Origin of the sequence: Streptomyces prunicolor NBRC 13075, from assembly GCF_000367365.1 — a bacterium.
In the GTDB taxonomy this organism is placed as follows: Bacteria; Actinomycetota; Actinomycetes; order Streptomycetales; family Streptomycetaceae; genus Streptomyces; species Streptomyces prunicolor.
Genome location: NZ_BARF01000142.1, coordinates 1 through 41,550 on the forward strand (window position 1 = coordinate 1; position 41,550 = coordinate 41,550).

Consider the following 41,550-nt stretch of genomic DNA (forward strand, 5'->3'; position numbering starts at 1 on the left):
GTCTGCTCCGCAGACACGACGCGCCGTCGCTACGCGACGGAAAAGCCTCGCTCCGCGTGGCTATCGCCACTCCGTGGCGAAGGTGATCCACTCCGTGGATCAGCAACCGGGTCGGAGGCATGGAGCGCTGATCGCTCCGCGATCCACTCTCCATGCCTCCTCAGCTCTGTTCGAAATCGACAACTCGCCTGTTGGCTAAGGTGGGTGACGGGTAGTAGTCCGCTCCGCGGACAACTACCGGCTGGCTAACAGCGGACCTGCCGTCTTACTGCACGGCTCCATGAAACAGGTCCGGGCGGGGGCTAAGCAGTGTGGCCACCCTCCACGGGCCGACCTGGTGGACGCTTCCCCATGAGTTTGATGGAAGCAAAAAACTATGGATTATCTGAGATGCTGGTCTCCCCTTCTTCAGGGGATGCGGTCCGGTGTCGAGCCAGTCCTCTGCAGCAACCGCGTCTGATAATCCGCGAGTTGGCCAGCCTCCCGCCCCCTACTTGTGGCTAAGCAGAGCCGCAGACCGACAAGTAGGGGGTCCTGAACGACGTAACAGCTACGAGTTCGGCGTACCTATGCGTCACTCACCTCATCCATGACTTGATCCCCAGGGCCCTTCACTGCGTCGATGCCGCAACCGAGCATGCTGCGTGCGGAGTCCAGCGAGATGAACGGGCTGGTGTGTGCGCCGAGTACCCGGAAGGTGTCGGCTTGTTCTACCTTGAGTTGGCGATAGCTCAGGTCAAGCGTCGCCCGTACGGCCAGATCTCCGGCCCGGAGCTCGTCCAGCCGGTTTCGTTCGTCGGTAAGTTTGGCGGCCAGGACCGCCACGGTCCAGGTGCGCCTGGCGGCAAGACGGGACGCCGCGATGCGGATCGCCAGGGGCAGGAAGCCGCAGGCATCGACCACGTAGAGGGCCATCGCCCGCTCCCTCTCCACCCGTTCCTCTCCCACAATGCGCGTGAAGAGCTGGATGGCTTCCTCTGGTGACATCACATCCAGGTCCACCATGTGCGCCCCTGCCAGGTCCACCAGTTGTACCCGGCTCGTCACCAGAGCCGCGCAGCCCTCCGTTCCGGGCAGCAGTGGACGAACCTGCGCCGCGTCCCTCGCGTTGTCCAGGAGCACCAACACGCGGCGGCCGTCGAGCATCGACCGGTACAGCGCCGCTCGCTCTTCCAGTGTGTCCGGGATCGCCGAGCCCGCTGTGCCCAAGGCACGCAGGAACGCGCCCAGTACTGTCTCCGGCTCCGCCGCCCGGTCCCTTGTTCCCTGGAGGTCGACGTACAGCTGGCCGTCGGGAAAGTGGGCGCGGGCCGCGTGCGCCACATGCACCGCGAGTGTCGTCTTGCCCACGCCGCCGATGCCGGCGAGCAGGGAGACCGCCATCATTCGGCCCTCGGCCGAGGCCAGGACGTCTTCGAGCCCCGCCACGAAGGACGCGCGCCCGGTGAAGTCGGGTACGGTTGCCGGGAGTTGGGCGGGGCGTATGACCGGCCTGTGGGGCTCAAGCCTTCTTGGAGGGGGCTCCGTCAGGCCCGGGTCCGCCTGCAGAATCTGCTGCTGTAGTTCCTGCATCCGCGGACGCGGGTCCACTCCCAGCTCGTCCGCCAGCAGGCGCCGCGTGTCCGCGTACACCGCCAGTGCCTCCGCCTGGCGCCCGCTGCGGTACAGCGCCAGCATCAACAGTTCGCGCAGGCGCTCGCGCAGGGGGTGCGCCGCTGTCAGGGCGGTGAGCTCGGAGACCACCTCCGCGTGGCAGCCCTGTTCCAGGTCTATGTCCATGCGGGACTCGAGGAGTTGCAACCGCCATTCCTCGAGTCGGACACGCTGCGCCTCCGCGTAGGGGCCCGGCAGTCCCGCCAGCACTTCGCCGTCCCACAACGCCAGCGCGCGGCCCAGCGTCTCCCGGGCGTGGCTCAGGTCTCCCGCCGCCCTCGCCTTGCCTGCCTCGGTCACCAGTTCCTGCGCCACCGCCAGGTCCAGCGCGTCCTCGCCCAGCGAGCGGATTGCGTACCCGCCCGACTCGCTGACCAGGACGCCTGGGTCCAGGGCCTTCCGCAGACGCGAGGCGTAGGTCCGTACCGCCGCGAGTGCCTGTGCTGGCGGCTCGTCGCCCCACAGTGCGTCGATCAGTTCGCCCGCAGTTGCCGTACGGCCCTCCCGCAGCAGTAGCGCGGCTAGCAGGGCCCGTTGCTGGGGGGAGCCCGTGGGCAGTGGCTCCTCCCCGCGCCAGGCGCGCACTGGTCCGAGCAGGCTGAAGCGCAATCTCGGTGCCCGAGCCCGGGCTGGAGGTGCAGCGGGTGCTGTCCGCTGCGCGGGTGGGATCGCCTTGCGGGGGGCGTGTCCTAGGGCGCGTCTCCATGCGTCGCCCCACAAGCGGTGCTCTGTTTCAGTGACCCCGCAAGCGACCAGGAACCCAATCAGTTGATGCTCGTCGCGCGGCACCGTCTGCCCCTGCACGATGCGATGAGCGGTGCTGTGTGGCAGCCTTCCCCACTCCCCCGCCCGTTGCTCCATGTCGCGCACCGTGGGCCGGCCGGCCCACGCGTAGAGCTCCTGTAGGCCGGCCTTGAACTTGCCGATGGTGTCGAGGTACATCGGACTCGGCGCCGGGCGAGCGTCGCCAGACCCGTAGTGGCCGCCTCTGCGGGCCTTCCTCCACAGTTCCATCGCCACATCGACCGGAGCGCAGCAGGCCTGCGCGTAGGCCTGGACGGCGCGCGCGCTGGGCACGCCGTGTCCTGACGCCGCACGCTGGAGCGTCGTGGCGTGGCATCCTGCCCGGTCCGCCAGCTGGGCGTAGGACCATCCTCCGGCCGCGCGCTGAGCGCGCAGCCAGCAGGCCAACTTCTCCAGCGCCCCGTTGGAGGTGGCTACCGGTTTCTCCCTGCGCCCCACGGCCGGTGCGCCTACGGTGTCGGGATCGCGTTCGCCATCCGCACGATCAGTGGCCACAGCCGTTGCCCTGTGCCCCGCAGTGCCAGCAGTGTGCCCGCTGCGGTCAGACTGGCGCCGCTCAGCACCGCCAAGGTCGTTGATGTGTCCAGGCCGCTGCCTGCCATCACGCAGGCCAGTACGACGATCACCACGGCATCGGGTGTCGAGAGCCTGTGGTGGGGTGCGCCGTTTACAACGCACCCCACCACGCGAGATGTGTGGGGCATGTCCTGCCTCCTGAGTTCAACGCCCGCGCTGAGGGCGCGTCGGCGTGTTGCGGGCTCCAGGTGTGTCGCTCAACTGGTGTTTGCCGACACCGAGATGAGCACCTGCATCGTGGCATTGCCCCCTCGCGCTAGGCGAGCCCTCCACGGTCGTTGATGCGCTGGTGTCCACCGTGCGGAGCGTCGGCATCAATCGCCGTTGAGGGAAGTCGTGGCTGTGAGCTGGGGTAGGCATCGTGGAGCGCCCATGGGGCCAGGCCCATCCGGGGGATAAATGCGGCGCTATCCCAAGTTGGACCGTGCCGGCGATCGTCGTCCTGGGCGTCGGCTCCGCGCCATTACTGAGATCATCGGAGCCCTGGCCTGGTGATACGTGCTTGGCGAAGGTGCCTGTCGGCAGAGAGGCAGCATGGGGCCCTCAGGTTCATCGAACATTTTGGGCTTCGCGAGAAGCTCTCTTCGTCGGAATCGTCCGGCTACTCCTGAGAGTTGCGGGCTCCACCCATGCGATCAGGAACCAGCGGGTAGACGTTGCCGCGTCAACCGCACAGGATCGGCGCTCTGACCTGGAGCGCCGATCCTGCATGTCGCCCGTGCCCGCCGCTGCGTTGTGAACACGGAGCCTTGTACGCCTGTCGGTGACGTGGGCCGGGGAAGATCCTCGCGTGGGGGTGTCTGGCTTGAGGCCGGATGCTCTTACTCGGATTCCCGGGTGGTCCAGTCCGCTTGGAGGATCTCTGCCATCAAGTGGTCTTGTTCTTCGGTGAGTTGACCGGCGTTCCGTTTGGAACGTGCCTTGCAGAGCCACGGTCCGATCATGATGCGTTCTCCGTCGGCCTCGATCCATTCCCGGGCATCGGGCGGGCGGTTCCAGTGTTCGACGAAGAGCCGCAGGATCTGCGCGGTCTGCTCGAAGGAACGGCGGGTCCGCTTCGCTGCGAGAGGGCTCATCTGCCTCGCAGGGGGCAGAGGGGTGGCGGTCGGGGTCAGCCGCAGGCGTCCGAGGAGGTCGCGTTGTCCGGGGGCGAGCCGGTCCCAGGTGGAGAACTGGCGCTGCAGCCAGCTTCCCACCTTCACCTCGTCGATCACCGTGTCGCGGCGCAGCGTGGCGGGGCTGTGGCCGGCTTCGATGTGGCGTCGCAGGAGGTGGTATTTGCGGTGCCAGTCGGGGCCGTGCGGGAGGGCCCAGTGCGGGTCGAGGGCGGTGAGCTGGGCGTGGCGGTCGGGGTGGAGGCGGTGGTTGCGGGCGAGGGCTCGCTGGCTGACGAGGAACTGTCCGCCGGGCTCGTGGAGGGGGATGGCGAGATGGCCGTGCTCGGTGTGGAAGGCGGTGACGGTGGTGAGGTGGCCCTGCCAGATGGCTTCGTGGTCGTCCCAGATCATGCCGAGCGCGTCGAGTTCGGCGATCCAGTCCTCGGTGAGGATGCCTTGTCTGCGGGCGGTGCGCTGGCCGGCGATGAAGCTGCCGAGCCGGTAGCCGTAGGCGTCCTCGTAGTCGGTGGGGACGCGCAGGTGGTGGTGTTCGGCGTGGAAGCGGGTCGCGGCCGCGAGGCCTGCCCGGCGCGGGGCGGAGAGGGCTGCGTGGTCGGCGGGCCAGGCGATCAGGTCCATGGCCCGGGCGATGCTGTCGGGGGCGAGGGTGAAGTCGAAGCGGAAGCGGCGGGCGAGGAGCGTGCGGGTGCCCTGTTCCAGGCGGTGTTCGGCGGTGGTGCGGGGCGCGCGGGCGGCGATGGTCTGGTCGTGGTGGCGCAGGGCTGCCGTGACGAGCCAGAGGGCTTCGTAGGGGGTGCCGAGGAGGTCGGTGGGATCGGCGCCGTGGGGGATGTAGGCGGGGATGACGAGGCTGGCGGTCTTCGTGGCCCGGGTGGGAGGTTTGCGCAGGGCACGGCCCAGGGCCTGGACGATGCGGCGGACGCTGGCGGTGCGGTCGGCGAAGACGACGGCGTCGACGGCCGGCAGGTCGATGCCCTCCCCCAACACTTGGGCGTTGGTCAGCACGGCGCGGTCGGCGGCGGCGAAGTCGGTCAGGATGTCGTGGCGCTGGCCGGGGCTGTGGGTGCCGTTGATCGACTGGACCACCAGGTCGCCCGCCCAGGCGGGGCGTTGGTCCTCGGCGAGGGTGCGCAGGGTGTGGGGGAACTGGCGGGCGAAGTCGGTGGCGTCGGCGACCTGCTGGAAGTACACGATCACGTGGTGGAGGTCGTGTTCGGCCATCGCCTTGAGGACCGCCAGGTGCAGTGCGGTGGTGCGGCGGGCGGCCGGGCCGAAGCCGGCATGCGTGTCGGGGGTGGTGAGCACGGTGCACAGGTGGGTGTCGGTGATCGTGGGGACGACCAGTTGGTAGTCGGCGAGCACTCCGTCCTCGATGGCGTCCGCGTGGCTGTAGGTGTGCAGGCGCGGGCCGAAGGTTTTGGGGTCTGCCATGGAGGCGACGAGGGCCGGGGCATCCCAGGCGGGTGCGGTCGCGGCGGTGCGCTTGGGCTGGGGACGGGTGGTGGGTGCTTCGGTCAGGCGGGGCGGGTCCCATTCGTAGGGGGTGGCGGTCAGGTAGAGGCGGCGGTCGGCTCGGATGCGGGTGGGGTCGTGCAGGACGGTCCAGTCCTTGTCCCAGCTTCCCGCGGTGCGGTGCGCCTCATCGACGATCAGGAGGTCGAAGGTGGGTGCGGGAGCGCGAGTGTGCTGGGTCTGTTCGATTCTCGGGAGGGAGTCGAGGGTGACGAAGACGGTGGCGTGCTCGTGCCGGGCCAGCCAAGTCGCCAGGAACTCCGGGTTGTTGGTGCTGTGGACAGCGGCCCCGGCCAGGACCGGATGCCTGGCCGCGGCCAGGGACGAGATGGCCATCATCGCTTCCCGGCGTCCGTCGTTGCGGGCCGTCTGGGCCCACTGGGAGATGAGGTCCAGGCTCGGCACGGCGATGAGCAGGTGCCGGGCGTCAAGAGCCTCGGCGGTCCGCAGCGCGGTGAGTGTTTTGCCGGTGCCGCAGGCCGAGACCACGTGTCCGCGGGTCCGCGCGCGTGCGAGGTGACGTGCCGCGCTGTCGACCGCCCGTTGTTGGTCCGGGCGCAGTGAGAGCCGGGCAGGGCGGGCCTGGGAGGCGGTGACAGCCGAGATTTCAGCGAAGGGCTCGTCGGGGGACGACATGGGGCAGGGTCCTCAGTGCGCGAGGGAACGGCGGTCGGCGAGATCCATCGTGCCGTGTGTCCTTCGCTGAATGGTGTTGCGGGAGGGCGGGGCGGTCGGCGTGGGTCGTGTCCGTGCAACGCTAGGCGAACAGAGCTTGTACCAGGACTGCTTGGAGCATTCCTTCTTCCAGGCCGGCCGTGATTTCGGCTGCGGAGGGGTCCCCGGTGAGGCCGGTGCACAGGACCGCGCAGGACTCCTTCTGAACCATCTTCCACATCGCGTCGGACAGGACAGTGGGTGGGACACGGATGGTCGGCGTCTCGTCAAGGGTGGGGCCCTCGTGGTAGAGGCCCCTGAAAGTACGGTCCTCAGGGGCGAAGACTGCCTTCCATTTCTGGTGGGCCTCGGGGATGACGTCTCCCTGCCAGGGCGGCCAGGTGAAGCGGCTTCGATCGACGTCGGTCTCGTCCGGGCGGGGGGAGGCCGGGTCGGTGACGGTGCTCAACACGATCACGATCACGTCGGTGCCCAGAGTGAATTCGTTGATGAGTTCGGTCAGGCGGTTGACCTGTACCTGTGAGGTGGGGAGCGTGACATGGGTGAGGCCGATGTTGAAGGCGGGCAGCCGGCCGGGTGAGCGGGGCGGTGTCGTCATGATGCCGGAGTACTCCTGGTTGAGGTCGTTCCGTTTTTTCGCGCTGGTTGACTGCGGTGCGTGTGGTGATGCTGGCTGGAGACTCGGTTTCCGGGTCTGTCGGACGGGTGCAGCAGGCGTTCCGGCGGGTCCTGTACAGCCGTGTGTGCAGGAGGGCGGAGCAGAGGGACGCCCGTACTCCTATGGTCTGCTGGTGTGCGGCGGTTCAGGTTGTGCTGTGCCGGTGGCGTGAGGTCCAGCGCATGTCGAGGGCTTCCAGGGCGTCCAGTTGTTCCCGGGAGAGGGTCTGCGGAGCTCGCCGTTTCTCTGCGAGCCACCTTCCCAGGCCGAATTCGGGGCCGTCTTCGCAGATGTAGTTGTAGGGAACGTCCAGGTGATGGTGGCGGCGACGGTAGGTGTAGGCGGCCTGCAGTCCTCGGGCGAAGGCCCGTTGGGAGGCGCCGCGGGGACGGCGCAGCAGGAGGGCCAGGGGGTGCTCGATGGGGAGGTCGCCCAGGAGGTATTGCTGGTAGGTCTCGAGTCTGCCGAGGTTGTCGATCTGCTCGGCCAGCCAGTGGGTGAGTGGCGGTGCAGTGCCGGTGAGTTGGTGCGGGTCGGGGAAGATCAAAGTGTTGTCGCGCGCGGCGGCGTGGGCGTGGGCGTAGGTGCGTTTCCATTCGGCTTTGCCTTTGGCGTTCCACCAGGGGTAGATCTCGTTCAGGGCCCGTTGGTAGCAGTAGGGCAGGCGGCGGGTGGTGGCTTCCGTTCGGCGGTCGGCGAGCCAGCGGCCCAGGTGCATGCCCTGGTGGTGTTCGGCCCACCGGGGTGCGAGGTGCCCGTGGCGGGTGACGTAGTCGCGGGCGATGAGGAGTTTGCGCTCGATGCTGTGCGGGGGGTGTTCCCAGATCATGTCGAGCGTGTCCAGGGCTGCGATGCGTTCGGGCAGGAGCAGGCCGTTCTTGCGCATGGAGCGCTGCACCCCGGTCCACCAGCCGAGGTGGAAACGGCCCTCGAGGTGGAGGCTGGGAACGTCAAGGTGGCCGCGCTGGGTGTGGAAGTCGGTGGCGACCTCAAAGGCGGCCTCCCATACGCGGTTGGGGGCCATGACGTCGTTCAGGTCGAGGACGGGGATGATCTCGTCGGCGCGCTCCGGGGGCGGGGCGAGCTGAGGTCCGGCAGGGTCGGCCGGGTACCGGAAGTGGTCGACGAGGTGGAAGGTGTGCTCGTCGTAGACGTCGAGGTCGATAAGGACGCGGTAGATCAGGTGGAAGGCGGTCTTCTTGACGGCCTCTGCGAGGGTTTCGCCGGGGGCCATGTAGATGGGGATGACGATGGTGGAGATCTTGCCGTCGCCGGGGGTCTGGCGCAGGGCGCGTCCGATGGACTGGATGATGTCGATGGTGCTGGTCTTGGGGTGGGCGAAGAGCAGGGAGTCGATGGCGGGGATGTCGACGCCTTCGGAGCAGCAGCGGCAGTTGGTGAGGACGGCCCGGCGGGGCGGCTGCTGTGAGGCGGGGGTGTTGAGGGGGGTGTCGGCGAAGGCGGTGTAGTTCTTGTGGCGTTCGAAGGGGTTCTGCCGGGAGCTGACGGTGCCGACCTGCAGGGGGGCGTGGTAGGCCGGGGGCATGAGGGCTGCGGTCTGATGGAGTGTGTCGGCGCAGACTTCCGCCGCGTCGATGCAGGGGTGGAAGGTCAGGGTGCGGCGCAGGTCGTAGCGGTGCTGGGCGACCAGCAGGGCGACCTGGGCGGCTGCGGCACGCAACGCTTCGCCGCTCCAGGTGTTTGCGGGGAGCCGGTTCAGGAGACCGCGCAGGTCTTCGTCTCTGATGACGACGCCGGCGATGCGGTAGTCGGCGAGGAGTCCCTCGTCGATCGCTTCTCTCAGGGAGATGCGGTAGACGACGGGCCCGTAGATGCTCACGTCGTCCATGGAGGCGATGACGGTGTCGGCGCCGATGCCCTGGGCGCGGGCTTTCTTCTCGTCGAGGACACGGGGCGTCGCGGTCATGTAGAGGCGGTGGCGGGCGGGCAGTTTGTCGTCGTGGTGGATCCGGGCCCACGGTTTGTCGTAGTCACCGGCGGTGCGGTGGGCTTCGTCGGCGACCACGACGTCCCAGCGGGGCAGGTGGAAGTCGCGGTGGGCTTCGACGACCTTGTCCAGGGAGTCGTAGGTGCAGAACACGTTGAGCGGTCCGTGAGTGCCGGCTGCCTGCCCGGCCAGTTCGTCGCCGGTGTGGACCATGGTGAGGATGCCGGCCAGGTAGGGGTCCGCCGGCTTGTCCGAGGAGCAGACGCCGAGGTAGCGGCCGGGGCGTCCTTCGCGGTGCCATACCGCGGCGGTCTGCTCAAGCAGCAGCAGGGAGGGCACGACGACCAGGCAGACGCCTTCGGGCACGGTTTCCTGGACGGTGTGCAGGGCCACCAGGGTCTTTCCGGTGCCGGTGGCCATGTAGACGCTGACACGGCGGTAGCCGTCGATGAAGCTGCTCACGCAGGCGTCCGCGGCGCTCTGCTGGCGTCCGCGCAGGCGGGTCTTCAGGCGAGGGGCAGAGGCGAAGGTGGTTGAGTCCGGGCGGATGCGCGTCGTCGTGGCTATGGCCCCTCCCCTGGTGACGGCGTGCGCGAGCACCTGGTTTCCAGGGTGGAAGGGGTGTGCGGTACCGCGGCAGGACGTTCGCCTGGGTTCACCCGAACGAGTGCCGGCGCTCTTGACCTCCCGCTGCCGGGCCGGTCACGGTGCCCGTGGCGGCAGCTTCGGCGGAAGGACGGCTGTGCTGGACGATCTTGGCCTGTACGGGCCTCGCAGGGCGCTGCCGCTGCGCGTGGGGCCGGTGGCGGGTGAGTCGACAGGGTCGTTCGTGAACCGGCTCGCGCACGCCAACGGTCTGAGCCTGGCTGATTTCCTCGACCGGGTCGGGCAGGGCGAGGCGTCCGCGGATCCCGAGCGGGTGGAGAGGTATCCGCAGTGCACCGAGATGTACGTGAACGAGGCGGGGCTGCGGTATCTGGCTGTCCTGGCTGACCGGTCGCCTGGTCTTCTGCGGCAGGATCTGCCCAGTCTGGGCGCAGATCGGCTGCTGGCGGGCGGACAGGAGGAAGCGGCGGAGTGGAGGTGGCCCTGGGAGCCGATGGCGGGGCATCTCGTGCGGCATTGCGCGCTGTGCGGTGATGAGCTGGGGGCCGGCGAGGCGGTGTGGCTGATGTCGCCGGACAGCTGGCAGGTGTGCCTGCGGCACGGTTGCTGGTCGGACGACTCCCGCGGCCGTGGTCCGGACTTCGTGGAACTGGCCGAACTGCCCGAGACGGTGACGGCGCACGGCGTGCGGCAGGAGCTGGCCGCACGGTGGGGGCCGGCCGGTGAGGAGTTGTTCGCCGATGCCTTCCAGGTCGCGGTGTACTGGTGGACGCGGATGCCGGACACCGTGTGCTGGGTGCAGCGGGCCTGGACGGCTGGGCTGGACGCGCGCGAGATGAGGGCGGCCCCGCTGGTGATCTACCCGGAGGCGGCACGGCTCGCGCGGGCCATGCTGGACTTCGAACGCGCGGGGCAGCGGGATACGGCGGGCCGGGCCCGGTGGCTCGCGGGTGTGGAACAGCTGATGGCCGGGTGGGGGGTGGACGTGACCGAAGGACGTCAGGCGTTGCTGGTGTGGCTGGGGCGCCACCGTATGGGAGTGCCCGCTGCGTCAAGTCCGGCGGACGGGTGTCGCCTGATGCTGGCGTCGGGGCACGAGCGGATCGCGTCCCGGACCGGTTCGGTGGGCCAACGCTCCTGCCTGACCTGGCAGTTGGGCATGACGGCCGCCGAAATGTAGGCCGTATACGGGTGGAGGGCCCGGAACCGTACGGTTCCGGGCCCTCCACCTGGCAGTAGCGGGGACAGGATTTGAACCTGCGACCTCTGGGTTATGAGCCCAGCGAGCTACCGAGCTGCTCCACCCCGCGTCGGTGAACCCCACCGTACGTCAGGGCGGCGGGCGCCGGAGACCATTTTCCTGCCGGCCGCCGGCTACGCGGCGAAACCGATGTTTTTGACGTACTCGTACTGGCCCCACTGGGAGCCCAGATCGGGCAGGACGTCGGCGGTCCATGCCTCGTCCAGGCCTTGGTGGTCGCCAGCCGCCCAGGATCCGACGATCTTGTCCCAGCGGCGGACATTCATCGTCCGGTGTGCCACCACCCGCTGGAGCTGGCGCGCCACGCCGGACTGGTCGAGGGGGTGGATCTCCACGCGGGTGCCGCGGCCTTCGCGGTTGAGGCGGGCGGTGAGGTGGCGGGCGACGTTGCGGCGCCGTACCGCCCTGTAGGCGGCGTCGATGCGTTCCAGGTTGGCCTTCGAGGGACGGCGTGTGCCCTGCATCCATGCCTTCAGCGTCCGGTCGCTCACTGCCAGTCCGGCGTCCTTGGCTGCCTGCCAGGCCCGGTCCGACGTCGTCAGGTAGTGCAGGCGTGCCATCAGGCCCCGTTTGACGGTCACCGGGGTGGCGATGTGGCCGGCGAGCCGGTCGAGCTGGCGGGCGACGGCGTCGCTGCCCTTGATCCCGCTCGCGCCGAACTTCCCGAAGTCGATGTTCTTCTCCGGCATCTACTGCTCCTCCCCCGTGCCGGCTTCGGCGTCGGTTCCGGCGCTGTACGCGTCCTTGACCTTGACCTCGGTAACCGAGCGGCCTTCGGGGAAGACACGGCGCCAGTCCCCGATGACGTGGAGTTCGTCGGTTCCCATCGCCCGGACGACCGTCAGTGACGCGTCGTGGGCCTTGAGCGCCTTCATCCAGAGGTTGGCGAAGGCCTGGGAGCGGATGATGTGCATCCAGTCCGGGCGGTAGAGCTCCCGGTTGTAGTTCGACTCCCCCATCGTGGAGACGAACTTGGAGTACATCGCCTTCACGTACTCCAGCGTCAGCTCGTCGCCGTCTGCGATCGCGGTGTCGCGGGCGTCCTTGAGGGCGATCCGGAACTTCTCCAGGAGGTTCTCGGTGGCGCCCGAGGTGTACGACTCGTGGATTTCGGGCGGCTTGCACAGGCGGTGTTTCGGGCCCGACAGGCGCAGCAGCAGGCGCAGGGTCGGTTCGGTGACCCACAGGGGGCCTGGTTCGTCGCGCTGGCCGATCGGGTTGGGCAGCACCGCGTCGTGGTCCCAGGCGGGCGGGGTGATCAGGTGGACTCCGGCGCGGCGCCGGTCGTGGGCGAAGCCCGTGGAGTGTTCCAGCTGGCCGAGCGGGAGGTGGGTCTTGAGTGCGCTCAAATAGGCGCCGTTGATGTCGAGCGCGGTGACCTCGTGCTTCCCGGGCGGCAGTTCGGTCCGCGTCCACTTCGGGCGGGCCTCCCAGATCTGGTCGGCACCCTTGGAGGTCTGCTTCCTGAGGATGTCGGGGATCTGGGGGTGGGCGATCACGTCGTAGCGGGCGCCCTTGCGGGTCTCGTCCAGCAGGCGCATCGCGTCCGGGATGGCCCGCTTCAGCAGTACGGCGCTTGCGGCTTCGACATCGCCCCGGTGCTCGGCGAGTGCGGCGTGCACCGCCTCGTGGATCAAGTCGGCCGGCCCGGACGATTCCTGGAACGCCCGCCCGCGCGGGACCGTGTCTTTCCGGCCGGCCGGCCGGGGCGAGTGTGCAGTGCGCGGCTCTTGGGCCTGGACGGATGGCGCGGTGGGCGGGGGCTTCGGGGTTTCGACGGGGGTTGTCTGGCAGTCGGAGGGGTCCAGGTGCTGGGCGAACCCCGCCACGCGTTGTTCGGCGGGACGGCCGCACAGCACACACGGCTCGGGCACGGCGAGCAGTTCTACGTCGTCCTCGTCCTGGCCGGGTACCGGCGAGGACGTAGAGGTGACAGCCGCCACGGGCTGCTCCTCAGCCGGCTCCGCCTCGATCTCGGTGGCGAGCTTGGCGTTCAGTCCGTCCAGCAGATATGCGTACTTGGTGCGGGCCTCGCCGGCCGGGTCCCGGCCGCCCTCCCATCCACTGAGAGTGGAGGGGCTCACGCCGAGCGCACGTGCCACCTGCGCCTTGGACAGTCGGGCCCGCTCCCGCAGCTCGCGGCGCACCTGGTGGGGCGGGAGTTCGGCCTCGTGGCCGACGGCGTCGAGCAGCGAGTCGATCGCGTCGAAGTCGCTCACCGGTCTCTCCCCTTCGTCTCGGTCCGGACGGAACGGCGCCGGTCGGCAAGCAGCACCTCGCACGCTCTGGTAGGACCCGCCAGCAGGTCCAGCGCACCGATGCCGTAGTGCTCGGCCAGGACATCGACGTCGCGCAGGCTCCACGAAACAGCACCCGACTGTCGGCGCGACACCTGCGTCTGCGTCAGTCCCAGCACCCCCGCAATCGACCGCTGCGAGTCACCCGTCACCTGCATCAACGCGGCCACCGTCAGCCGCAACGACTCCTCCAACGCCAATCCCATCCCCCTATCCTACCCGATTTCATGCAGCTTTCGCATTTAAATTAGCTTTTTACTATCAATGATGCGCAGAGGCTTCACCCGGCTCACGTGCGAGCTGAGAGCCCTCGCTACGCGGTCTCTCGCCCAGGCCGGCAGTTCAGTGATGGGGACCGCTTTACTCACGCGGAATCCGGCGGGCCGCGCGCCGGGCCTCCCGCCTCGCCCGGCGGGCCTCTTCAGCCGCCCGGTCGGACAGGCACCGCGGGCACACAAGGTCCAGGACGCGGCGGTGCAGGGCCCGGCGCAGCCGGGGCCCGGGAGGCAGCGGCCACCCACGGCAGTGACGGCGCACCGTAGGCGCGCGGGTGCCCAAGAGCGCAGCAACCACAGAGGCGTTGCCGGCGTAGGCGGCCAGGAGAAAGGTCATCTGTGCCTGGTGGCCGGCCGGGAACCGGTCGGCGGACTCGTCCTGCTCTTCCGGGCGGAGGAAGGAGTCGTGGCGCTCGCAGCGCGGCACCTTCCTGTTGTTCCGGGCGTTGCCCGGCGAGCTGGTGTTCATGGCTTCAGGAACCTGCCAGGGGCCGTCTGTGGACAGCGGGCGGCCTCGATGCCTGCGGCAGAACCGGAGAGCGGAGCGGCTGGCCGCAGAGCGTGCGCTTTCCTCCGCTGCAGCGCGCTTTGTGTATCCGGCCCGCCTTCTCCGTACGACTGATCGGCTCCCTGTCACCGGGCTACCGGGTCGGATCCATGCTGATCGGGGAGCTGCCGGTGGGTCACCGGCTCGCCGCCGGCCACTACCAGACGCCGGCGGGGCGCCGCCCGCACTGGTCGACTCTGACGCCCAGCAGCGCGGCACGTCCGGCTCGTCGGGGGCGAGAGAGCGGCGCTGGCATCCCTCGCCCGCTTACAAAAAGCTGTTACGGCCCTGCCGCCCACCCTCCGCGGGTTCCCGAGGACAATTCAGCGTGCCGACGGGTTTCCGTCGGGGTGTTCGTGGATCCAGGAGAGGCCGCCGAGGTCGAGTCGCTGGCGGGTGCGGGTGACGGCGACATAGGCGAGACGGGCTTCGCTGTCGCTGATCGGTCCGGGGACAGGGCGGCCGGTGTCGTCGTGCTTGTCGGTGTCCTTCGGAGGGGTGAAGTCGTCGGCGATCTTCACGCGGGGCCATTCACGGCCTTTGGCCTTGTGAGCCGTTGACACGGTCACCTCGGCCTGTTGCTCCGGCGTGAGGTGAGCGAGGGCGGCCAGGATGGCGTCGGCGCCGTGGGTGTCGACGAGGTCGACCAGCGGCTGCAGGTCCCGTCCGGCCGGGTCATGGGCGGCGTAGTCCTGCAGTTCTCCCCAGGAGGGGAACAGCACCAGTTCGGGGTGGGAGGTGCGGCGGCCCTCCTTGAGGTCGCGAGCGGCCAGGGCCAGAGCGCGCAGGCTGCCCCCTCCCCCGGCCAGCCCTACCCGGTGTCCGGCGGCCAGCAGGTCCATGACGTGGACCATGGCGCCGACGTTGGTGCGGCACAGCACAGCGTCCGGCTGGACGAGGTGCCCGAGTTCGGTGGGCACCGCGGGGGTACCGGTCAGGCGGATCGGCGCCTCGGCGATGGCCAGCCAGCGGTTGGCCTCCTGGGCCAGGTGGGGACCGAAGCGGAAGGACTGCGACAGGACGAGCTGAGTGCCCTCGAAGCCGGTCATGACGTCTTTGGCGCCACGCCACTGGTAGATGGCCTGGGCGGAGTCGCCGACCATCACCAGCTGGGCGTGGCCGCGCTGATCGAGAAAGACCTGCTCGACGACGGGGTTGGTGTCCTGAGCCTCGTCCAGCAGCAGGAAGTCCGCGTCGATCTTCGGCTGGCTGAGGGCCCAGATCTTCAGGTAGTGGTCGTGGTCGAAACGCGCGGCCCCGTCGTCGGGATGCTGCAGGTCGGCCCATGCCTTCTCGGCGAACGGCACGATGTGGGCGGCGAGTTGGGTGTGCAGGTCCTTGTCTTCCAGACCGCGCAGGCGGGGGACGTGATGGCGGGTGATCGTCTCGTCGGCGGTGTGGCAGAAGCCGGCCACGGTGCGCAGCATGGCGTTGGAGAGGGTCTTTTGTGAGAGGTCGCGTTCGCCGATGCGGATCGGCTTGGTGATGCCGAGGGCCTGCCCGGTCTGCCAGGCCGGGCGGCGGGGGGCGTTCAGGCGGCGGGCGTAGCGGTGGCCGACAGCCGCGTAGGCCAGCGCGTGGGCGGTCTTGCACTGCACGGTGTCGGGGAAGCGGGTGCGTGCGTCCTGGGCGATGGCCCGGTTGTAGGCGAGGTAGCGGCCGCGGCGTTTGGTGGTGCGGGCGAGCAGAGTCAGAGTGGTGGTCTTGCCGGTACCCGCGCCGGCCTGCAGGGCGAGGTGCTGGCCGGCGTGGAAGGCGTCGGCCGCGGCCGTCTGTTCGTCGGTCGGGTTCATGCGGGGGCTGCTCCGGGGGTTCGGGTCAGGGCGTGGCCGACGGCTGCCAGGAGGTGTGCGGCCGTGGTGCCCGCGAGCAGGTGCTGCACGGCCCGGTCGAGGCGGTCGGTCTCGTCGCTGGCGTGCTGGGCCAGTGCGCGGTGCAGGGCCAGCTTCACGAAGAGTTCCGGGCTCTGACCCGCTTGGTGGGCGGCGTGGCGGATCGTGGCGCGGGCCGCGGGCGGGAAGGCGAGGTTGAGCAGGACCTGCCCGCTGGTGTCCGGGTAATGGGTGGTGATCACGTCCACGGGGAGCCGCGTGGCGAGGCGCTGGCGCAGCCGGTGTGCGGCGTGGCCGGGGGTTTTGGCGCGTACGAGGGTCATGAGGCGGGTGGTGTCGTGGTTGGCCGCGAGCGGCAGTACGCGGGCGGCGTCACGTAGTTCGGCCGGGGCCAGGGGGCGGGTGAGGAGGATTTCCAGGGCGTGGTGCGGCATCGTCATCTCTCCCTGCTGCCGTGTGCCGGCGGATGGGGCGGACCGGTGCGGAGGTGCTGTGCGTGCAGGAGGGGGTCGAAGACCTGCCATCCGGCCAGCGCCAGGTCGGCGGCGCCGTGGGGGGCGGCGTGCGCGGGGCAGTGCTGGAGGCGCCAGCGCCGTTGTTCGGCGTGGGGCAGCCGGCTGAGGTCATAGACGGCCGTCGTCTGTTCGGCCAGAGGGAGCTGGCCGCGCCGGGGGCCGACGGGCAGTTGTCTCCAGGATCCGGCCGGGCCGTCGGGGGTCAGGAGGGGGCTGGGGCAACGGTGGCGGCGGTGTGTCTGGGCCACGCAGCGGATGCCCTCCAGGGGGCCGTCTGCGAGGTAGAGGACCAGCAGCATCCGCACGACCGGGCGCTCGCCGGTGACGGCAGTCGCTGCGCCGGTGGGGGACGTCGTGGGGGTGAAGGCGCCGGTGTCGATCAGGCGGCGGGTGCGTACGGCGAGTTGGCGGCGTGCCGACGCGAGAGGGCGGCTGATCCGGCAGACGGGCGTGCGCTGCGGGCAGAGCACGGCGTGCGGGATGCGGCACCAGGCGCTGCCGTCGTCGTGCGGGTGGGCGATGCCGGAACTCAGGTGCCAGCGGCAGGAGGCGGGGATGTGGGTGGTGGCCAGTTCGGCGGGGTGCAGGGCGATGGGTCGTCCGTCGGCGCGCTGGTAGAGGTCTGTGCGGTTGCCGCAGCGGTGGCAGCGGCCGCTCTGGCCGGCGCGCAGCAGGCGGCTGGGGCTGGTGGCCGCCACCCGCAGCGGACGGCGTACCGGCACGGTGGGGGTGCTGCCGTCCCAGTGGCAGCCGGTGGGGGCGGAGTTGGGGTGCATGGCGAGGACCGTGCCAGGCGGCACACCGTGAAGGCGGGGCTGGCGGGAGGGTAGTCCCCCGGGTGGCCCAGCAGTATCGAATACCAGCACGGTACGGCGTACGTGCGTTCTGTACGGGTTCGCCGGTCCGGGTGATTTACGGCGCGTGCCGGGCCGGGGAGGGGCGGGGTCAGGCGCCCTTGGGTCCGGGCGGGGTGTGGTCGTCGCAGAGCGGGCCGAGCAGCCGCTCGATGGGGACGTCGAAGGCGTGCGCGAGGGCGTGCCAGGTGGTGACGGTGCCGGCGGCTCGGCCGTGTTCGAGGTCGATCAGCGTGCGCCGGGCCAGGCCACTGCGCTCGGCGAGTTCGTCGAAGGTCCACCCGCGCGCGTTCCTCAGCCGCGCCAGCGTCACACGCAGGGCGTTGCGGTCCGGGTCGGGCGGCAAGATCGTCACCCCACCATCCGACGGTGCAGACACCTGCCCTGTCAGTGCGGATTTCTGCACTATCAGTGCAGGTGAGCGCGCTGGACACCCGCCCTGCGCAAGTGCAGGGATCTGCACTACGGTGCGGGCGGCCCGGCGTGCGTACCGGGAGACCACCGCACGCGGCCGGCGCGGGCCGGACCGGAAGGGGACAACGAGCCGATGCGGCTTGCCAGCACACACGCCACGGTGCAGCGCATCTGGACAGTGCACCTGCGCCCGCAGACGGGCGGACCGGCTCTGGCCTGTCCGCGCTGCACACCCGGTCCTGTCCTGCCGGCCGCCTCCGCCCGCTCGGCCGCTCTCACCCATCTGGCGCGCCACGCCCGCGCCGACGTGCTGCCCGGACATCTGCGCACCTGCCAGTGCCGGACGAGGGGCTGCCACTGGCACCCCCGCCACCGCGGCTGCGCGGGGCCCGTCCTGCTCGCCCTGACCTGCGACCGCAGCGGCCGCGTGTGGCGGCTGGCCGATGCCTGCGCCGCCTGCGCGGCGGCGATGAGCCACACCGCCGTCGTGCCCTCCACCCTGCTCGCCGCCGGCCGCGCCCAGCCGGTTGCCCGCACGCCGGACGCCGCACGCAACTCGCCGCCGTTCGGCCCGGCGGAACAGCGGCGTGTACGCGAAATGCTCACCTACCTCGCCGCGGCGCTGCCCCGCTTCTCCTCCCCCGCCGCCCGGCTGCTCGCCCTGCAGTGCGCGCTGCGCGCCGACCGCCACGGACAGATCCGCCTGCCTCACGGGTTTTTGCGCGGCATGCGGCTGCACGGCCGCGCGGAGCTGTGGCTCGAACTGGAGCACGCCGGCTGGCTGCACCCCTCCGGAGGCAGACGCTCCCCTCTCCAGGCGCAGTTGCTCGACGCCGCCGTCCTCCACCAGACCCCCGGGCGCACCGCGCGCATCCGCGCCGCCCAATGGGCCCTGCACCCCACCCCACTGGCCATCTCGCCCGCCCTGCCCTCCGCCCTGCGGCTGGCCTCACTCGCCCTGGCCGCCCACAGCACTGCCGGGGCGGGCGGAGGCGAGCCCGATGTCCTCACCCGCCAGTGCGGGCAACCGCTCCAGCAGCTGGAGGACCTCCTCGACCAGCTGGTCCGCGCCCGCCTCGTGAGCAGTTGGCACCATCATCACGACAGCGACGAGATCCGGTGGGAGCTGTCCGCGCACTCCCCGCACGGCGAAGACACCGCACGATCCGAAAGCCTCTCACGGCAGCCGGGAAGCAGTCCGTGATGGGCCGTCAGTGCTGCGGAAGCCCGTGCCGCTGCCGGGGCGGTGCGCCCCGGCAGCGGCACGGCCGGCGCCCTCCTCCCGCCCCGGGACGGGAGTGCTCAGCGGCGGGGAAGGGCCAGGAGGTTGTTGGTCAACCGGCCGTCGGCACGGGTCTGCAGGTACTTCTCGCCGCGCTGCGGGGTCACCACGACGACCTCCGCCCGGTGCCCGCCCGCATCGCTCGTGTAGGCCTGTCCCTTCTTGTCTTCGATCCAGGTGACGATCTGGGCCCGGGTGTTGTCGCCGGTCTTGCCGTCCGACTGGTCGGTCCACCACAGGTGGGTGATGTGCTCGTGCATGGTGCCGCCGGACAGGCGTACCGCGGTGATCTGGATGGCCATGGTTCTCTTCTGCCGGCCTTGCCCGACGGGGTTCCGGAGCCGGCGCCGGGACCCGTCACCCCGGGTGCGGGGTGCTTCGCCTGGGACGGACGACGTAACTCGCGGGTAGCGGAACGGGAGTGTCCTGGAGGGGCTGGCGGGGCGTCAGGAGCAGTCCAGGCAGCGGTCGCTGCCGTCGGCGAACATCGCGGGCGGATGCTGGATGAAGCATCCCGGGCACAGATGTCCGTTCGCACGCGGTGTGCATGAGCAGCGGCCGCACTCGGGGCAGTGGGGGACGCGGCAGGCGGAGCAGGCGGGTTCGAAGGAGCGGTACTCCTCGTCGCAGTGTGCGCAGAGGTAATCGCCTGCCTGGGGTCCGGTGTCCTTGGTGGGGGGCGTGAAGCGGCGCCAGGGGGCGGAGTCGATGACGAGGACGGCGACCAGGTAGCCGCCCATCGGCGCGGTCTGCGTGTGCAGTTCCCGTCCCAGGATGCCGTCGCGGTAACGGACTTGGGTGCGCCCCTGCGCGCGCCCCCGGCCGGAGGAGCGGGCCCGGTCGATGACCGGGATGTCGCCCTGGAAGCTTCCTCGGCGCAGCGGCCGCAGGCCGTGGGAGGCGGCGAAGGCGATCCGGCCGCCGTCATCGAGCAGGAGGATGTGTCCGGGGGCGGGCAGACGCTGGACGGCGCGCACGCATACGGCCATGCGGGAGGCGGCTCCCGCCCGCCACAGGCCGGCGACCGTGTCAGCGGTGGGGCCGGCGGCATCCAGGTGGTGGTCGACGAGCGGGGTGGGCAGCAGGATCTCGGCGGCGAAGGCGTCGCAGGCCGCGTCCTCCAGCTGCAGGCCGCCGTCGGACTGGCTCTCGAAGGCCTCCATCAGGTCGAAGCTGTTCTTCTGGAGGTGGTGGCCCAGTTCGTGCAGGGCGGTGAAGTCCCGGCGGGCGGGGCTGGCCGCGTCGGCGACGGAGATCAGCGCAGGCGGCCCGACGTCGTAGGCGCCTGCCACACTACAGCGGGAGCCGGTCTGGGTTTCGGGGACGAGGTCGACGGTCAGTTCCGGCCAGGTCCGCAGTTCGGTGAAGGCCGAGCGCGCCAGGCGCTGTGCTGCGCCCGGGGTGTGCGTCTCCAGTTCCGCCAGCATCGCGGTGGCCTGGTGACGTGCGGCAGCCGCGAGTACGTAGTTGACCACAGCTGACCTCGCTAGCGCAGATGGAGTTCGAAGTAGCGGTCCGCTCTCGCGCTCCAGTCGGTGGTGGTGCCTTCCTGGCGTGCCGCCAGGGCGTAGATGCCGAAGGCGGCACGGCGGCGGGCGGCGGGCTCGCTCGTCGCGGTGCGGGTGGCGAGGGCGCGTACCTGGGGGCGGCGCGCGGGGCGGCCGAGTTCGTGGATCACGGGGGCGGGCAGGGCCGGATTGGCCGCCAGGACCTCATCGGTGGCCAGGCCGAGCGTTGCGGCGAGGTTTTCTGCCTGTTCGGGTGCGAGCGGTGCCTGTCCTCGCCACACCGCCAGGGCGTGGGGGGGCTGCAGGTTCAGTTGTGAGGCCAGTTGTTTGATGGTGATGCCTCGGCGCTGCAGCAGTTCGGGCAGGGCCCCCGATCCCTGTGGCACCCACTGCGCACCGCTCAGTTCCGCGAGGCCGTCGGCAAGGACGCCCCGGTACTCCGCCGCCGCGGCCGTGGGGTGCGGCGCGGTGCTCCCCCAGGTCGCGCCCGGCGGCACCTCGCGGGGGCGGGTGGGGCCTGTGGAGGCGGGCAGCGGCGCGGTCAGCTGGCTGATCTGGCGGTCCAGCACGTACCAGGGCAGGGGCAGTTGCAGTCCCCACCACAGGGCCAGCGGCTGCTCCAGTGTGGAGGCGCCGGCGGGCAGCAGCAGGGTGTCCGTGTCGGCGTAGCGTTCGAAGGAGACCGGAACGGCCTGCACCGTGCCGTCCGTGACCGCGGTGAGCACCTGCAGTTGGACGGTGTCCTCCCAGACCGCTCTCCAGATCTGGCTGGGTTCAGGATCTCGAGGCGGCGCAGTGGCGACCTTCCGGACGGCGTCGGGCACTTTCAGTCCCGCCGCAGCAGCCACCAGCCGCTCGTAGGCACTGCTCTGGGCAGGGTTCATCGTGTCTCCCCCTCTCCTCGGCTGTGGTCCATCAGCGCATTCTCTTCTCACTGGATACGGACGACGTCACAGGGGCGGCTCAGGGGACGGATCCTCGCAGCGTCGTAGCAGTGCCCGCATGACCGCTTCCCGGTCGCTGTCCTGGGACAGCGCAAGCCGGAGTTTTGTCTTCAGTCCTGCCAGAACGGCCCGGGCCTGGGCCTGTCCGATCTCCAACAGCTGGGCTGCATGATGGGCGTCTTCGTCCAGGTAGGGCAGCAGCTGTCGCTCGTCGGCGGTCAGCCGCTGCCAGATGTCTTCGGCGTCGCCGCTCGCGCCCGTGGAGTCGGCAGGGACGGCCGCCGTGCCGGTTTCGGCCGGATCGGCGAGCGTCCCGTCGTCGGCGAAGAGCGTGGTGAAGCGGGCCGGGGCCAACAGCCCGAACCGTGACTCGAGCACCCTGGCGAGGTCTTCCTCCCGCACCGCCCCTTGGGCGTGCTCAAGGACCCGCGTGAGAACGGTCATGAGTGCGTGGACCGTTTTGCGGGGTGTGGGCCCGGAGTGATTCCAGCGGGTGATCCCGACACCGTCCACGCGCGAGGCCTCGGCGATGAGATCGTCGAGGTCGCCCTGCCACACCGCGTCCTCGGGCAGGCCGCTCAGTGCCCACCGCGGCGGGGAGCCCGGGCTGCGGCGGAAGGACGTGTCCTCGCTCATCAGCCGGGCGATGCGGCGCCGCAGTTTGCCTCGCGGGGTCTTCTTCGCCTCGTCGATGAGGAAGTTCTTGATCGACGCGAGGAACAGCCGCTCCAGCGTGACGTCGCTGATGGCCAGTGCGAAGCAGGCGGTCACGAACTTCTGGCCTGCGCCCTCTCGGGTCAGCATGGCCGTGATCACGTCGTAGGCCGCGTCGTCGCTCCACTGCGTGTATTCCTCGGGCGGGGGAAACCCCGACGCGCGGCGCACCTGGTGGACCATGCGCAGCAGCAGTTCCAGCGTCTTCGGCCCGGGCTCGCCCGTCTGTGACAGCTCTTCGTACGCTCCACCCGTCACCGGTTCACCCCCCGACCCGCCTGGACCGCGTGAACCAGGCTTCCTGTCTGCATACACCTGCCGTCTCAGTCACACCAGGCAACACGCCACGGGCCGGGAACCGCAGGCGTGTTCGCCCGTGGGGCTTCTTCGCTCCTCTCCCGGGACCGGTCGGTGCAGGAGACCTCGCGCGGAGCGAAGTCGGCTTCCCGGTGGGCGAGTTCGACAGCCGAGCCGCCACACACGACGCGGGCGGCCATTACCCGACGCCTTTCCTCAGCGCCAGCTTGTTCACCCCTTCAGGCGTATCCGGCGGGCGGCGCAGTTCTCGCGACGCGGCGCGGCGCAGCATGGGGATGCCGGGCTGGTGCGGCAGCGGTCATCGCCCGGAAGGGCAGAGGGTGGGGGAAGAGGTGGCGGGAGACTGGCGATCCGGCCCTCGTAGGCCGCTGCCGGTACGGGGGCAGACGGCGGAGGGCGGATTCGTGCGCCGGCTGGCGCACGGTCAGGGACCGGAACCGCAGGAACGGACGGCCGGGCAGATGTGCGGGGCCGTGCTGCGGCGCCACACGAGGTGGGCTGCGTGAGCACGGTGGAGGCCCACGGCGACCTGGCGGACGGCGAGGCGGTGCCGGGAGCGGGAGCGGGGCAGGGTGTCGTGGCTGTGTACCGCGAGCCGTACGGGCCGGTGCACGTGTGCGGCGCGTCCGGGCTTCGGGGCGTGGCGCTGGAGGAGTTCGGGCCGGTGAGCGAGCCGGTGCCCTATCGGGGCCGCAAAGGCATCATCACCTACTGGCCGGTGGCGACGCGGGAGCAGACCGTGGTGTGCGGCAGCCTGCGGCAGTGGCGGCTGGCGGTGGAGCTGGACTTCGAGCCGGCCTGGGCGGCGTTCAGTGCCGGGCCGGTGGAACTGCGGTGGCGGGCGGGAGGCCGTCTTCGCCGCTGGCGCCCGGATTTCGTGGCGCGCACGGCCGCGGGTGTGCGCGAGGTGCTGGTACTGAAGCCGCCCGGCCGGGAGAGCCTGCCCGCGTCGAGGCTTGAGGTGCTGGAGGAGGTGGCCCGGGCGGCCGGGTGGCGGGTGCGGCAGGTGCGTGAGCCGGCGGGAGTGCGCGGACGCAATCTGGGGTGGCTGGCCGGCTACCGGTTCCCCGAAGGCGACCAGGAAGGTCAAGGGCGGGCGCTGCTGGAGGCGTTCAGGGAGCCGGCGGGGCTGCGGGCGGGGGTGGCGGCGAGCGGGTTGGACGAGCTGATGGGTCTTGATCTTGCTTACCGGATGCTGTGGCAGCGGCGGCTGCTGTTCGATATCGCGCGGCCGCTGCTGCCCGACGCCGTGGCCTGGACGGCCTGAAGGACCGGAAGGGGGCACATGGCGGGATCGGGTGAGGGCCGGCTTGCGGGGTCGCTGTCCATCGGGGCGTGGGTGCGCTGGCAGGGGCGCGAGTGGGAGGTGGTGGCGTGGCAGGGGGTGCAGGTCACGCTGGTGCCGCAGGACGGTGGGGAGGCGCCGCGGGCGGTGTCGTACCGGTGGCTGGTGGGCGCGGAGGACTTCGCCGTCGTCAGCGGCGGTGGGGCACCGGTCGCGGACGGCGCGGCCCTGGGCGGGTGGGGACGGCAGGAGGGAGCGGAGGAGGAGGCCGCGCTGTGGCAGGCGCGCATGGTGGAGATCGACACCGGTCTGGCGCCGGGCAGGAGTGAGCATGCGCGGGGATTCGGACCGGGCACGACGCTGGCTGAGCGGTGCGCCGCGATGTCGTCGCGGCTGGCCGCCGACGGCATCCGCTGCTCCGCCCACACCCTCGCCGACAAGCGGCGCAAGTGGAAAGCGGCCGGGGAGAACCCGGTCGTCCTGCTGCCCACGGCGCGGGACAAACGGCCGGGGGGCTTCACCGACCCGCGGTGTCTGACCGCCATGCAGGAGGTGGTGGCCCGGCGCGCACGCGAGTCGGACGTGACCATCGAGCTGATCCGCGAGGAGGTCGAGGACCTGCTCCACTCGCGCTACGGCGAGGAGTTCGGCGATCCGGCTGCCGTGGCGGCTCTGCTGCCCTCCCGTTCCACCTTCTACCTTCGGATGAAGGAGTCCGGCCTGGCCGACGTCCTGGACCAGCCGACGCGGGCCCGGGCCGCCCTGGCCTCCACCCCGCCCCTGCCCCACGGCGGGCGTGAGATCGTGCTGCGGCCGGGACAGGTCACCCAGGTCGACACCACGCCGCTGCGGATCCTGGCCCGCGGCGACGAAGGCCGGCCCACCGCCACGGAGCTGACGTGGCTGATCGACGTGGCCAGTCACAGCATGTGCGCGCTGATGATCACGCCCAGCCGTCCCCGGGACGCCGAGAGCGGACAGGCGGGCCAGGCGACCCGGGCGATCGACCTGACCCTGATGCTGGCCCAGGTCTTCGCGCCCTGGCCGGTGATGCCCGGCTGGGACCCGCTGAGCGCTGCCGCCGCCTCTACCCTGCCCTTCGGGGCGCTGCGCGCGGCGGACGAGCGGTTCACCGAGGCCACCGCCGCCCGCCCGGTCATCCGCCCCGAGCTGATCATCTACGACCAGGGCAGCCCCTACGTCAGCGAGCACTTCACCGAGGTCTGCGACCGGCTGCGCATCGCCCGCCGCCCGGCGCGCAAGAGGACCGGGCCCGACAAGCCGCTCGTCGAGCACTCCTTCACCACCCTCGCGCACCGGTTCAGCCAGTACGTGCGGCACGGCTGGCAGGGCCGCAGCCACAAGAAACGCGGCCGCGGCATCGAACGGATGCCGCTGTACACGATCGCCGAGCTCCAGCAGATGGCCCAGGAATGGGTGGCCCTGGAGTACCAGCAGACCCCCAACGCGGGACTGCGCGATCCGTTCCGGCCAGGCGTCGTGCTGTCCCCCAACGACATGTACGCCGTCCAGGTGGCCCGCAGCGGCTACCGGCCCGTGCCGCTCTCCCCCGCCCAGAACCGCTTCTTCCTGCTGTCGCGCTGGGTCGTCCCCGGCAAGGGCGGCTTCATGATCAACTATCGGACCTATCAGCCCGTCGCGCAGGACGCCGCCCACTACCGGGAGATCCTCCTGCGCGGCGGCTCGAAGCTGCCCGGCGCAGAGAACAAGTGGGAGTGCCGCTTCAACCCCTACCGTCCCGAGCGGGTGTGGCTGTACGACCACACGGGCGGCACCTGGGTCACCTGCGACTTCCGGCTGCGGCACCTGCTGCATGATCCGTGGACCGCGGACATGTGGCAGGAGCACGCCGAACAGAACCGCGCGGCCGGCGGCAGCGAGAAGGACGAAGAGGCGATCGCCCTGTCCCTGGCACAGCGCGACCGGCGACGGCGCAGCCGCAGACCGCCACCCAAGCGCACCGGGGCCGAACCGCCCTTCCAGGGACTGGAGTTGGACACCGAACAACCGTCCCAGGACCCGTACGCGGATCTGGAGGAGTTCGACCTGTCGACCCTGCGGCCCTACCCGGCGCTGCCCATCTCCCCCATGGCGCCCCCGCCCGCATCCGCGCCGCCGGCGCTGCCCGCAGGCACCGGCGGCGCAGACCGGCCGTCGGACAGCGGGCAGACTCCGCATCCGCTGGCAGGGCTCTTCCCCGACGACGGCGACGGCAGCGGTCCGCAGGCCTCCACGGCCGAAGTACCGGCAGCTGCCGACGAGGTCGTCGAGGCGGAGCTCCTCGACGACCTCGATCCGGACAGTGACGACGAGGCCGAGGACGACGTATGGGAGATGTAGACGACCTGGGGCAGGGGCCGTGAACGCCGCAGCCGCAGGCAGGCCTCGGGGGCGGACGCGTTCTGCGGTCCAAAGCCGGTCCGCCGGCGTCGAGGCCGCGGGAACCGCGATGAGAGAGAAGCGTGATGAAGGCATCCGTCGAACTGCGTGACAAACGTGAAGCCCGCCTGCGTCAGCAGCTGCAGGACACCCCCATGCGGCCTCTGCCGCTGTTCCAGCTCACCGGCTGGACCCACTTCGTCGACGAGGAGGTGAAGCCGCCCGTCCTGGCTGCGGGCAGCAGTCCCGCCACGGACAGGAAGAAGGACGAACAGGCCATCGCCTACCACCGGCATCTGCGGATGGTGCCCACCGACGCGACGACCTACATGCAGGAGACGGTCGTCGAGGCGATCCACCGCAACAGCGGAGGCCGTGACGGGCTCATGGACCAAGTCATCGACGGTCCCCCGGGCACCGGCAAGACCTGCCTGCTGCGGGCGATGGGACGCACCGCCCAGAAAGAGATCGAAGCCACCACGAACGGCCGGCAGAAGAACACGATCCCGGTGGTGCACATCACCACTCCCGCAGACCCGGAGCCGAGGGTGAACTGGCTCTGGGAGATCGGCTCCTACCTGGGCCTCAACCCCGAGCCGAAGAACCTCCAAGAAGTCCTGGACATGCGCAAGCACCAGGACGTGACCCTGCCAGTCAACTACGTCCTGGAGACGGCGCAGACCCGCCTGCTGCTCATCGACGACATCAACCGCGCCTCCCCGCAGCACCTGGCGAACGTGCTGCCCTACTTCGACTACCTACGCGACAAGCTGGGCATCTCGCTCATCTTCTGCGGCACCGGCGCCAGCCACCGCCTGCACCAGGCCCGCATCCTGGCCGGAGACCTGATCCGGGTCGGTGAGGAGAACCGGGTGCGGCTCGAACGGGCGGGACAGCCGACCCAACCCGTCTCCCCCTCACCGACCGCGCTGCTGCCGGTGACCTGGCTGCACCCCCTGCCCCTGGGCGCCAAGAGGGAGGAACAGAAGATGTTCCGGCGTGTACTGGCGAGCTTCGAGGCCGATCTGAGCCTGTACCGGCTTGAGGAAAACGCCCTGAGCCAGCACGCCGCCGAGCTGCACCGGCGCACCGGCGGCTACTTCAAAGCCCTCACCTACGTCATCTCCACTGCCGCCGTCATCGCGATCCGCAGCGGCAGCGAGAACATCACCATGACAGAGATCGACGCCGCGACAGCCCAACTCGGCCCTTGAATCGCACCGCAGGTCCGCAGCGAGCGGCCGTGGGGGCCCTGGCCGAGGGCGCCACCGTGTGCTGCAGTGCCCGACGGGCAGAGGGTTTGCGCCATCCGTTGTGAATGCGGCGGGTATTGGTGATGTGGCAGCAGGCAGCGCCCGTGGCGGATAGGTTCGGCCCCTTAGAGGAGGGTGCGGGGGCACCTGGCCGGTTCTGGGGGGAGCTTGTCTGGACAGGAGAGCGGCTTCGAGCAGGGTGATCTGTTCGATGGTGCTGCCGCTGGGGTTCGCAGTGACCCGTTGGACTTCGTGCGGCCGTTTGTTGCGCCGGTGGCGTCGACGGTGGGTGCGGTCTCGGACGATCCTTTGTCGTTGCAGCTGGCCGAGGCGATTCACGATGCGTTTGGTGATCTTGCCTCCGATCGGGGGCTGACCCGGCAGGAGATTGCTGCAGCGTGTGCTTCGGTGGCCTCGGGCGATGCCTTTGATGCCCGGTTCCGGGTCTTTGCGGAGCTGGGGATGCTGGAACAGGCCCGCGGCAAGGCATACGAGGGGCGCTACGTCTTCAATCCGACCAGCGGTGCGGCCTTGTTGGTCTTCGAGCGGCTGGCGGAAGCCGGCGGCGTCGAGGAGATCATGACCCTGCTGGACCGTACGCAGGTCGGTCTGGCGCAGGGCTTGTTGAGTGAGGATCAGCTGGCCGGACGGCTGCGGCGAGTGCGGCGTGATCTGTCCATCACCACCGCGCATCTGCTGCGGCTGGTGCGGTCCAAGCCTATCGAGGAGCTGGTGGGTGAGCGTCACCATCACCAGTCCAAGGCCGTGTTGCTGGACCACGCGAAGCAGCTGGTCAAAGCCGTCAGCAACCGCTTCCCGCGATTGAGAGCGTCAGGGACGCGGTTGATCGATGAGGCGCTTCACTATTCGGCGGCCGTGGATGAGTTCTCCGACCGGCTATTGCAACAGGTGCGTGCCCGGCGGGACTTCAGCATGCTGCTGCCGGAGCAGTACCTGTCGGCGGCCTTGGGCGCGCCGGTGGACACGCTCGCGAAGGCGTTCGCGGCCACAGTGTTTGATCCCGCCAGCGTGGAGATCACCGCGGCGCAGGTACTCGTGGCCGCCGGGGAGCGGCGGCCACCGGCCCCCCGGCGGCGGCCGGCGCGGCCAGCTCCGCTCCCCCCGGGTCCTGATCCGGTGGAAGCGGCGCGGGAGAAGGCGCTGCTGTTGCGCCGGCGGCGCTCGGCGTCGATGGAGTCGTTGGCCAGGGGCGGGCAGGAGGCAGACCTGACCGGGACGCTGGGAGCACTGCCATGGCGTGCGGCGATCGCCACGGTGGTGGACTTGCTGCAGGCGTCCGCGGACCCGGCGACACCGTTCTTCGTGGAGATCGACGAAGAGATCCTCGTCGATCCGGCCGGGGCGGTCACCTATGCCAGTCCGCTGTCCTTGTACCGGCTGCCGCAGGACGTGTCGGGTGCCGTGGGCGGGGACTCTTCGGCCGTGCAGGAGGGGCCGGCATGAACGAGGACGCCTATCTGCTGGCCCGGGCCCGGGCCCGACGGGTCGTGCCGCTGGCCGCGGGTGCGGCGGATGGGCTGTCGGTGCTGCGGCGGGCCGCCGCCGATGTGCAGCGGCGCCTTGTCGATGTGGAGTCGGCTGGCGGCCCAGGGGTCATGGTGCGTTGGGCGCCGGACGTGGAGCCGGTCAGCGGTGTGGTGGGTGATCCGCTGACGCATCGGGAGGCGACGCCGTCGCAACTGCTGACGCTGGGAGCGGCTGTGCGCCTGTGCTGGCCCGATCCGGAGCGGCGGCTGTACCCGGGGGGCGTGGTGGCCGAGGAGGAGGTGCTGGCGGCCTGTGCTCCGCCTGGGGACGGTCTGCTGCGGGAAGGCATGGCGCTCATCGCGCAGACCTCGGCGTATCGCAGCGCGCTGCGGGTCCTGCGCGCGTGGGGCTACCTGGCCGCCGATGCCGGAGACGGCATGGTGCGGCTGGGGCCGATGGTGGCCGCGTGGAGCGAGCAGGATGTCGATGAGTTACGGAACGGCTACGGCCTGCTGCCCTGCCGGGTGGAGGAGGGGTAGACGTGGAGGTGCGGTATCTGGAGGCGCTGTCGGAGCAGCGCCGCGCAGAGGTGCGGGCGGCGGTGTGCGCGGTGGAGACCGCGCGGTGGCCGGTGCCGTCGGCGCGTTTCCGAGCGTTGGCAGAGGTGCCGCTGCGCAGGGTGGTGGAGGAGGTACTGGCTGCTTCGGGCCGGACGCTGCTCGGTGTGGGAGAGGGATTCCTATCCGGCTATGACGACACGGTCAGGGCGCGGCTGGCCGATGAGGGTGTCGGTGTCCTGCCTGTTGAGGACCGTGCGGTGCTGACGCTGGTGTTGCTGTTCAGCGTCGCTGTCCCGCGCGCTGGCGGCAGTGTCCTGCCGCAGGCCTTGTGGACTCAGGGGGAGCCGGTGAGCCGGGAGCGGTTGAAGGAGTCCACGGTGCCCGACGGGGTCGTGGACGCCGCGCTGAGCCGTCTTGCCGCCGCCGACCTGGTGCGGTCCACCAGTTCGGGGATCGTGCTGGGCAGCCAGTTGCTGCGGTTGACGCCGGCAGCCCAAGCGGACCTGTTCGAACAGCTGGTGCTGCTGGCCGAGCCGAGGGGGGTCATGGCCGAGTCGATATGGCGGCGCCGGGCCCGCGCCGCCGGCCAGGAAAGGCAGGAGCCATGAACGACACATGGACTCAGGACAGGACCGAGGAGCCGGGCGAGGACGGGGAGGAGGGACTGCCCGAGCTCGTCGAGCACCGCGGCATCATCGGCGGCCGTCATCTGGTGGCGGTCCAGACGTTCGACATCGCCCGGCTGACCACCCACGCGGTGCCGGTGGTGCCCGAGACGTTCGTCGCCGTGTCCGGGATGGGCCCCAAGGACGACTCCAACGGCTCGGGCAAGACCTCGTTCCTCATCGCGGTCTCGCTGCTGCTGGCCGATCCTCAGTGGCGGTTGGAGTCCAACCACGGGCTGTACGCCAGCGGGATCCTGTTCAAGCCCGATGCGGCCGGGGTGGATCGGGCCCAGCAGATGCCTGCTGCCTCGCACGGTTACGTGGTCGGCGTCTTCGCGCACGACAGGTCCGGCCCGTACCACGCGGACAGTGCGGTCACCGGCGACGAGCTCGGGGAGGGGGTGCTGACGGTGTGGGTGCGCATCGCCGCGTCCGCCCCGTACGTCCAGGCCAACTGGGCCGAGGGCGTCCACGTGGCCGATGATTCGTCCGATGCCGAGCGTGCGGTGCAGGCGGATGCCCTGTGGCAGGAGCTGGGCAGTGCGAGCCGGCTGTCGGCACGTCGGATGGCCGATGCCCTCTACGGCAACGCACCGCGGTGCCTGACCTACCTCGACACGCCGCTGCGCCCGGCGGTGCCCTCGCTGCTGAGCCAGCAGATGACCGCGATGGAACCGCATGACATCGGGGAGGCTCTGATCGCGCTATCCGGTATGTCCCATCTGCTGGAGCAGGAGGGTGCCCGCCGCGGCAAGGCCCTGGAACATGCCGCGCAGTTGGAGAAGGCGCGCGATGAACACGCGCTGGCCCTGGCGGACGAGGAGACGGTGCTTGAGGGCGTGCGGGCACGTGTCGCCGCGCGCGGTGCGTTGGAGGAAGGACGCCATGCGTGGCGGCGCTATGTGGCTGCCTGCTACCTGCAGGCAGCCACAGTCGACCGGAAGCTGGCGGCGGACTTGGAGGACAAAGAGCAGCGGGTGGCGCAGGCGCGGACGCTGGTCGCCGGCGCCGAGGAGAGGCTGCGCGAGTTGACGGCGGCAACCGGGCTGGCCGCGGCTGCTAGCGCCGCCCGCCAGAAGTGGGTGGACGCCAGGCAGATCACCGAGGAGGCCGCCGCACAACGAACATCGGCGGCTACCCGGCGGGACATCGTCCGCCGGGACATGGCTCCCCTGCGGCCGAGCGCCGGCTTGTGGCAGGGAACTCCGGTTGCCGATGCCCGCGGCGCGCTGGAAGCCGCCCGGAACGCACTGTATGCGGCGCGGCAGGAGAAGGCCGTCGCAGACAGCGCCCTTTCACAGGCCCTGCGGCTGGAGGACGCGGCCCGTCAGGGACGCAGTGGGGTCGCGGGTCAGGCCCTGGAGATCCTCGACGGCCACGGCATCAGCGCCGCCGGATTGATGGACCAACTGCAACTGGAGGAGCCGGCCCGTGCGCAGTGGGAAGCGCGCCTGTGGCCCTGGCGCGACGCCGTGGTGGTGTCGTGCGGCGAAGCCGAACGCGCTCGGGAGTTTCTGCGCGGCCTGCCCGGTGCCCAGGTCATCGCCGCCGATCCCGCCGACGGGACGGGGGGTGCCGGGGATGTCCTGCCCCAGGGGGTGCGCAGCGGCAGGGCGCTGGCAGGATTCCTCGGCATGTTGCAGGAGCGTATGACGGCTCTGGGTGACCCGCCGGCGGCCTACGATGCCGGTCTATCGTTGGCGGTCGTCGGCGGCTTCCAGGCTCCGATCGCCGGACGGGACGCTCGCGTGGCCCAGGCCGTCGCGCACCGGCGCCAGTGCGCGGACGACGTGTCTGCGGCAGTTGAGGGCCTGGGCACGGCTGAGTCGGAGTTCGAGGTCGCCGAGATCGAGCACAATGCGGCCGTGGCGGCACGGGATCTGGCCGCCCTGGAAGGGCATGCCTCCACCTTGAAGGACGCAATCACCGAGGCCGACGGCAAAGTCACCGCTGCCCGGGACGCGGAAGAGGGACTGCACGACGTGTGGGAGCGGGCCCAGAGCGCAGTGGCGGCCCACGACCAGGCGGTGACGGCTGCGAAGCTCACCCGGGACGCGGCTTCCAAGACATACAAGGAGCAGATCAAGGAGCACACGGCGCTGGTCAGGGCCCGTGCCGAGATCGCCTGCGCGCAGTGGCAGCATCTGTGGAGCGCCTCCGCCGAGGAGGCGGCTGAACTCCTGGAGGCCGCCGATCCCGGCACGCTGGTGCCCCGGCCCGGCCGGCTGCGGCGAAAAGTTGAGGATCATCTGCGGGAGGCGTACGAGCACTACGGTCTGCCGGCTGGCGCTGTGGCCGGTGTCGACGAGGACCTGCTGCTGGCGCAGCGCCTGCGTGCCGCCTTCGCGGAGGAGGAGGCGTCCGCGCTGCCGCGCACGGTTTTCGGCGAGGTGGCCGCGCCCTTGCAGATCCGGCTGGACGGCCACGCCGACAAGGACGCCGTCGAAGCCGCCCGGATCGCCTCCGGCCGCTCCTTGCGCGAGCAGGCCCTGGCCAAGCTCACCACTGCCGCAGAGCGCAGCGAGCACACCCTCCAGACTCTGCAGGACATGATCGAGCATCACGTCGAAGGTTTGTTCGTGCAGATCAGCGAAGCTTTCAACGTGTTGGACCAGCAGCGGGGCGGTGACGGTGCGCGCCTGGAATACGACAGCGTGCGGCCCGAGGGTGCCAGGCCCTGGCGGTGGCAGGTGACACCGCGCTGGAAACGCTCCCCGCGCGGCGCCTTCGTGCACTACCGGGAGAACGCCAACGGCGCCCAGGTAAAGGTGCATGCCATCCAGCTGGTCCTGGCCGCAGTGCTGGCCGATGCCGAGACCAGGGGCCGAGTGCTGATCCTGGACGAGCTCGGCAACAGCCTGGGCGAGGTCAACCGCAAGGACATGCTCGTCGCGTTGCGGGACGTGGCGCGCCGCCAGCACCTGACCATCCTGGGCACCTGCCAGGACAGTGTGCTGGTGGATGCCGCCGACGTCTGCGACGAGCTGCTGTGGTTCGTCCACGCCTCCTCCTCCGACGCCTACAACCAGCCCACCCGCGCCTGGGGACACGACGCCGACGGCCAGCGTGTGGAACTGACCGCCGACTGGATCACCGCAGGGCGCTCCGATGCCTGACATGCCTGAACCCAGCGCGCCCCTCCCCCGCCCCGCCCTGCTGGTCGGCGAAGCCCACGGTCGGCGGGAAGTGCCGCTGCACGGACTTCCCGCCGGGATCATCGCCGTCACCGTGCCTCGCACCCGAAAAGACGGCGACGAGGTCCTCACCCGCGTGCCCGTGGACCGCAAACGGCGCGTCAACCCCGCCTTCGTCGACCTCGTCGCCTCCGATCCGGTCCCCGCCTACGACCCGCCGGCCGGCCTGGCCGACCGTGATCTGATCAAGGTTCTGACGACCCGGACCCGCAAGCGGTGGGCCACCATCGAGGCCGACTTCGGCCAGGAGCAGGCGTGGCGCACGACCGCGTCGCTGATCCGCTGCGGCGCCGTCGTCCTGCGCTGCAAGGTCGTCCAGGCCACCGGGTTCGCCCCCGACTCCTGGCGGCTGACACCGTCCTGGGCATCGCTGAGGGAGGACAAGCTCGCCCAGCTGCGCGGCCACCCCGACCCCTTGCGGCTGCACACCGAGTTGCTGCAAGCGATGGCAGGCATCCCCCAACTGGCCGGCGAACACAACCTGCTGGCCGCGACCGCCCCGGCCCGCACCCTGCAGGTTCCCGCGGGCAGCGCCACCGGAACCGGGGACTGGCGGGTGTATGAGGTGGCCGTCAGGTCCGCCGCGGTGTGGTGGGCCGCCCAGTCCCACCCCCAGCCGATGACCGCCAAGGTTCTGGCGGGCAAGAGCATGCGCGACACCAAGTACAGGTGGTTGCCGGCGCGTCGGCAGGCGTTCGCCAACCTCGTCGGCCGCCCCTTCGACCAGGCGGTGGAAGAGACCGACACGGAGCTGCGCATGCGCGGGCCCCTGCGCTGGCGCGTCGATACCGTCATCGCCGACGCCGCAGCCTGCCTCCCCTGGCTAGGACTGCCCGCAGGCGGCCTGCGCAGCCTTGGATTGATCGACTGCTCGGCGGTGGGCGTGTTCCTGGTCGAGAACGAGGACGCCTTCGCACAGGTGTGCAAACTCCCCGATGTCGCGGAGCAGTGGCTGTGCATATGGGGCGCCGGCTACGCCACGCACGGCCTGGCCGCGTTCCTCAAGGCGATGGCGCCGCTACCGGTGGCCGCCTGGCAGGATCTGGACGCCCACGGCATCCAGATCATCGCCAACCTCACCGAGCGCATCGGCCGGCCCATCACCCCGGTGGGCATGGACGTCGACTTCTACAGGAGTGGTACGAAGTACCACCAGAAACCCGAGAAACGGGCGGGCAACCTCAAACTCGCCGAGCGGCTTGCCGTCAGCGGACCGCCCGCACTGCGCGCCCTGGCCGCCGAAATCGCCGCAAACGGCGGCGACGGCTGCGAACACGAAACCCTTTACCACGAGGTCCTGCCAGCTCTGGCGCGCACGCTGGACCAGATCACCGATGGACCCGCCCCGGCCGCCCGGCCGTCCAACGCCGACGGCGCCGTATGATCGCCACTTGCTGATCGGAATGGTCGACAGCACCGCCATGGACGGGTTGGCCAGGCACTACGCGCAGTACTCGACCTCTAGAAGGTCGGCACGGCGGGCCAGCGGGTTGCCAGCAGGTCGGCTGGCGGTGGTGCGGGGGATTCGCTGAGGCCAGGGTGACGGGGAGGGCGCGTCTGGCGGGACTGTCTCCACGGGAGACCGACGGTGCTGACGAGATGTGGCGCTGCCCTGGCCGTGCGACGGTGTGATCGATGCTCCCGCGCAGTCCGCTTGCGAGTCCGGACCGGAGGAGTCGGGTAGGGAAGATCGTGTATGGGGCGTCAGCGCGCCTTCACGGCGGTGTGGTCGAGGACGGTCAGGTGCAGGGTGTGCAGAGGCCGGGTCCGAGTGGGGCGGATCACCTCGAACCAGTCGCTCACGTCTTCCAGCAGTCGGGGTAGGTAGCCGAAGTCGTGCCAGCCGAGTCCGATCCCCACTGTGGGCGTGGGAGCGCTGTGGTGGCTGTCGGTCAGGGGTTCACCGTGGAGCAGTACGTGGTCGAGGGGGTGTCCGGTGCTCTCCAGATGGGCGAGTGCCCCGGCGGCGGCGCGGCGCAGTGGGCTGGTCTCGGTCCAGCGGTGCAGTGCTTCGAGCGCTGCTGGATGCTGCGGTACCGCGTCGGGCAGGTCGAGGCGGTCGATGCGGACGGCTCCATGGGAGACCAGGTCGACGAGTTCGATGCGGACTGGTCGTGGGATCCACCGGTCCAGTCCTTCGAATGCCTCGATCATGTGGTCGCGCGGGGCCCGGCCGGCGGTGGGGTCGGGGGTGAGTGCGGCCAGGCGAGCGCGGGCGGCGTCGACGGGTTCGGGGCGGGTCCACAGCACGGTCAGGGGGAAGCCGTCCTCCTCCAGGGTGCTGCGCTCGCGCAAGTGGAGCTGCAGGCCGCGGCTGCGGCCTTTCAAGGCGCGTTTCATCGACCCGGACGGATCACCGCCGTAGGACATGGCATGGACGAACTCGGACGTCAGCCGCTTGTCCGTGCGGTGCTCGACCACGACGTCGACGTCGTGCGGCTCCAGCGCGCCGCGGGCGTAAGAGCCGAACACCAGGACCTGATCGACCAGGCCCAGCGGCCATTCGCCTCCCTCCAGGCGGTCGAGCATCTCGGTCAGCAGCAACGTGGCACGAGCGCGCTTCACGGAAGAAACCTCCAGCGGGGTCCGGCCGGGGTGGTCATGACGGGCCTCCACGGTCACGATGGTCTGTCGGGGACATGAGGTGTACAGGGAGCTGCAGTTGAGTGGCCGTGATCCTGTGGTGGCGGCAGGCCCATGCCTGAACTGCCCAGCTGCCCCGGTGAGGGGCAAGGATGACGGCGATAAGGGTGTGGAACGCCAGTTCCGGGTCGCCCAGGAGCCGGCGGTAGGTGCTTGCATCGCGCGGGCTAGGGGTCGTTGTGGCGCTGGTGGGGTGGGTGTGCCATTCGCCGATCCAGATGCTGCCGTCGTCGGCGAACGCCTGGTCCGCGAATGCTTGAGCATGCGCCAGGTCGCGCAGGAAGGATGTCGGTGTCCGTACTGCGGCGGGGCCGGGGGTGCCTGCGTGACGGACGACGACGGTGTCGCGATCGTGACGGCCCAGAAGGATGCCTCCGGTTTCGGTGGCATGGTCGTTGGTGGCCAGCTCCGTCGTGATGGTGCGGACCGCTCGTGCAGTCAGGCGTACCCGGGTGACCGGCTGCTGGAGGGTCATGGTGTTTCGCACGTGGGGCAGCCCGGTTCGGGGGGTGTCGCGGGTAGCCAGTGCAGTTCGCCCGTGCGGTTCAGGTCGAAGGGCGGGGAGCAGTCGGGCTGGCGGCGCAGTGCCAAGAGCGCGTGTTCGCTGGGCAGCCGCTGGTCGGGGTGCCCGGCGCGTTCCAGGATGGTGGCGACGACTGTTTTGGCGGCGAAATGGGCGACCAGGTGCAGGTCGGGGCCGACTGCGGTCATCGGCCGGTGGCGTGTGCCGGTGCCGTAGCCGGCGTCCAGGGCGGGCTCGGGGTCCATGCCCCCGTTGTTGACCAGTGTCTGGCGGCGGCAGGTCAGGCAGCCGTGGCGGGGCCAGGGTCGGAGCCTGAGTACCTCGCCGATGGCGCCGTCCTGCAGGACGCATGCCAGGACGGCGGTGACGCCTGCACGGCGTGCGAGGTGGCCGGTGGTTCTGCGGGCCGCGACGCCGTCGGCGGTGCACACCACGATGTCGACGGCGGGGAGCAGTGCCCGTACGCGGTCTGCTTGGGTGATCACGTCCCAGGGCAGCGGTTGAACCTGGGTGTCCGGGCGCAGCCGGGTGAGTTCTTCGGCCAGGGCGGTGACTTTGTGGCGGCCGATGTAGCGGCCGGCGCTGGTGTGGCGCACCAGGTTGTGCCAGGACAGGCGGTCGGGGTCCATCAGGGTCAGCTGTCCGATGCCGTAGCCGGCCAGGGCGTGGGCGGTGGCGCTGCCGATGCTGCCGGCCCCGACCAGGAGAGCACGGGTTTTCTGCAGGTGTGCTGCCGGCCAGTGCGGCTCCAGCTGGGCGATGCCGGTGACGGCGGGCTGGATGAGGATGTCGAGCGGGAGGGCGCCTTCGGGGGTGACTTGCCAGGCGGCCAGGTCGGGCAGTGCGGCGTCGGGGAAGGCCTCTGCCAGGCCGGGTGCGTAGGTGATGGCGAGGTAGGGCTTTCCGAAGGTCTGGTAGCCGCCGCGTACGGCGTCCCGGAACGCTGTTCTGGGAATGACCGTGTCCTGGCGTGCGCGGCACTGCGCCCACGCCAGGTGCAGGGCGGGGTCGACCCGGTACCACAGGCTGATGGGAGCGGGGTCGCAGTTGGCAAGGAGCCGTTCGGCGGGCTCGGGGTCGACGGAGACCTTGGGGTTGTTGCCGTCCGACAGGGCGCACACCACGGCCAGTTCGTCCGGGGCGCTGACCCGCAGGGTCAGGTGGCCCCATGTGCCGGCCTGGCGGATCGTGGCGGCGGCCAGGTGCGGGAAGAGGATCAGCACGGCGCCTCTGTCTTCGGGCCGGTGTCCGCTTGGCCGGCTGCTGGTGCGGTATCTGTTTGGCCGGCTGCGGGCGGCGGCTGGGAGAAGAAGTGATCGTGGCGGTTGTCGCTGACGATGCCGCAGCGGGACATCTCCTGGATGAGGCCGTGTTTCATCAGCGCGTACTCCAGCCGCCATCCAGCCGCTTTGAGGAGCAGGTCGATGAGCGAGTCCCGTCCGGTCCACCAGGCGTGTTCCTGCAGCAGGCACAGAGTGCCGTCTCCGTTGACGTGCCAGCGGGTCTGGGTCCACTCCTGGGGCGGCGGCAGGGGGTCCAGGGGGAGCAGAGCGGGTTCCACCATGGGGTAGGCCTGGTTGTAGGCAACGGTCAGGCGCAGCCCCTCCTCCCCCACCCAGGCGCTGAGGTTCGGCGGTTGCGGGCGGTCGAACGGCCAGCGCGGCAGGACGCCGGTCCAGGTGCCGGCGCCGTCGCTGTTCCACACCAGGCCGCTGAACCGGGCGGTGATCTCGGACTGGTCCCGCTCAAGGCGCCGGGGTTCGGCTTTCCACCATGTGATCGGTTCACGGTCGGACCTGTCCATGGCTGTCATCCCTGGGGTGCGTCCTTGATCGGCCGGGGTGCGACCAGGGCGGGTGTGCCTGTGATCTTCGACGCGGGCTTGGCGGGTGCGGGGAAGCCGTCGCCGAAGATGTCCTGCCACAGTCGCAGCGCACCGTCGGTGTCCCCGGCAGCAGCAGCGGCGCAGGCCCGCTCGGCGAGGTCCGCGGCATCGGCGAACGCGTCGGAGAGTCCGTCGTAGTCCAGGTCGGGCTGCACTTCCCCGCACAGTCCCGCGGGATCCGAGACTCCTTCGTTGACCCTGACCGCGGCGGCGGTGAAGAACGCCTTCAGCCCCTCCGCGCGGCTGCCCTCTTTCGGCATGCACTCCAGCGCGAGGACCTCGACGACCAGGGACTTGATGCGGCCCTGGACCGGCGCACTGTGGCGCCAGTCCTTGAGTACCCGCACCAGCGGACGGAAGTGTTCCCACGCGCCCTGGTGCTCGGCGACCTTGCGGATCAGATACTCCGGATCCGCCGGGACCCAGCAGCGGTTGAGCTTCTCCGGGATCAGCAGGGTGCCGTCGCTCTGGCGCAGTGCCGGCATGACGTCGACCGTGAACGCCTCTTCCTCGTCCTTGTCGTCCAGGAAGCATTTGACCGCGTGGTTGCGCGGCACAGCCAGGCGGACCTCCTGGGCGACGGTGCCGTAGGTCTGGCCCAAAAGCCGGTGGATCTGATCGCCGGCGTGGTCCAGAGCCTCGCCCGCGCTGTCGCCCGGTGCGCCCCAGTCTGGGTGCGCGGTCACGTCGTAGACCACGACGATGTCCACATCGTGGATGGGCTTGAGCTGAGTGCTTCGGCTCAGGGAGCCCGATCCGAACGTCTCCAGGACGTCCTCCTCGCCGGACATAGCCTTCTTGAAGGTGTCCCGGCGTTCGCGCGCCAGCTTGACCTGGTCGATGTCGGCGTTGACCTCTGCCTGGAGCTCATCGAACGCGTCGTTGATCCCCATCACGTGCCTCCTCAGGCTCGCCGTTCAGCCCGAGTGCGCGCCGCCGTCGGCCGTCGGGAGACGGTCAGCGGGTCGAGTTGGAGGCACCGACAGCTGTTCCTTCCGACAAGCCTAGGACCCGCCACTGACAACGCCCCGGCGTCATCCGCCGCCGCCTGCGGGGCGGGGTGGTGCCGGAGCGGTCAGATGTGTGGTGGGTGCCGTGACGTCTGCTTCCTGAGGGTGAGGCGGGTGTGGTTCAGGCGTCCACGGTGAAGGCCGCCTCGTAGAGGTCCTCCGTTGCCACGTGCTCGTACACCACAGTGGGGCGCAGCCGGTTCCAGCGGTGTCCGAGGAGGAGGGCGAGACCCATGGGGCAGGCCTGGAAAAGGTGGATCCGGGATGCACCGTGGCTGGCCGTACGGAGAGCGTCACGGATTCCGATGGCCAGGGCGTTGGCAGTGGCGGCGTCCGGGATCGAGTTGTCCTTCGCCCCCGCGGGCGGGCGCAGGACCAGGAGCCGCGATACCGGCAGCTGCCTGTCCTGCAGGAACTTTAGGACATCGGCGGTGGGGTCGGTGGCCACCGCGATAGCAACGGCCAGATCCTGGCCTGCGTCGATCGCGTGCGTCTCCCGGGCGGGAGCGAGCACAGTGTCGTAGGGCTCGGTGGAGGACCAGAGTTGGCCGCGCTGTAGTACGGCCAAGTCGGCTCCGGTGACCATGCGGAAGGCGGTACCGGTCAGGAAGGCGGGCGCAAGACGCAGGCTGCCGGTTACCGCCACAGCGGCTGTCCCCGGGGGAAGCCGGTGAGGCGCCGCCTCGATCTCCTCCTGAAGCTGTGCCCAGGTGGCGGGGGCCTTGGGCCGGCACTTGGAGTAAGCGGTGTCTCCCTCGAAGCGGTCGGCCCAGTCGATAGCGTAGTCGGCGTCGTCGGCCATCGGGTCGGGCTTGAGGGTGGCGATCGACACGACGGCGCGGTTGGGACCGGCCGTGAGCGCGAGCGTCTGGACGGCATCGGTGATCTGGGCCAGTGACAGCGTGCGCTGACCGTTGATCACCTGGCGGGCCACCCAGTCCGCGCCTGCTTGTACGGCAGCCGCGTCGGGGCGAAGGCCCGCAGCGAACATCAACAGTTGCAGGTGTTCGTGGAGGTGGGAGACGTCGCGGGCGATGTCGAAGCGCAGTACGCGCAGCAGGTCGAGAAGTTGTTCTTCGTCCGTCCCGGCGTTCGCCGCCCAGCGGCTGCGGGCCCGGCCTTTCGCGGACCGGGGTCCTTGCTGGCCGGCTTTGGGCATGAGGGTCTGGGTGCGTGGATCGCGCAGCGAGACGAGCGGGTCGGCGGGGTCGGGCGCCCGGTTGCTGATCAGTGCCAGGTCGACAGGCGCCCCGTCGGCGGTCAGACGCTGCCAGCTCTGGGTGATCTTCTTCAGGAGCGAGGTGCCGCCGGAGGTGCTGGGAGTGAACAGGTACGTCTCATTGACGGGGGTGGCGGCGTCGGCGGTGTACTTCACCTGGGCGTAGGTGTGCGGAGGTCTGGCCCGGTAGAGGACAACATCGTCCAGGTTGCCCGCCTGGTCGGCTTCGACACCGACGCCGACGACCGGGTTGGGTGTGCGGAGGGCAGCGTCCCGTAGTGCTGTGACGCAACCCTGCCAGGCCCACAGCCACTGGTATCTATCGCCGGCGATCCGCACACCGGTGGGGCCAGGGGCAGGAAGGTCAGGCATGAGGTCCGCTCCGTGGTCTCGGGGTTGAGCTGCAACTGTTCGCGGGCTTCGATGCCCCATTGCGCAGGGTGGCCGATCTCGGAGCCGTACGACGGGCGGCGGCCGGCCATCACGGGGTGTCGCGCTTGGCCACGGCCGCTGGCAGAGCGTACTGCTGGGCCGGGTCGTGGGAGAGCAGGCCCGTGCCACGCTCACGGCTGCGGACGTTCTCATGGACCAGCTCCCCGAGAGCGAAGGGGCAGACACCAGCTGGTGTACGGCGAGCAGAAGCAGCACATCCACCTCAGTCACACCACGCCTCGCAGACACGGTCCGCCCCACGAGCCAGCAGCGGGCGCTGGTAATGCCGGAGCCAGCCAGCACCCCGCTGCCCACCGACGCCGCTGTCACGCTCAAGCGTCATGAACCAAGTGCCGTCACCACCACTGACATGCGGGCAGGATTTTCGGTCCGGCACCGATCCGCTCCCGCAGCCGAGCTCGTAACCACCACGATCCGCCAGACCAACCCTGACCAGCGCATACCTACACACCCAGGCCACGCAGCCATAAGGAAATCCTGAGCCGATCACTACATTCCGAAGTGATCACTAAACCTGCACCTAAGAGCCTGCCCGCATCCCAACTGCCCCAGGAAAACCCAGGTCAGAAGCATGCCGTACCACGGCAAGAGATCCCGAAACGATCACTAGATACACACGTCAGCGCATCCATTCACCTAGTGATCGTTAGCAGATTTGTCA

32 protein-coding genes, 1 tRNA gene and 2 pseudogenes are annotated in these 41,550 nt (G+C 70.2%); 10 read left to right on the forward strand and 25 right to left on the reverse strand.

The features are described from left to right. Positions 1 to 585 precede the first annotated feature (585 nt). The 6 genes and pseudogenes from SPR02S_RS51435 to SPR02S_RS51455 form a co-directional block, all read right to left on the reverse strand. Positions 586 to 2,322: pseudogene (locus SPR02S_RS51435) on the reverse strand (AfsR/SARP family transcriptional regulator); the annotation flags it as partial. 360 nt (positions 2,323 to 2,682) lie between these two features. Further along, positions 2,683 to 2,952, reverse strand: a pseudogene (locus tag SPR02S_RS65495) (helix-turn-helix domain-containing protein); the annotation flags it as partial. After that, positions 2,907 to 3,161, reverse strand: a complete 255-nt coding sequence (locus SPR02S_RS58355; protein ID WP_052347210.1) for a hypothetical protein — start codon at positions 3,159 to 3,161, stop codon at positions 2,907 to 2,909. The gene SPR02S_RS58355 and the pseudogene SPR02S_RS65495, both read right to left, overlap by 46 nt. Before the next feature lie 693 nt (positions 3,162 to 3,854). Beyond that, positions 3,855 to 6,299 carry a DEAD/DEAH box helicase gene (locus SPR02S_RS51445; protein ID WP_019064876.1) on the reverse strand — a complete coding sequence of 815 codons (2,445 nt, stop codon included), beginning with the start codon at positions 6,297 to 6,299 and terminating at the stop codon, positions 3,855 to 3,857. Positions 6,300 to 6,420: 121 nt separating this feature from the next. Next, complete coding sequence (locus SPR02S_RS51450; protein WP_019064877.1) at positions 6,421 to 6,936, reverse strand: hypothetical protein; 516 nt, start codon at positions 6,934 to 6,936, stop codon at positions 6,421 to 6,423. Between the two features lie 205 nt (positions 6,937 to 7,141). Beyond that, positions 7,142 to 9,544, reverse strand: coding sequence for a DEAD/DEAH box helicase (locus SPR02S_RS51455; RefSeq protein ID WP_019064878.1), 2,403 nt, complete (start codon positions 9,542 to 9,544; stop codon positions 7,142 to 7,144). Between the two features lie 142 nt (positions 9,545 to 9,686). On the opposite strand from SPR02S_RS51455, the gene SPR02S_RS51460 reads away from it, so the two are divergent. Then, on the forward strand, positions 9,687 to 10,730 hold the full coding sequence (locus SPR02S_RS51460) for a TniQ family protein (RefSeq protein WP_019064879.1): 1,044 nt from the start codon (positions 9,687 to 9,689) through the stop codon (positions 10,728 to 10,730). Positions 10,731 to 10,786: 56 nt separating this feature from the next. On the opposite strand, the gene SPR02S_RS51465 is transcribed toward SPR02S_RS51460, so the two are convergent. The 9 genes from SPR02S_RS51465 to SPR02S_RS51505 all read right to left on the reverse strand — a co-directional run bounded on the left by SPR02S_RS51465 (position 10,787) and on the right by SPR02S_RS51505 (position 17,486). Then, a tRNA-Met gene (locus SPR02S_RS51465) sits at positions 10,787 to 10,860 on the reverse strand. Between the two features lie 64 nt (positions 10,861 to 10,924). Then, positions 10,925 to 11,500 (reverse strand): hypothetical protein, encoded by a 576-nt coding sequence (locus tag SPR02S_RS51470; protein ID WP_019064880.1) that lies wholly within the window; start codon positions 11,498 to 11,500, stop codon positions 10,925 to 10,927. After that, positions 11,501 to 13,030 carry a helix-turn-helix domain-containing protein gene (locus SPR02S_RS51475; RefSeq protein WP_019064881.1) on the reverse strand — a complete coding sequence of 510 codons (1,530 nt, stop codon included), beginning with the start codon at positions 13,028 to 13,030 and terminating at the stop codon, positions 11,501 to 11,503. Next, entirely contained in the window at positions 13,027 to 13,314 is a 288-nt protein-coding gene (locus tag SPR02S_RS51480; RefSeq protein ID WP_019064882.1) for a helix-turn-helix domain-containing protein, read from the reverse strand. Before SPR02S_RS51480 ends, SPR02S_RS51475 begins: the two co-directional genes overlap by 4 nt. Before the next feature lie 154 nt (positions 13,315 to 13,468). Further along, on the reverse strand, positions 13,469 to 13,852 hold the full coding sequence (locus tag SPR02S_RS51485) for a hypothetical protein (protein ID WP_026151670.1): 384 nt from the start codon (positions 13,850 to 13,852) through the stop codon (positions 13,469 to 13,471). Between the two features lie 401 nt (positions 13,853 to 14,253). Next, positions 14,254 to 15,723 (reverse strand): UvrD-helicase domain-containing protein, encoded by a 1,470-nt coding sequence (locus SPR02S_RS51490; protein ID WP_019064884.1) that lies wholly within the window; start codon positions 15,721 to 15,723, stop codon positions 14,254 to 14,256. Beyond that, positions 15,720 to 16,202 (reverse strand): hypothetical protein, encoded by a 483-nt coding sequence (locus SPR02S_RS51495; RefSeq protein ID WP_019064885.1) that lies wholly within the window; start codon positions 16,200 to 16,202, stop codon positions 15,720 to 15,722. Before SPR02S_RS51495 ends, SPR02S_RS51490 begins: the two co-directional genes overlap by 4 nt. After that, the gene (locus SPR02S_RS51500; RefSeq protein WP_019064886.1) at positions 16,199 to 17,053 is read right to left on the reverse strand and encodes a DUF6083 domain-containing protein; all 855 of its coding nucleotides are present in this window, start codon (positions 17,051 to 17,053) and stop codon (positions 16,199 to 16,201) included. Before SPR02S_RS51500 ends, SPR02S_RS51495 begins: the two co-directional genes overlap by 4 nt. Before the next feature lie 169 nt (positions 17,054 to 17,222). Next, positions 17,223 to 17,486 (reverse strand): helix-turn-helix transcriptional regulator, encoded by a 264-nt coding sequence (locus SPR02S_RS51505; RefSeq protein ID WP_019064887.1) that lies wholly within the window; start codon positions 17,484 to 17,486, stop codon positions 17,223 to 17,225. Between the two features lie 192 nt (positions 17,487 to 17,678). Here SPR02S_RS51505 and SPR02S_RS51510 point away from each other — a divergent pair, with 192 nt between their 5' ends. Next, the gene (locus SPR02S_RS51510) at positions 17,679 to 18,749 is read left to right on the forward strand and encodes a hypothetical protein (RefSeq protein WP_019064888.1); all 1,071 of its coding nucleotides are present in this window, start codon (positions 17,679 to 17,681) and stop codon (positions 18,747 to 18,749) included. A gap of 98 nt (positions 18,750 to 18,847) precedes the next feature. Here SPR02S_RS51510 and SPR02S_RS51515 read toward each other — a convergent pair whose 3' ends face one another. The 4 genes from SPR02S_RS51515 to SPR02S_RS51530 form a co-directional block, all read right to left on the reverse strand. Further along, positions 18,848 to 19,129, reverse strand: coding sequence for a DUF3892 domain-containing protein (locus SPR02S_RS51515; protein ID WP_019064889.1), 282 nt, complete (start codon positions 19,127 to 19,129; stop codon positions 18,848 to 18,850). 144 nt (positions 19,130 to 19,273) lie between these two features. Beyond that, on the reverse strand, positions 19,274 to 20,302 hold the full coding sequence (locus tag SPR02S_RS51520) for an ImmA/IrrE family metallo-endopeptidase (protein ID WP_019064890.1): 1,029 nt from the start codon (positions 20,300 to 20,302) through the stop codon (positions 19,274 to 19,276). 11 nt (positions 20,303 to 20,313) lie between these two features. Beyond that, positions 20,314 to 21,219: a hypothetical protein gene (locus tag SPR02S_RS51525; RefSeq protein WP_019064891.1), complete on the reverse strand. Its 906-nt coding sequence runs from the start codon at positions 21,217 to 21,219 to the stop codon at positions 20,314 to 20,316. 66 nt (positions 21,220 to 21,285) lie between these two features. Continuing rightward, positions 21,286 to 22,251, reverse strand: a complete 966-nt coding sequence (locus SPR02S_RS51530) for a hypothetical protein (protein WP_019064892.1) — start codon at positions 22,249 to 22,251, stop codon at positions 21,286 to 21,288. Between the two features lie 562 nt (positions 22,252 to 22,813). Here SPR02S_RS51530 and SPR02S_RS51535 point away from each other — a divergent pair. From SPR02S_RS51535 to SPR02S_RS51570, 8 genes are all read left to right on the forward strand, one after another. Next, positions 22,814 to 23,578, forward strand: coding sequence for a TnsA-like heteromeric transposase endonuclease subunit (locus SPR02S_RS51535; protein WP_019064893.1), 765 nt, complete (start codon positions 22,814 to 22,816; stop codon positions 23,576 to 23,578). Positions 23,579 to 23,596: 18 nt separating this feature from the next. Continuing rightward, positions 23,597 to 25,957 (forward strand): DDE-type integrase/transposase/recombinase, encoded by a 2,361-nt coding sequence (locus SPR02S_RS51540; RefSeq protein WP_019064894.1) that lies wholly within the window; start codon positions 23,597 to 23,599, stop codon positions 25,955 to 25,957. A gap of 125 nt (positions 25,958 to 26,082) precedes the next feature. Beyond that, positions 26,083 to 27,210, forward strand: a complete 1,128-nt coding sequence (locus tag SPR02S_RS51545) for an AAA family ATPase (protein ID WP_019064895.1) — start codon at positions 26,083 to 26,085, stop codon at positions 27,208 to 27,210. Positions 27,211 to 27,417: 207 nt separating this feature from the next. Next, positions 27,418 to 28,713 carry a hypothetical protein gene (locus SPR02S_RS51550; protein WP_106437190.1) on the forward strand — a complete coding sequence of 432 codons (1,296 nt, stop codon included), beginning with the start codon at positions 27,418 to 27,420 and terminating at the stop codon, positions 28,711 to 28,713. Continuing rightward, entirely contained in the window at positions 28,710 to 29,276 is a 567-nt protein-coding gene (locus SPR02S_RS51555) for a hypothetical protein (RefSeq protein ID WP_019064897.1), read from the forward strand. The genes SPR02S_RS51550 and SPR02S_RS51555 overlap by 4 nt, the downstream gene beginning before the upstream one ends. A 2-nt stretch (positions 29,277 to 29,278) precedes the next feature. After that, positions 29,279 to 29,905 (forward strand): hypothetical protein, encoded by a 627-nt coding sequence (locus SPR02S_RS51560; RefSeq protein WP_019064898.1) that lies wholly within the window; start codon positions 29,279 to 29,281, stop codon positions 29,903 to 29,905. Continuing rightward, a complete protein-coding gene (locus SPR02S_RS51565; protein ID WP_020684309.1) occupies positions 29,902 to 33,078 on the forward strand; it encodes a coiled-coil domain-containing protein in 3,177 nt (1,058 codons plus the stop codon). The genes SPR02S_RS51560 and SPR02S_RS51565 overlap by 4 nt, the downstream gene beginning before the upstream one ends. A gap of 1 nt (position 33,079) precedes the next feature. Then, the gene (locus SPR02S_RS51570; RefSeq protein WP_106437189.1) at positions 33,080 to 34,540 is read left to right on the forward strand and encodes a Wadjet anti-phage system protein JetD domain-containing protein; all 1,461 of its coding nucleotides are present in this window, start codon (positions 33,080 to 33,082) and stop codon (positions 34,538 to 34,540) included. Between the two features lie 320 nt (positions 34,541 to 34,860). Here SPR02S_RS51570 and SPR02S_RS51575 read toward each other — a convergent pair whose 3' ends face one another. From SPR02S_RS51575 to SPR02S_RS51600, 6 genes are all read right to left on the reverse strand, one after another. Beyond that, positions 34,861 to 35,721 (reverse strand): nucleotidyltransferase domain-containing protein, encoded by an 861-nt coding sequence (locus SPR02S_RS51575; protein WP_019064900.1) that lies wholly within the window; start codon positions 35,719 to 35,721, stop codon positions 34,861 to 34,863. Positions 35,722 to 35,755: 34 nt separating this feature from the next. Then, positions 35,756 to 36,274, reverse strand: coding sequence for a Mov34/MPN/PAD-1 family protein (locus SPR02S_RS51580; RefSeq protein ID WP_019064901.1), 519 nt, complete (start codon positions 36,272 to 36,274; stop codon positions 35,756 to 35,758). Then, positions 36,271 to 37,545 carry a HesA/MoeB/ThiF family protein gene (locus SPR02S_RS51585; RefSeq protein ID WP_019064902.1) on the reverse strand — a complete coding sequence of 425 codons (1,275 nt, stop codon included), beginning with the start codon at positions 37,543 to 37,545 and terminating at the stop codon, positions 36,271 to 36,273. Before SPR02S_RS51585 ends, SPR02S_RS51580 begins: the two co-directional genes overlap by 4 nt. Further along, complete coding sequence (locus SPR02S_RS65500) at positions 37,539 to 38,126, reverse strand: hypothetical protein (protein WP_019064903.1); 588 nt, start codon at positions 38,124 to 38,126, stop codon at positions 37,539 to 37,541. Before SPR02S_RS65500 ends, SPR02S_RS51585 begins: the two co-directional genes overlap by 7 nt. A 5-nt stretch (positions 38,127 to 38,131) precedes the next feature. Then, positions 38,132 to 39,100: an SMODS domain-containing nucleotidyltransferase gene (locus SPR02S_RS51595; protein WP_019064904.1), complete on the reverse strand. Its 969-nt coding sequence runs from the start codon at positions 39,098 to 39,100 to the stop codon at positions 38,132 to 38,134. Between the two features lie 238 nt (positions 39,101 to 39,338). Further along, positions 39,339 to 40,808 carry an SAVED domain-containing protein gene (locus SPR02S_RS51600; RefSeq protein ID WP_020684310.1) on the reverse strand — a complete coding sequence of 490 codons (1,470 nt, stop codon included), beginning with the start codon at positions 40,806 to 40,808 and terminating at the stop codon, positions 39,339 to 39,341. Between the last annotated feature and the right edge of the window lie 742 nt (positions 40,809 to 41,550).

What these genes read in the sequence shown, in the direction of transcription:
- SPR02S_RS58355 (WP_052347210.1), bottom strand. Translation starts at nt 3,161, where the DNA reads ATGCCCCACACATCTCGCGTGGTGGGGTGCGTTGTAAACGGCGCACCC.
- SPR02S_RS51445 (WP_019064876.1), bottom strand. Translation starts at nt 6,299, where the DNA reads ATGTCGTCCCCCGACGAGCCCTTCGCTGAAATCTCGGCTGTCACCGCC.
- SPR02S_RS51450 (WP_019064877.1), bottom strand. Translation starts at nt 6,936, where the DNA reads ATGACGACACCGCCCCGCTCACCCGGCCGGCTGCCCGCCTTCAACATC.
- SPR02S_RS51470 (WP_019064880.1), bottom strand. Translation starts at nt 11,500, where the DNA reads ATGCCGGAGAAGAACATCGACTTCGGGAAGTTCGGCGCGAGCGGGATC.
- SPR02S_RS51480 (WP_019064882.1), bottom strand. Translation starts at nt 13,314, where the DNA reads ATGGGATTGGCGTTGGAGGAGTCGTTGCGGCTGACGGTGGCCGCGTTG.
- SPR02S_RS51485 (WP_026151670.1), bottom strand. Translation starts at nt 13,852, where the DNA reads ATGAACACCAGCTCGCCGGGCAACGCCCGGAACAACAGGAAGGTGCCG.
- SPR02S_RS51490 (WP_019064884.1), bottom strand. Translation starts at nt 15,723, where the DNA reads ATGAACCCGACCGACGAACAGACGGCCGCGGCCGACGCCTTCCACGCC.
- SPR02S_RS51495 (WP_019064885.1), bottom strand. Translation starts at nt 16,202, where the DNA reads ATGACGATGCCGCACCACGCCCTGGAAATCCTCCTCACCCGCCCCCTG.
- SPR02S_RS51500 (WP_019064886.1), bottom strand. Translation starts at nt 17,053, where the DNA reads ATGCACCCCAACTCCGCCCCCACCGGCTGCCACTGGGACGGCAGCACC.
- SPR02S_RS51510 (WP_019064888.1), top strand. Translation starts at nt 17,679, where the DNA reads ATGCGGCTTGCCAGCACACACGCCACGGTGCAGCGCATCTGGACAGTG.
- SPR02S_RS51515 (WP_019064889.1), bottom strand. Translation starts at nt 19,129, where the DNA reads ATGGCCATCCAGATCACCGCGGTACGCCTGTCCGGCGGCACCATGCAC.
- SPR02S_RS51525 (WP_019064891.1), bottom strand. Translation starts at nt 21,219, where the DNA reads ATGAACCCTGCCCAGAGCAGTGCCTACGAGCGGCTGGTGGCTGCTGCG.
- SPR02S_RS51540 (WP_019064894.1), top strand. Translation starts at nt 23,597, where the DNA reads ATGGCGGGATCGGGTGAGGGCCGGCTTGCGGGGTCGCTGTCCATCGGG.
- SPR02S_RS51545 (WP_019064895.1), top strand. Translation starts at nt 26,083, where the DNA reads ATGAAGGCATCCGTCGAACTGCGTGACAAACGTGAAGCCCGCCTGCGT.
- SPR02S_RS51555 (WP_019064897.1), top strand. Translation starts at nt 28,710, where the DNA reads ATGAACGAGGACGCCTATCTGCTGGCCCGGGCCCGGGCCCGACGGGTC.
- SPR02S_RS51565 (WP_020684309.1), top strand. Translation starts at nt 29,902, where the DNA reads ATGAACGACACATGGACTCAGGACAGGACCGAGGAGCCGGGCGAGGAC.
- SPR02S_RS51570 (WP_106437189.1), top strand. Translation starts at nt 33,080, where the DNA reads ATGCCTGAACCCAGCGCGCCCCTCCCCCGCCCCGCCCTGCTGGTCGGC.
- SPR02S_RS51580 (WP_019064901.1), bottom strand. Translation starts at nt 36,274, where the DNA reads ATGACCCTCCAGCAGCCGGTCACCCGGGTACGCCTGACTGCACGAGCG.
- SPR02S_RS65500 (WP_019064903.1), bottom strand. Translation starts at nt 38,126, where the DNA reads ATGGACAGGTCCGACCGTGAACCGATCACATGGTGGAAAGCCGAACCC.
- SPR02S_RS51595 (WP_019064904.1), bottom strand. Translation starts at nt 39,100, where the DNA reads ATGGGGATCAACGACGCGTTCGATGAGCTCCAGGCAGAGGTCAACGCC.
- SPR02S_RS51600 (WP_020684310.1), bottom strand. Translation starts at nt 40,808, where the DNA reads ATGCCTGACCTTCCTGCCCCTGGCCCCACCGGTGTGCGGATCGCCGGC.